The 56,759-nt window shown below is 54.7% G+C and carries 58 protein-coding genes, 1 other RNA gene and 1 other annotated feature (1 of these 60 running past the window's edge); of the genes, 44 read left to right on the top strand and 15 right to left on the bottom strand.

Going from position 1 to position 56,759, the window contains the following annotated elements; translation table 11 throughout:
- The first annotated feature begins 155 nt into the window (after positions 1–155).
- The gene (locus ACWWFX_RS11740) at positions 156–476 is read left to right on the top strand and encodes a hypothetical protein (protein WP_473223865.1); all 321 of its coding nucleotides are present in this window, start codon (positions 156–158) and stop codon (positions 474–476) included.
- Here the strand turns inward: ACWWFX_RS11740 and ACWWFX_RS11745 are convergent, their stop codons facing one another.
- Positions 477–1,145: an SOS response-associated peptidase gene (locus ACWWFX_RS11745; RefSeq protein ID WP_473223866.1), complete on the bottom strand. Its 669-nt coding sequence runs from the start codon at positions 1,143–1,145 to the stop codon at positions 477–479.
- A gap of 318 nt (positions 1,146–1,463) precedes the next feature.
- Between ACWWFX_RS11745 and thrS the strand changes: the two genes are divergently transcribed.
- The 15 genes from thrS to ACWWFX_RS11820 all read left to right on the top strand — a co-directional run bounded on the left by thrS (position 1,464) and on the right by ACWWFX_RS11820 (position 14,255).
- Entirely contained in the window at positions 1,464–3,392 is a 1,929-nt protein-coding gene (gene thrS / locus ACWWFX_RS11750; RefSeq protein WP_015964179.1) for a threonine--tRNA ligase, read from the top strand.
- Positions 3,393–3,395: 3 nt separating this feature from the next.
- On the top strand, positions 3,396–3,938 hold the full coding sequence (gene infC, locus ACWWFX_RS11755; RefSeq protein ID WP_071843507.1) for a translation initiation factor IF-3: 543 nt from the start codon (positions 3,396–3,398) through the stop codon (positions 3,936–3,938).
- Between the two features lie 91 nt (positions 3,939–4,029).
- Positions 4,030–4,227 (top strand): 50S ribosomal protein L35, encoded by a 198-nt coding sequence (gene rpmI / locus ACWWFX_RS11760; RefSeq protein ID WP_001124225.1) that lies wholly within the window; start codon positions 4,030–4,032, stop codon positions 4,225–4,227.
- 52 nt (positions 4,228–4,279) lie between these two features.
- The gene (gene rplT / locus ACWWFX_RS11765) at positions 4,280–4,636 is read left to right on the top strand and encodes a 50S ribosomal protein L20 (protein WP_000124850.1); all 357 of its coding nucleotides are present in this window, start codon (positions 4,280–4,282) and stop codon (positions 4,634–4,636) included.
- Positions 4,637–4,753: 117 nt separating this feature from the next.
- Positions 4,754–4,878: a sequence feature (Phe leader region), on the top strand.
- Positions 4,759–4,803 carry a pheST operon leader peptide PheM gene (pheM, locus tag ACWWFX_RS11770; RefSeq protein WP_001386830.1) on the top strand — a complete coding sequence of 15 codons (45 nt, stop codon included), beginning with the start codon at positions 4,759–4,761 and terminating at the stop codon, positions 4,801–4,803. Its footprint overlaps the feature before it by 45 nt.
- Before the next feature lie 62 nt (positions 4,879–4,940).
- Positions 4,941–5,924 carry a phenylalanine--tRNA ligase subunit alpha gene (pheS, locus tag ACWWFX_RS11775; protein WP_149462691.1) on the top strand — a complete coding sequence of 328 codons (984 nt, stop codon included), beginning with the start codon at positions 4,941–4,943 and terminating at the stop codon, positions 5,922–5,924.
- Positions 5,925–5,939: 15 nt separating this feature from the next.
- Positions 5,940–8,327 carry a phenylalanine--tRNA ligase subunit beta gene (gene pheT, locus ACWWFX_RS11780; RefSeq protein WP_473223867.1) on the top strand — a complete coding sequence of 796 codons (2,388 nt, stop codon included), beginning with the start codon at positions 5,940–5,942 and terminating at the stop codon, positions 8,325–8,327.
- Positions 8,328–8,331: 4 nt separating this feature from the next.
- Complete coding sequence (gene ihfA, locus ACWWFX_RS11785) at positions 8,332–8,631, top strand: integration host factor subunit alpha (protein WP_003030571.1); 300 nt, start codon at positions 8,332–8,334, stop codon at positions 8,629–8,631.
- A 100-nt stretch (positions 8,632–8,731) separates the two neighbouring features.
- Positions 8,732–9,712 carry a vitamin B12 ABC transporter permease BtuC gene (gene btuC / locus ACWWFX_RS11790; RefSeq protein WP_473223868.1) on the top strand — a complete coding sequence of 327 codons (981 nt, stop codon included), beginning with the start codon at positions 8,732–8,734 and terminating at the stop codon, positions 9,710–9,712.
- Positions 9,713–9,741: 29 nt separating this feature from the next.
- Positions 9,742–10,293 (top strand): glutathione peroxidase, encoded by a 552-nt coding sequence (locus tag ACWWFX_RS11795; RefSeq protein WP_276220006.1) that lies wholly within the window; start codon positions 9,742–9,744, stop codon positions 10,291–10,293.
- On the top strand, positions 10,293–11,039 hold the full coding sequence (gene btuD, locus ACWWFX_RS11800) for a vitamin B12 ABC transporter ATP-binding protein BtuD (RefSeq protein WP_473223869.1): 747 nt from the start codon (positions 10,293–10,295) through the stop codon (positions 11,037–11,039). The genes ACWWFX_RS11795 and btuD overlap by 1 nt, the downstream gene beginning before the upstream one ends.
- A 121-nt stretch (positions 11,040–11,160) precedes the next feature.
- A complete protein-coding gene (locus ACWWFX_RS11805; protein WP_473223870.1) occupies positions 11,161–11,622 on the top strand; it encodes a C40 family peptidase in 462 nt (153 codons plus the stop codon).
- A gap of 281 nt (positions 11,623–11,903) precedes the next feature.
- Entirely contained in the window at positions 11,904–12,617 is a 714-nt protein-coding gene (locus ACWWFX_RS11810) for an EAL domain-containing protein (protein WP_473223871.1), read from the top strand.
- Between the two features lie 61 nt (positions 12,618–12,678).
- Positions 12,679–14,121, top strand: a complete 1,443-nt coding sequence (gene selO / locus ACWWFX_RS11815; RefSeq protein ID WP_473223872.1) for a protein adenylyltransferase SelO — start codon at positions 12,679–12,681, stop codon at positions 14,119–14,121.
- Positions 14,109–14,255, top strand: coding sequence for a hypothetical protein (locus ACWWFX_RS11820; protein ID WP_473223964.1), 147 nt, complete (start codon positions 14,109–14,111; stop codon positions 14,253–14,255). Before selO ends, ACWWFX_RS11820 begins: the two co-directional genes overlap by 13 nt.
- Here ACWWFX_RS11820 and hemP read toward each other — a convergent pair.
- The 3 genes from hemP to ppsR all read right to left on the bottom strand — a co-directional run bounded on the left by hemP (position 14,214) and on the right by ppsR (position 16,575).
- On the bottom strand, positions 14,214–14,402 hold the full coding sequence (gene hemP / locus ACWWFX_RS11825) for a hemin uptake protein HemP (protein ID WP_015964188.1): 189 nt from the start codon (positions 14,400–14,402) through the stop codon (positions 14,214–14,216). The genes ACWWFX_RS11820 and hemP overlap by 42 nt on opposite strands.
- 139 nt (positions 14,403–14,541) lie before the next feature.
- Positions 14,542–15,588 carry a 3-deoxy-7-phosphoheptulonate synthase AroH gene (aroH, locus tag ACWWFX_RS11830; protein ID WP_015964189.1) on the bottom strand — a complete coding sequence of 349 codons (1,047 nt, stop codon included), beginning with the start codon at positions 15,586–15,588 and terminating at the stop codon, positions 14,542–14,544.
- A gap of 153 nt (positions 15,589–15,741) precedes the next feature.
- Positions 15,742–16,575 (bottom strand): posphoenolpyruvate synthetase regulatory kinase/phosphorylase PpsR, encoded by an 834-nt coding sequence (gene ppsR, locus ACWWFX_RS11835; RefSeq protein ID WP_015964190.1) that lies wholly within the window; start codon positions 16,573–16,575, stop codon positions 15,742–15,744.
- 340 nt (positions 16,576–16,915) lie between these two features.
- Between ppsR and ppsA the strand changes: the two genes are divergently transcribed.
- Positions 16,916–19,294, top strand: coding sequence for a phosphoenolpyruvate synthase (gene ppsA, locus ACWWFX_RS11840; RefSeq protein WP_276220011.1), 2,379 nt, complete (start codon positions 16,916–16,918; stop codon positions 19,292–19,294).
- Between the two features lie 195 nt (positions 19,295–19,489).
- Complete coding sequence (locus ACWWFX_RS11845) at positions 19,490–21,859, top strand: glycoside hydrolase family 3 N-terminal domain-containing protein (RefSeq protein WP_473223873.1); 2,370 nt, start codon at positions 19,490–19,492, stop codon at positions 21,857–21,859.
- On the opposite strand, the gene rprA is transcribed toward ACWWFX_RS11845, so the two are convergent.
- Positions 21,859–21,966: antisense sRNA RprA (gene rprA, locus ACWWFX_RS11850), an RNA gene on the bottom strand. The two genes, ACWWFX_RS11845 and rprA, sit on opposite strands and share 1 nt — an antisense overlap.
- 169 nt (positions 21,967–22,135) lie before the next feature.
- Positions 22,136–23,257, bottom strand: coding sequence for an AI-2E family transporter YdiK (gene ydiK, locus ACWWFX_RS11855; RefSeq protein WP_276220013.1), 1,122 nt, complete (start codon positions 23,255–23,257; stop codon positions 22,136–22,138).
- Positions 23,258–23,493: 236 nt separating this feature from the next.
- Here ydiK and ydiJ point away from each other — a divergent pair, with 236 nt between their 5' ends.
- Together ydiJ and menI are read left to right on the top strand one after the other, a co-directional pair.
- Positions 23,494–26,550, top strand: coding sequence for a D-2-hydroxyglutarate dehydrogenase YdiJ (ydiJ, locus tag ACWWFX_RS11860; protein WP_473223874.1), 3,057 nt, complete (start codon positions 23,494–23,496; stop codon positions 26,548–26,550).
- Positions 26,547–26,957 (top strand): 1,4-dihydroxy-2-naphthoyl-CoA hydrolase, encoded by a 411-nt coding sequence (gene menI, locus ACWWFX_RS11865; RefSeq protein ID WP_149462678.1) that lies wholly within the window; start codon positions 26,547–26,549, stop codon positions 26,955–26,957. Before ydiJ ends, menI begins: the two co-directional genes overlap by 4 nt.
- Before the next feature lie 37 nt (positions 26,958–26,994).
- Here menI and ACWWFX_RS11870 read toward each other — a convergent pair whose 3' ends face one another.
- On the bottom strand, positions 26,995–27,186 hold the full coding sequence (locus tag ACWWFX_RS11870) for a YegP family protein (protein ID WP_456145698.1): 192 nt from the start codon (positions 27,184–27,186) through the stop codon (positions 26,995–26,997).
- A gap of 372 nt (positions 27,187–27,558) precedes the next feature.
- Between ACWWFX_RS11870 and sufA the strand changes: the two genes are divergently transcribed.
- From sufA to ldtE, 7 genes are all read left to right on the top strand, one after another.
- Positions 27,559–27,927, top strand: a complete 369-nt coding sequence (gene sufA, locus ACWWFX_RS11875; protein WP_473223875.1) for a Fe-S cluster assembly scaffold SufA — start codon at positions 27,559–27,561, stop codon at positions 27,925–27,927.
- 11 nt (positions 27,928–27,938) lie between these two features.
- Positions 27,939–29,426, top strand: a complete 1,488-nt coding sequence (gene sufB, locus ACWWFX_RS11880) for a Fe-S cluster assembly protein SufB (RefSeq protein WP_276220017.1) — start codon at positions 27,939–27,941, stop codon at positions 29,424–29,426.
- A 16-nt stretch (positions 29,427–29,442) separates the two neighbouring features.
- Positions 29,443–30,189, top strand: coding sequence for a Fe-S cluster assembly ATPase SufC (sufC, locus tag ACWWFX_RS11885; RefSeq protein ID WP_276220018.1), 747 nt, complete (start codon positions 29,443–29,445; stop codon positions 30,187–30,189).
- The gene (sufD, locus tag ACWWFX_RS11890) at positions 30,164–31,438 is read left to right on the top strand and encodes a Fe-S cluster assembly protein SufD (RefSeq protein WP_473223876.1); all 1,275 of its coding nucleotides are present in this window, start codon (positions 30,164–30,166) and stop codon (positions 31,436–31,438) included. The genes sufC and sufD overlap by 26 nt, the downstream gene beginning before the upstream one ends.
- Complete coding sequence (gene sufS, locus ACWWFX_RS11895) at positions 31,435–32,655, top strand: cysteine desulfurase SufS (protein ID WP_473223877.1); 1,221 nt, start codon at positions 31,435–31,437, stop codon at positions 32,653–32,655. Before sufD ends, sufS begins: the two co-directional genes overlap by 4 nt.
- A 12-nt stretch (positions 32,656–32,667) precedes the next feature.
- Positions 32,668–33,084 carry a cysteine desulfuration protein SufE gene (gene sufE, locus ACWWFX_RS11900; protein WP_473223878.1) on the top strand — a complete coding sequence of 139 codons (417 nt, stop codon included), beginning with the start codon at positions 32,668–32,670 and terminating at the stop codon, positions 33,082–33,084.
- A gap of 103 nt (positions 33,085–33,187) precedes the next feature.
- Positions 33,188–34,204 (top strand): L,D-transpeptidase LdtE, encoded by a 1,017-nt coding sequence (gene ldtE / locus ACWWFX_RS11905; RefSeq protein WP_473223879.1) that lies wholly within the window; start codon positions 33,188–33,190, stop codon positions 34,202–34,204.
- Between the two features lie 63 nt (positions 34,205–34,267).
- Here the strand turns inward: ldtE and ACWWFX_RS11910 are convergent, their stop codons facing one another.
- From ACWWFX_RS11910 to ynhH, 3 genes are all read right to left on the bottom strand, one after another.
- The gene (locus ACWWFX_RS11910; protein WP_007374746.1) at positions 34,268–34,504 is read right to left on the bottom strand and encodes a major outer membrane lipoprotein; all 237 of its coding nucleotides are present in this window, start codon (positions 34,502–34,504) and stop codon (positions 34,268–34,270) included.
- Positions 34,505–34,816: 312 nt separating this feature from the next.
- A complete protein-coding gene (gene pykF / locus ACWWFX_RS11915; protein ID WP_456145693.1) occupies positions 34,817–36,229 on the bottom strand; it encodes a pyruvate kinase PykF in 1,413 nt (470 codons plus the stop codon).
- Positions 36,230–36,236: 7 nt separating this feature from the next.
- Entirely contained in the window at positions 36,237–36,542 is a 306-nt protein-coding gene (gene ynhH, locus ACWWFX_RS11920) for a protein YnhH (RefSeq protein WP_473223960.1), read from the bottom strand.
- 179 nt (positions 36,543–36,721) lie between these two features.
- On the opposite strand from ynhH, the gene fumD reads away from it, so the two are divergent.
- Positions 36,722–36,934, top strand: coding sequence for a fumarate hydratase FumD (fumD, locus tag ACWWFX_RS11925; protein WP_149462668.1), 213 nt, complete (start codon positions 36,722–36,724; stop codon positions 36,932–36,934).
- Positions 36,935–36,952: 18 nt separating this feature from the next.
- On the opposite strand, the gene ACWWFX_RS11930 is transcribed toward fumD, so the two are convergent.
- A complete protein-coding gene (locus ACWWFX_RS11930) occupies positions 36,953–37,591 on the bottom strand; it encodes a TetR/AcrR family transcriptional regulator (protein ID WP_015964207.1) in 639 nt (212 codons plus the stop codon).
- A gap of 128 nt (positions 37,592–37,719) precedes the next feature.
- Between ACWWFX_RS11930 and ACWWFX_RS11935 the strand changes: the two genes are divergently transcribed.
- From ACWWFX_RS11935 to ACWWFX_RS11950, 4 genes are all read left to right on the top strand, one after another.
- Entirely contained in the window at positions 37,720–39,570 is a 1,851-nt protein-coding gene (locus tag ACWWFX_RS11935) for a bifunctional sugar phosphate isomerase/epimerase/4-hydroxyphenylpyruvate dioxygenase family protein (RefSeq protein WP_473223880.1), read from the top strand.
- A 79-nt stretch (positions 39,571–39,649) separates the two neighbouring features.
- A complete protein-coding gene (locus tag ACWWFX_RS11940; protein ID WP_473223881.1) occupies positions 39,650–40,996 on the top strand; it encodes an MFS transporter in 1,347 nt (448 codons plus the stop codon).
- On the top strand, positions 40,986–41,822 hold the full coding sequence (locus ACWWFX_RS11945; RefSeq protein WP_473223882.1) for a shikimate dehydrogenase family protein: 837 nt from the start codon (positions 40,986–40,988) through the stop codon (positions 41,820–41,822). Before ACWWFX_RS11940 ends, ACWWFX_RS11945 begins: the two co-directional genes overlap by 11 nt.
- Before the next feature lie 142 nt (positions 41,823–41,964).
- Positions 41,965–42,687, top strand: coding sequence for a substrate-binding domain-containing protein (locus ACWWFX_RS11950; protein ID WP_473223883.1), 723 nt, complete (start codon positions 41,965–41,967; stop codon positions 42,685–42,687).
- On the opposite strand, the gene ACWWFX_RS11955 is transcribed toward ACWWFX_RS11950, so the two are convergent.
- The 4 genes from ACWWFX_RS11955 to ACWWFX_RS11970 form a co-directional block, all read right to left on the bottom strand.
- Positions 42,673–43,422, bottom strand: a complete 750-nt coding sequence (locus ACWWFX_RS11955; protein ID WP_473223884.1) for an ABC transporter ATP-binding protein — start codon at positions 43,420–43,422, stop codon at positions 42,673–42,675. The genes ACWWFX_RS11950 and ACWWFX_RS11955 overlap by 15 nt on opposite strands.
- A complete protein-coding gene (locus ACWWFX_RS11960) occupies positions 43,419–44,426 on the bottom strand; it encodes a FecCD family ABC transporter permease (protein WP_473223885.1) in 1,008 nt (335 codons plus the stop codon). The genes ACWWFX_RS11955 and ACWWFX_RS11960 overlap by 4 nt, the downstream gene beginning before the upstream one ends.
- The gene (locus tag ACWWFX_RS11965; RefSeq protein ID WP_473223886.1) at positions 44,413–45,480 is read right to left on the bottom strand and encodes an ABC transporter substrate-binding protein; all 1,068 of its coding nucleotides are present in this window, start codon (positions 45,478–45,480) and stop codon (positions 44,413–44,415) included. The genes ACWWFX_RS11960 and ACWWFX_RS11965 overlap by 14 nt, the downstream gene beginning before the upstream one ends.
- A 208-nt stretch (positions 45,481–45,688) precedes the next feature.
- A complete protein-coding gene (locus tag ACWWFX_RS11970) occupies positions 45,689–46,507 on the bottom strand; it encodes a DNA-binding transcriptional regulator (RefSeq protein WP_473223887.1) in 819 nt (272 codons plus the stop codon).
- A 187-nt stretch (positions 46,508–46,694) separates the two neighbouring features.
- On the opposite strand from ACWWFX_RS11970, the gene ACWWFX_RS11975 reads away from it, so the two are divergent.
- From ACWWFX_RS11975 to nagZ, 12 genes are all read left to right on the top strand, one after another.
- A complete protein-coding gene (locus ACWWFX_RS11975; RefSeq protein WP_473223888.1) occupies positions 46,695–48,359 on the top strand; it encodes a bifunctional 3-(3-hydroxy-phenyl)propionate/3-hydroxycinnamic acid hydroxylase in 1,665 nt (554 codons plus the stop codon).
- 1 nt (position 48,360) lies between these two features.
- Positions 48,361–49,305 (top strand): 2,3-dihydroxyphenylpropionate/2,3-dihydroxicinnamic acid 1,2-dioxygenase, encoded by a 945-nt coding sequence (gene mhpB / locus ACWWFX_RS11980; protein ID WP_253898100.1) that lies wholly within the window; start codon positions 48,361–48,363, stop codon positions 49,303–49,305.
- 15 nt (positions 49,306–49,320) lie between these two features.
- On the top strand, positions 49,321–50,187 hold the full coding sequence (gene mhpC / locus ACWWFX_RS11985) for a 2-hydroxy-6-oxonona-2,4-dienedioate hydrolase (RefSeq protein WP_276220033.1): 867 nt from the start codon (positions 49,321–49,323) through the stop codon (positions 50,185–50,187).
- Positions 50,188–50,196: 9 nt separating this feature from the next.
- Complete coding sequence (gene mhpD, locus ACWWFX_RS11990) at positions 50,197–51,003, top strand: 2-keto-4-pentenoate hydratase (protein WP_456145681.1); 807 nt, start codon at positions 50,197–50,199, stop codon at positions 51,001–51,003.
- The gene (gene mhpF, locus ACWWFX_RS11995) at positions 51,000–51,950 is read left to right on the top strand and encodes an acetaldehyde dehydrogenase (protein WP_149462655.1); all 951 of its coding nucleotides are present in this window, start codon (positions 51,000–51,002) and stop codon (positions 51,948–51,950) included. Before mhpD ends, mhpF begins: the two co-directional genes overlap by 4 nt.
- Positions 51,947–52,960 carry a 4-hydroxy-2-oxovalerate aldolase gene (gene mhpE, locus ACWWFX_RS12000; protein ID WP_456145680.1) on the top strand — a complete coding sequence of 338 codons (1,014 nt, stop codon included), beginning with the start codon at positions 51,947–51,949 and terminating at the stop codon, positions 52,958–52,960. The genes mhpF and mhpE overlap by 4 nt, the downstream gene beginning before the upstream one ends.
- A 122-nt stretch (positions 52,961–53,082) precedes the next feature.
- The gene (gene mhpT, locus ACWWFX_RS12005) at positions 53,083–54,300 is read left to right on the top strand and encodes a 3-(3-hydroxy-phenyl)propionate transporter MhpT (protein ID WP_473223889.1); all 1,218 of its coding nucleotides are present in this window, start codon (positions 53,083–53,085) and stop codon (positions 54,298–54,300) included.
- Positions 54,301–54,519: 219 nt separating this feature from the next.
- Positions 54,520–54,876 (top strand): purine nucleoside phosphoramidase, encoded by a 357-nt coding sequence (hinT, locus tag ACWWFX_RS12010; RefSeq protein ID WP_015964223.1) that lies wholly within the window; start codon positions 54,520–54,522, stop codon positions 54,874–54,876.
- 3 nt (positions 54,877–54,879) lie between these two features.
- The gene (locus ACWWFX_RS12015) at positions 54,880–55,254 is read left to right on the top strand and encodes a YcfL family putative periplasmic lipoprotein (protein WP_015964224.1); all 375 of its coding nucleotides are present in this window, start codon (positions 54,880–54,882) and stop codon (positions 55,252–55,254) included.
- A gap of 22 nt (positions 55,255–55,276) precedes the next feature.
- A complete protein-coding gene (gene lpoB / locus ACWWFX_RS12020) occupies positions 55,277–55,915 on the top strand; it encodes a penicillin-binding protein activator LpoB (protein ID WP_188016846.1) in 639 nt (212 codons plus the stop codon).
- Positions 55,896–56,720 (top strand): thiamine kinase, encoded by an 825-nt coding sequence (gene thiK, locus ACWWFX_RS12025; RefSeq protein ID WP_473223890.1) that lies wholly within the window; start codon positions 55,896–55,898, stop codon positions 56,718–56,720. The genes lpoB and thiK overlap by 20 nt, the downstream gene beginning before the upstream one ends.
- Before the next feature lie 11 nt (positions 56,721–56,731).
- Positions 56,732–56,759, top strand: the beginning of a protein-coding gene (gene nagZ, locus ACWWFX_RS12030; RefSeq protein WP_456147587.1) for a beta-N-acetylhexosaminidase. 998 nt of this gene lie beyond the right edge of the window; the window shows 28 of its 1,026 coding nt (coding positions 1–28); the start codon lies at positions 56,732–56,734; the stop codon falls past the right edge of the window.

Here is a 56,759-nt window from a genome sequence, read left to right on the forward strand (position 1 = left end):
CAGGCTGCTGAGGATAAAAGCCAGGGGATACCGAAACCGGGAGCGCTTTAAACTGGGGGTGATGTTCCACTACGGAAAGCTGAATATGGCGTTCTGAGCCTTCCCACCATGATCGGGGAAGACCCATTAATATACAGTAACTATCGGAGGTCATCATGGGATTCCCAAGTCCAGCTAAAGACTACATTGAACGCACGCTCACCATAGAGACTATCTGCGGCGTCACGGCTAACAGCCTGGTGATTGAGACATCGCAAGGGTTTGCTGTGATAGAGAAGGGAATGAAGCCAATGCCGGATAGTACCTACCTGATTTCGTACTCAGGTGGTTGTCACTTTGCCAAACGTAGAGGTAATGCACTGATAACGGTTGATGGTGAAGTTCTGGAGGGTGACGTTCTCGATGAGGTGGATGTGAAGGGTATTCTGACGCATCTTATTAACCGGGCTGCGGATGATGACAACCCGGTTATTTAATCAGACGGGCTCGATTAACTCCGGGCCCTGATTCTTCACATTACCAACGGCGCGCGACACTGCGTGCCAGATAAATGCATCTGCTGGCACCGAGCCGTCAGCAACAATCTCCTCTGCTTCTTTCCCGCCCACATCCTGCCTCATCCATTCGCGCGCTGCCTCCGGTGACAGGACCAGTGGCCTGCGGTCGTGAATATCGACCAGCCATTTGTCGGCAGCCGCCGTGACTATCAGAAAGCCTTCCGCTTCATCTCCACGTTCGAAGGGAGTGCTGCCTATTGCGGCCATGAATATCGGCTTACCGTCCGCCCTGTGGATGAAGTACGGCTGCTTCTTGTCGCCTTCCTTCTTCCATTCGAACCAGCCATCAGCAAACACGATTGCACGACCATGTTGCCAGAGTGGTTTGAACATCCGACTGGTGGCCGCAGTTTCCACTCGTGCGTTTATCAGAGGAGGCTTATCCCACCATCCAGGAGCATAGCCCCAGTAAACCGGATCGAGGTGTAGTTGTTCGTCTCGTTCGCTCAACAGCAAAACTTTAGTGCCTGGCGCCACGTTGAACCGGCCAATGGGTTCCGGGTCGAACGGAATGTCGCGCTCGGCTTCTTCTGCGATTAACGCCAGGTAATCTTCACGGGTCATTGATTGAGAGAAACGTCCGCACATAGAAACCTCGAGAGTCGAGTTATGAGTATAGAAGAGGGGAGGAGGGTTGAAATTGGCTAATATGGAAGCATATAGATTAACCACGTTAAATGTGTGCGGTAGATAGCTTCACTGCGCTTTTACAAATTATCAATGGCGTGTACTATTGAGGCTCGTTATCTGCAGGTGATGGTAGGTACATTTTGGATGTTGTACACCCTGATGTACACAGTTTGCAGAGTGAAGCAAATAAAGCCATCTAACCTGATGATATAGTTAATTTATTTAATTTTGTATGTGCTCTTTCGTGTGGGGCACCACTGCAAATAAGGACATAACATGCCTGTAATTACTCTTCCTGATGGCAGCCAACGCCATTACGACCACGCAGTAAGCCCAATGGATGTGGCTCTGGATATCGGTCCAGGGCTGGCAAAAGCCACTATCGCCGGTCGCGTTAATGGTGAACTGGTCGATGCGTCTGATGTGATTGAAAACGATGTAACCCTTTCTTTGATTACCGCGAAAGATGAAGAAGGGCTGGAGATCATTCGTCACTCCTGCGCACACCTGCTCGGTCATGCTATTAAGCAGCTCTGGCCGAACACAAAAATGGCAATCGGTCCGGTTATCGACAACGGCTTCTACTATGACGTTGATCTTGACCATACCCTGACCCAGGAAGACATTGACGCGCTCGAGAAACGTATGCACGAGCTCGCCGAGAAAAACTACGATGTCATCAAGAAGAAAGTCAGCTGGCATGAAGCCCGCGAGACCTTCGTGAAACGGGGTGAAATCTACAAAGTTTCCATCCTTGATGAAAACATCGCGCATGATGACAAGCCTGGCTTGTATCATCACGAAGAATACGTCGACATGTGCCGCGGTCCGCACGTGCCGAATATGCGTTTCTGCCATCACTTCAAACTGATGAAAACCGCAGGCGCGTACTGGCGTGGCGATAGCGACAATAAAATGTTGCAGCGTATCTACGGTACCGCGTGGGCAGATAAAAAAGCGCTGAATGCGTATCTGCAACGTCTGGAAGAAGCGGCGAAACGCGATCACCGTAAAATCGGTAAGCAGCTCGACCTGTATCATATGCAGGAAGAAGCGCCGGGTATGGTCTTCTGGCACAACGACGGCTGGACTATCTTCCGTGAACTGGAAGTGTTCGTGCGTTCGAAGCTGAAAGAGTACCAGTACCAGGAAGTAAAAGGTCCGTTCATGATGGACCGCGTGCTGTGGGAAAAAACCGGCCACTGGGATAACTACAAAGACGCAATGTTCACCACCTCTTCTGAGAACCGTGAATACTGCATCAAACCAATGAACTGCCCAGGCCACGTTCAGATCTTCAACCAGGGTCTGAAATCCTACCGCGATCTGCCGCTGCGTATGGCGGAATTCGGTAGCTGCCACCGTAACGAGCCGTCAGGCGCGCTGCACGGCCTGATGCGTGTACGCGGGTTCACTCAGGATGATGCGCATATCTTCTGTACTGAAGAGCAAATCCGCGATGAAGTGAACGCCTGTATTCGTATGGTCTACGATATGTACAGCACCTTTGGCTTCGAGAAAATCGTCGTCAAACTCTCCACTCGCCCGGATAAACGTATCGGTAGCGACGAGATGTGGGATCGTGCTGAGGCGGACTTAGCGGTTGCGCTGGAAGAAAACAACATCCCGTTTGAGTATCAACTGGGTGAAGGCGCATTCTACGGTCCGAAAATTGAATTTACCCTGTATGACTGCCTCGATCGTGCATGGCAGTGCGGTACTGTACAGCTGGACTTCTCCTTGCCGTCTCGTCTGAGCGCTTCTTATGTAGGCGAAGACAACGAACGCAAGGTTCCGGTAATGATTCACCGCGCAATTCTGGGGTCGATGGAACGCTTTATCGGCATCCTGACCGAAGAATTCGCCGGCTTCTTCCCAACCTGGCTCGCGCCGGTGCAGGTCGTCGTCATGAATATTACTGATTCTCAGGCTGAATATGTTAACGAATTGACCCGTAAACTACAAAATGCAGGCATTCGTGTAAAAGCAGACTTGAGAAATGAGAAGATTGGCTTTAAAATCCGCGAGCACACTTTACGTCGTGTCCCTTATATGTTGGTCTGTGGTGATAAAGAGGTGGAAGCAGGCAAAGTGGCCGTTCGCACCCGCCGCGGTAAAGACCTGGGCAGCCTGGACGTAAATGAAGTGATCGAGAAGCTGCAACAAGAGATTCGCAGCCGCAGTCTTCAACAACTGGAGGAATAAGGTATTAAAGGCGGAAAACGAGTTCAAACGGCACGTCCGAATCGTATCAATGGCGAGATTCGCGCCCAGGAAGTTCGCTTAACAGGTCTGGAAGGCGAAGCGCTGGGAATTGTGAGTCTGAGAGAAGCGATCGAAAAAGCTGAAGAAGCTGGAGTAGATTTAGTTGAAATCAGCCCTAACGCCGAACCGCCAGTTTGTCGTATTATGGACTACGGCAAGTTCCTTTATGAAAAGAGTAAGTCTTCTAAGGAACAGAAGAAAAAGCAAAAAGTTATCCAGGTTAAGGAAATTAAATTCCGTCCTGGTACCGACGATGGCGATTATCAGGTAAAACTCCGCAGCCTGATTCGCTTTCTGGAAGATGGCGATAAGGCCAAGATCACGCTGCGTTTCCGCGGTCGTGAGATGGCCCACCAACAGATTGGTATGGAAGTGCTGACGCGCGTCCGTGACGATCTGAGTGAACTGGCAGTAGTCGAATCCTTCCCTACGAAGATCGAAGGCCGCCAGATGATCATGGTGCTCGCTCCTAAGAAGAAACAGTAAGGCCATCAAGTAATCATTCCTGTGGGCCTCGGCTCACAGGGTGATTCGCCTTTGTTTCGTTTATTAACAATGCGAAGTGGAAGTTATTAAAATGCCAAAAATTAAGACCGTACGCGGTGCTGCTAAGCGCTTCAAAAAAACCGGTAAAGGTGGTTTTAAGCACAAGCACGCTAACCTGCGTCACATTCTGACCAAAAAAGCGACCAAACGTAAACGTCACCTGCGTCCGAAAGCCATGGTTTCCAAAGGCGATCTGGGTCTGGTAATCGCGTGCCTGCCGTACGCATAAGTCGTTAACGTTTTTTTAACTTTTTAATTAGAATAGATACAGGAGAGCACATATGGCTCGCGTAAAACGTGGTGTAATTGCACGTGCACGTCACAAGAAAATTTTGAAACAAGCTAAAGGCTACTACGGTGCGCGTTCTCGCGTATACCGCGTTGCCTTCCAGGCTGTTATCAAAGCAGGTCAGTACGCTTACCGTGACCGTCGTCAACGTAAGCGTCAGTTCCGTCAACTGTGGATTGCACGTATCAACGCTGCAGCACGTCAGAACGGTATTTCTTACAGCAAATTCATCAACGGCCTGAAAAAAGCCTCTGTTGAAATCGACCGTAAGATCCTGGCTGATATCGCAGTATTCGACAAAGTAGCGTTCACCGCTCTGGTCGAAAAAGCGAAAGCAGCTCTGGCATAAGCCAGTTGAAAGAGGGAGCTTGTCTCCCTCTTTTCGTTTCAACGCTATCAAAACATTGACTTTTATTGTGGCAAGCCTTTCAATAAACGTCAGACGAATTTTACCCTTAAGGTAACGCAAGCATGAATGCTGCTATTTTCCGCTTCTTTTTTTACTTTAGCACCTGAAACCAGGAGGCTAGCGCGTGAAAGAAGAAACGAAAAACAGCGCCTGAAAGCCTCCCCAGTGGAGGCTTTTTTCGTTTGTACAGCACAAAAATTAAGTCCAACGAACCAGTGTCTTTACCGACACAATGAGGAAAACCATGTCACATCTCGCAGAGCTGGTTGCCAGTGCGAAGGCAGCCATTAACCAGGCCTCGGATGTCGCCACGTTAGATAACGTTCGCGTCGAGTACCTTGGCAAAAAAGGGCATCTGACCCTTCAGATGACAACACTGCGTGATCTGCCGCCAGAAGAGCGCCCGGCAGCAGGTGCGGTCATTAACGAAGCAAAAGAGCAGGTTCAGCAGGCGATGAACGCCCGCAAAGCTGAGCTGGAAAGTGCAGTTCTGAACGCCCGTCTGGCTGCCGAAACCATCGACATCTCTCTGCCGGGTCGTCGTATTGAAAACGGTGGTCTGCACCCGGTTACCCGTACTATCGACCGTATTGAAAGTTTCTTCGGTGAGCTCGGCTTTACCGTGGCGACCGGTCCGGAAATCGAAGATGATTACCACAACTTCGATGCGCTGAATATTCCAGGACATCACCCGGCACGCGCTGACCACGACACTTTCTGGTTTGATGCCACGCGTCTGCTGCGCACCCAAACCTCCGGCGTACAGATCCGCACCATGAAAGATCAACAGCCGCCAATTCGTATCATTGCACCGGGCCGCGTATATCGTAACGATTACGACCAAACGCATACTCCGATGTTCCATCAGATGGAAGGTTTGATCGTTGATAAAAACATCAGCTTTACCAATCTGAAGGGCACGCTGCATGACTTCCTGCGTAACTTCTTTGAAGAAGATCTGCAGATTCGTTTCCGTCCGTCCTATTTCCCGTTCACCGAACCGTCTGCGGAAGTTGACGTGATGGGTAAAAACGGTAAATGGCTGGAAGTGCTGGGCTGCGGGATGGTTCACCCGAACGTGCTGCGCAATGTCGGCATTGACCCGGAAGTTTACTCTGGTTTCGCCTTCGGTATGGGGATGGAGCGTCTGACCATGCTGCGTTACGGCGTCACCGATTTACGTGCATTCTTCGAAAACGATCTGCGTTTCCTCAAACAGTTTAAATAAGGGCAGGGCAAAACAATGAAATTCAGTGAACTGTGGTTACGCGAATGGGTTAACCCGGCCATCGATAGCGAAGCGCTGTCCGGTCAAATCACCATGGCAGGCCTGGAAGTCGACGGTGTTGAGCCAGTTGCGGGCACCTTCAACGGTGTGGTTGTGGGTGAGGTGGTTGAGTGCGGTCAGCACCCGAACGCCGATAAACTGCGCGTAACAAAAGTCAATGTCGGCGGCGAACGCCTGCTTGATATCGTCTGTGGTGCGCCAAACTGCCGTCAGGGTCTGCGTGTGGCGGTTGCCACCATCGGCGCGGTACTGCCGGGCGATTTCAAAATTAAAGCCGCCAAACTGCGCGGTGAGCCGTCTGAAGGGATGCTGTGTTCGTTCTCTGAACTGGGTATTTCCGATGACCATAGCGGCATTATCGAACTGCCGGCAGATGCGCCGATCGGTACAGATATCCGCGAATATCTGAAACTTGATGACAACACTATCGAAATCAGTGTCACGCCGAACCGCGCCGACTGCCTCGGTATCATCGGGGTTGCCCGCGATGTGGCGGTGCTGAATAAACTGCCGCTGGTTGAGCCGGAAATCACGCCGGTAGCTGCCACCATCAACGACACGTTGCCGATCACCGTTGAAGCCGCCGACGCCTGCCCGCGCTATCTGGGTCGCGTAGTGAAAGGCATCAACGTCAAAGCACCAACCCCGCTGTGGATGAAAGAAAAACTGCGTCGCTGCGGTATTCGTTCCATTGACGCGGTTGTTGACGTCACCAACTACGTGTTGCTCGAACTGGGCCAACCGATGCACGCATTCGATAAAGATCGTATCGAAGGCGGTATCGTCGTGCGCATGGCGAAAGAGGGCGAAACGCTGGTTCTGCTTGACGGTAGCGAAGCGAAACTGAAATCCGATACCCTGGTTATTGCCGACCACAACAAAGCGCTGGCAATGGGCGGCATCTTTGGTGGCGAACACTCTGGCGTGAATGGCGAAACGCAAAACGTTCTGCTGGAGTGCGCATTCTTCAACCCGCTGTCTATTACTGGCCGCGCGCGTCGTCATGGCCTGCATACGGATGCTTCTCACCGCTATGAGCGTGGTGTCGATCCGGCGCTGCAGTACAAAGCTCTGGAGCGTGCCACCCGCCTGCTGATGGATATCTGCGGCGGCGAAGCAGGCCCGGTTATCGATGTTACCAACGAATCTACGCTGCCGAAACGTGCGACCATCACCCTGCGTCGCAGCAAGCTGGATCGCCTGATTGGTCATCATATTGCCGATGACGTGGTGACCGATATTCTCCAGCGTCTGGGCTGTGAAGTGACCGTCGGTAACGACCAGTGGCAGGCCGTTGCGCCGAGCTGGCGTTTCGACATGGAAATTGAAGAAGACCTGGTAGAAGAAGTTGCGCGTCTGTTTGGCTATGACAACATCCCGAACGAGCCAGTGCAGGCCGGTCTGGTAATGGGCAGCCATAAAGAAGCGAATCTGTCGCTCAAGCGCGTGAAAACGATGCTGAATGACAAAGGTTACCAGGAAGTAATTACCTATAGCTTCGTCGATCCGAAAGTGCAGCAACTGATTCACCCGGGCGAAGAAGCGCTGATTCTGCCAAGCCCTATCTCCAGTGAAATGTCCGCAATGCGTCTTTCTCTGTGGAGCGGCCTGCTGACCACCGTGGTCTATAACCAGAACCGTCAGCAGAACCGCGTACGTATCTTCGAAACCGGTCTGCGCTTTGTACCGGATACCCAGGCTCCGCTGGGCATTCGTCAGGATGTGATGCTGGGCGGCGTGATTTGCGGCAACCGCTACGAAGAGCACTGGAACCTGGCAAAAGAGACCGTTGATTTCTATGATTTAAAAGGCGATCTCGAAGCTGTTCTCGATTTGACAGGTAAACTGTCTGATATTCAGTTTAAAGCTGAAGCCAATCCGGCACTGCATCCGGGCCAGTCCGCGGCGATTTATCTGAAAGGTGAACGTATTGGTTTCATTGGGGTTGTTCACCCGGAACTGGAACGTAAACTGGATCTCAACGGTCGCACACTGGTGTTCGAACTGGAGTGGAACAAGCTCGCAGACCGCGTGGTTCCTCAGGCACAGGAGATTTCTCGCTTCCCGGCAAACCGTCGTGATATCGCGGTTGTGGTGGCAGAAAACGTACCGGCAGCGGATATTTTGTCCGAATGTAAGAAAGTTGGCGTAAATCAGATAGTTGGCGTAAACTTATTTGACGTGTACCGTGGTAAGGGTGTTGCGGAGGGGTATAAGAGCCTCGCTATCAGCCTGATCCTTCAGGATACCAGCCGTACACTTGAAGAAGAGGATATTGCCACTACCGTTGCCAAGTGTGTAGAGGCATTAAAAGAGCGATTCCAGGCATCATTGAGGGATTGAACCTATGGCGCTTACAAAAGCTGAAATGTCAGAATATCTGTTTGATAAGCTTGGGCTTAGCAAGCGGGATGCCAAAGAGCTGGTTGAGCTGTTTTTTGAAGAGATCCGTCGTGCTCTGGAAAATGGCGAACAGGTTAAACTTTCCGGTTTTGGTAATTTTGACCTGCGAGACAAAAATCAACGCCCGGGTCGTAACCCGAAAACGGGCGAAGATATTCCCATTACAGCCCGGCGCGTGGTGACCTTCAGACCCGGTCAGAAGTTAAAAAGCCGTGTCGAAAACGCGACGCCCAAAGAAGAGTAATTTGCACTAACCAAAAAGGCCGCTATGCGGCCTTTTTTCTTTTCCCGCACGTGGAACCACCGTAAAATCAAACACCTCTCTTGCTGGCACATGGACTACTATGCTGGACTACGTACATCTTCAGCAGCGACGCAATCGGCGCTGGCTCATGATACTGGCGCTCACGCTGCTTGTTGCGCTGACGATAAGCCTCTGTGCCGGAGACCGATGGATCGCTCCAGGCAGCTGGTTTAGCGCCACCGGAAAGCTCTTTATCTGGCAGATTCGCCTGCCGCGTACCGTTGCGGTTCTGTTGGTTGGTGCCGCGCTGGCGTTGTCGGGTGCCGTAATGCAGGCGCTGTTTGAAAACCCGCTGGCGGAGCCTGGCCTGCTGGGGGTTTCTAATGGTGCAGGCGTCGGGCTGATTGCCGCCGTGATGTTAGGGCAGGGAATGCTACCCGGCTGGGCGCTCGGCCTGTCAGCTATTCTCGGGGCGCTGTTCATTACCTTTATTCTGATGCGTTTTGCCAGACGTCATCTTTCTACCAGTAAACTACTCTTAGCCGGGGTTGCGCTGGGCATTATTTGCAGCGCGCTGATGACCTGGGCCGTTTACTTCTCTACATCTTTTGATTTACGCCAACTGATGTACTGGATGATGGGCGGCTTCGGCGGCGTTGACTGGCAACAGAGCTGGCTGATGCTGGGGCTGATTCCGGTTATCGTGTGGATTTGCCTGCAATCACAGCCGTTGAATTTACTGGCGCTGGGCGAAACTTCAGCCAGACAGCTGGGTGTCCCCATTTGGCTGTGGCGTAAACTGCTGGTGATTGCCACCGGTTGGCTGGTTGGCGTCAGCGTGGCGCTGGCGGGCGCAATCGGCTTTGTCGGCCTTGTGGTGCCACATATGCTGCGGCTGTGCGGTCTGACCGATCATCGGGTGCTGCTACCGGCCTGCGCACTGGCAGGGGCAAGTACGTTGCTGGCGGCGGACATCATTGCGCGGCTGGCGCTTCAGGCGGCCGAACTTCCTATCGGTGTTGTGACGGCGACCACGGGAGCGCCCGTCTTTATCTGGCTATTATTGCGTTCTGGGCGCTGACGTTCAGTACATATGCTAATGAGGATATTATGGAAAACGCAATTCTGAACATTGAAGTTACAACGATTGATGGTGAAAAAACGACCCTGGAACGTTTCAGAGGGAACGTCCTGTTGATCGTGAATGTGGCATCTAAATGCGGATTAACCCCGCAGTACGAACAGCTGGAAAGCCTACAAACGTCGCTCGAATATGAAGGCTTTGCGGTGCTGGGATTCCCGTGCAACCAGTTCCTGGGACAGGAGCCGGGGAGTGAAGACGACATTAAAACGTTCTGCCGCACCACCTACGGCGTGACGTTCCCTATGTTCAGTAAAATCGACGTTAATGGCGAAGGGCGTCATCCGCTCTATCAGACCTTAACGCGCGCCGCGCCAAAAGCCATTGCGCCGAAGGGCAGCGAGTTTTATGAAAAAATGGCCAGCAAAGGTCGTGCGCCCGCGCAGCCTGGAGACATTCTGTGGAATTTTGAGAAATTCCTCGTTGGCCGTGACGGTCGCGTAGTCGCGCGTTTCTCACCGGATATGACGCCGGAAGATCCGATTCTGATTAATGCGATTCAGAAAGCACTGGTTCTGTAATGACAATGCTGATGCAACTGCAAAACGTCAGTGAGGGAATGCGTTTAACGCAGTTTAGCGCAGAGGTTCACGCTGGCGAGATAATCCACCTCGTGGGGCCGAACGGCGCGGGGAAGAGTACGCTGTTAACCCGCATGGCGGGGTTAAGTTCCGGGAAAGGCGCCGTCACGCTAAACGATAAACCGTTAGGCGAATGGACCTCGCTGGAGCTGGCGCAAAAGCGCGCATATCTTTCCCAGCATCAGTCGCCGCCATTCGCCATGCCCGTCTGGCATTTTCTGCTGTTGCATCAGCATGATAAAACGGAACATATGCTTTGTGCGCAGGTAACGGAAGCGCTAGGTCTGGTAGATAAACTGGGCCGTAATGTGAATCAGCTTTCCGGTGGTGAGTGGCAGCGCGTGCGGCTTGCGGCGGTAATCCTGCAGATTCATCCTTCTGGCAATCCTCATGGTCAACTTCTGCTACTGGATGAACCCATGAACAGCCTCGATGTTGCACAGCAGGCAGCCCTTGATCGTGTGCTGGACACATTGCGCTCTCGCGGTATTGCGATAGTAATGAGCAGCCACGATCTCAATCATACGTTACGGCATGCCGACAGCGTATGGCTGCTGTGCAAAGGGCAATTAATCGCCAGCGGGACAACGGATGATGTATTAACGCCCGCTTCACTCTTTAGCGCCTATAATATTTCTTTCCAGCGTCTGGAGATTGCCGGTCACCAGATGCTGGTTGCCGGATAAGTCTGGCCTGGAAAACGAACCAGGGGCGCCAGGGAAACATTAAGTATCATTGCTTACTTGCCAGGGAATAAGTAACCGGGCTAAATTATCGGGAAATTAAAAAAGAGAGGATTCGCCGGATATGCGATTCTTGATTATTTTTATAGCGGCTTTATTTTTGGCGGGATGTAGTCACCATGCGCCGCCCCCAAATCCAAGACTGTCGGATTCAATAACCGTAATTGCTAATTTAAACGATCAGTTGCGCAACTGGCGCGGCACGCCTTACCGCTATGGTGGGATGAATCGCCGTGGAATTGATTGTTCCGGGTTTGTCTTAACCACTTTCCGCGATAAATTTGAAATGCAGTTACCGCGCGAAACGCGTCAGCAGGCGAAGATAGGCACCGAAATTGATAAAGACGATCTGCTACCCGGCGATCTGGTTTTCTTCAAAACAGGCTCAGGGGACAGTGGCCTCCACGTCGGTATCTATGATACGGATAACCAGTTCATCCATGCATCGACCAGTCAGGGCGTCACGCGCTCGTCGCTGGATAACGTCTACTGGCGCAAGAAGTTTTGGCAGGCCAGACGAATTTAATGGGTAAATGACGAAGGGGCGTGATGCCCCTTCGGCGTATTTAAATTAATGGTATTTAAAAAACAGATTACGACTCATTATTGTTTTTGTTAACAATCTGAAAGCTACCTGGTCATAGATTGTATTAATCTATGATTTTCGATTACAATCATTACATTCCAGCGAAGGAATGCGAAAATAAAACGGAAAATGAAAGCAATCCGACTAAAATCAATCGACCCACGTTTATTGTTTTGTGACTTCAGGACCCTTGAAATGACTTATCGAGAAGGGCTGTCGCAATGATTGTAACCCTTGACCGTGCCTGGCGTTCAGAGCTGTTATTTCTACCTGCCCGAAATGCTGATGGCAAACTGATTGGTTTGAAAGTCGTTGCACATTTTATTGGTGTAGAGAACTCTGTACGTATCCCGACGAATCTCATCCTGCCGAAACTGACGCCCGATGAGGAATTAGTGCTATTTCGCGAAAAGCTCGCGCTGCTTAATACCTGCCAACTGTTTTTTATTCAGCAGCAGGTGACGGCGTGGCTTGCTATTACGCCTGCGATTGCTAACGCCATACTCACGGACGCAATGCTGGCAGCCGAGGTTTCACGTTACCCGTTTGTCGAGCTGGTGGTGAGCGAACGCTTCCCCGGGCTCAACCAACCTGACGACACTCATCCGCTCGCACTTCTGGCAAAACGCTTCCCGCTGGCGTTAGCAAACTTTGGCTCCGGTGAAGCCTCTACGCGCGCCGTATTTGCTGGATTGTTTCAGCGCATTGTTATCGATCGTCAGTTTGTTCAGCGCCAGCTGTCTTCTGCATCCTTCGAGCCCTTTATTCGCGCCATCACCACGCAAGTTCAGCCCTATTGCCAAAGCATCATGATTGCGGGGATTAATACGGAATCCGCGCGTGAACGCGTATTACCTTTCGCCTTCAGCGGTATGCTGGGCGAGCTATGGCCCGCCGTGCCGGAATCCTCTCTATTGACGCTGGTGCAGGGATAACCCTGCGGATTGCCGGGTGTTTAAACGGGCATTAACTCATACACTACAGGCAGGAGGACCTATGACCCTGTCTTTTAATACCCGCTGGCGCGATGAGCTGCCAGGTTTTTACAGCGAGCTCAATCCGACGCCGCTACAGAATGCCCGCCTGATATGGCATAACACACCGCTTGCCAATGAACTCGGGATCGAACCATCCCTCTTTGCGCCTGAACGAGGCGCTGGCGTGTGGGGCGGAGAAGCCTTGCTCCCTGGAATGAGGCCACTGGCGCAGGTGTACAGCGGCCATCAGTTTGGCGTCTGGGCGGGACAACTGGGCGATGGACGCGGCATCCTGCTGGGTGAACAGCAACTGGATGACGGCACGTCGGTGGACTGGCATCTCAAAGGCGCAGGCTTAACCCCGTATTCGCGGATGGGCGATGGCCGTGCTGTGTTGCGATCCACGCTTCGTGAAAGCCTGGCCTCGGAAGCGATGCATTATCTCGGTATTTCTACTACGCGCGCGCTTTCCATTGTAACCAGTGATACGCCCATCCAGCGTGAAACCGTTGAACAGGGCGCTATGCTCATGCGTATTGCGCAAAGTCATGTCCGTTTCGGCCACTTTGAACATTTCTACTATCGTCGTGAAATGGACAAGGTCCAGCAACTGGCCGATTTTGTTATTCGCCACCACTGGCCGCATCTTCAGCAGGAAGCGGATCGCTACGCACTCTGGTTCCGTGACGTGGTTACGCGCACCGGGCAGATGATCGCGCGCTGGCAAACGGTCGGTTTCGCGCATGGCGTAATGAATACCGATAACATGTCGATTCTGGGGCTGACGATTGATTACGGCCCGTTTGGCTTCCTTGATGACTACCAGCCGGGCTTTATCTGTAATCATTCGGATTATCAGGGACGCTACAGCTTTGAGAATCAGCCGGCGGTGGGGTTATGGAACCTGCAACGTCTGGCGCAGTCACTCTCTGCCTTTATCGATGTTGATACGCTGAATGATGCGCTTGATGGCTATCAGCTTGCATTATTTACCGAATATGGCACGCGTATGCGTCAAAAACTGGGGCTCTTTACGGAAGAGGTGGGCGATAACGATCTGCTTAACGCGTTGTTTGCACTTATGGCGCGGGAGGGCAGTGATTACACACGTACTTTCCGTATGTTGAGCGAAACGGAACAGTTAAGCGCCGCATCGCCATTACGCGACGAGTTTATCGACCGTGCCGCCTTTGATAACTGGTTTGCGCAATACCGGGCGCGCATACAGCCGGAAGGCATCGACGATGCGAAACGCCAGCAGGCGATGAAGCAGGTGAATCCGGCAATGGTGTTACGCAACTGGCTGGCGCAGCGGGCCATTGAAACGGCGGAGAAGGGCGATTATCAGGAACTCCATCGGCTGCACGAAGCCCTGAGAAATCCGTGGGCTGATCGTGACGATGATTATGCTCAGCGCCCGCCCGATTGGGGGAAAAGGCTGGAAGTGAGTTGTTCCAGCTGAACAACATGCCGGGGGCGCTGCGCTTGCCCGGCCTACACATGCACCAGGACGTAGGCCTGATAAGCGAAGCGCATCAGGCAATTCTGCGCCGCTTACTTCGTCAATATCAGCTTTCCGGCCTGCGTCTGGCGTAGCAGATACTGCTGACCTTCATGTTCTATTACCACGCGGCCTTCTTCGCCTAATAACGCCTCGCTGTTAACCCGGCGATCGTGATTTTGCGGACGGGGGGTATTGTCCCTAACGGTAACGTTTTCTGCGTTGTCATCCATAAGCGTCATAAAAAAGTAAAATAGTAATAAAAACAACAATGATAAGTATTATCAATAATGAGTAAGCGTGTGCAACGTTTTTTTGTGAAAAGAGAAAGCAAAAGGGGATAAGAAACTCCCCATCGCGGGTGCGACAGGGAGGAGAGGACTAAAGGCGAGTGGCGACTGCGGCAGCCAGTTTTTCCAGCAGCACTTCGGTGTCTTCCCAGCTCAGACACGGATCGGTGATGGACTGCCCATAGGTGAGCGGCTGATCGGCAACAATCTTCTGCGCGCCTTCGCGCAGGAAACTTTCGGCCATAATACCGGCGATAGCGGTCGAGCCGTTGCGAATTTGCTGGCAGATATCATCGCAAACATCCAGCTGACGGCGATGTTGCTTCTGGCAGTTGCCGTGGCTGAAATCGACGACCAGATGTTCTGGCAAATCAAACTGATGCAACGTATCGCAGGCCGCAGCAATATCGTCGGCGTGGTAGTTTGGTTTTTTACCGCCACGCATGATGATATGCCCATATGGATTACCGCTGGTCTGGTAGATGGTCATCTGGCCGTTTTTATCCGGCGACAGGAACATATGGCTGGCGCGCGCGGCCCGGATCGCATCGACAGCAATACGTGTATTACCGTCGGTGCCGTTCTTAAAGCCAACCGGGCAGGAGAGCGCAGAAGCCATCTCGCGGTGGATTTGGCTCTCGGTGGTACGTGCGCCAATTGCGCCCCAGCTAATCAGGTCGGCGATAAACTGACCGGTCACCATATCCAGAAATTCGGTCGCGGTCGGCACGCCGAGGGTATTCACCTGCAACAGCAGTTTTCGCGCGAGCTCAATCCCGTGATTAACCCGGTAGCTGCCGTTCAGGTCGGGGTCGGAAATCAATCCTTTCCAGCCAACAACGGTACGCGGTTTTTCGAAATAGGTGCGCATCACGATTTCCAGCTGGCCCTGATGCTTTTCGCGCAGGGTTTGCAGACGACGCGCATAATCCATCGCCGCATCAAGATCGTGAATAGAGCAAGGCCCGACAATCACCAGCAAACGACGATCTTCGCCATTGAGGATCTTTTCAATCCGCTGACGAGAAGCAGTGACGCTGGCGGCAACATCCGGGGAGACGGGGTAACGCTGAGCAAGTTCAGCAGGCGTAACGAGGCTCTCAATACGAGCAGTACGCAATTCATCGGTCTTATTCATGAGTTTCTCAGAAATTTGTTTCTTCGCCAGACAAAACGCCGGGAAGTGATGCACATCACGATAAACCAATCCCGGCTGATTTCAAGAGCAGAGCGTGATGTGCATTCATTCACGGCGTTATGATAAACAAATTTTCCGCATTGTACTAGTTCGTTAGTACATTCTGCGGCTTAAACCCATGATGTCCATGATTTTGGTAGCAATTTCCTCAACAGAGTAATTGGTACTGTTTATCCAGGGGATTTGATTCTTCCGATACAGTGCTTCAACTTCCGCCACTTCCATTCGACACTGGCGCATCGAGGCGTAGCGGCTGTTTTCCCGGCGCTCTTCGCGAATCGCCGCCAGGCGCTCAGGATTAATCGTCAGGCCGAACAGTTTATGCTGCAACGGTTTGAGCGATGCAGGAAGGATCAGATTATCCATATCATCAGCGATGAACGGATAGTTGGCAGCGCGAATGCCGAACTGCATCGCCAGATAGAGGCTGGTGGGGGTTTTTCCACAGCGAGAAACGCCGAGCAAAATAACCTGCGCCTGATCGAGATTGCGCAGAGAAATGCCATCATCATGCGCCAGGGTGTAATCAATCGCTGCAATACGCGCATCGTATTTCAACAGGTTTCCCGGGTTTAGCCCGTGGGTACGATGAGCAACCGGCGTCGGATCGAGCTTAAGTTCTTCCTGAAGTGGGGCAACCAGCGCCTGTACGATATCCTGACAAAATCCTTCACACTGCAAAATGATGTCGCGGATTTCCGGGATGACAATGGAGTAGAAAACCAGCGGGCGTACGCCCGTTTGCTGATAAATCGCGTCGATCTGATCTTTCACCGCGCGGGCGCGGCTTTCACTTTCAATAAACGGCAGGGTAATACTGTTGATGACCACGGGGAACTGCGACATCACCGCGTGGCCCAGCACCTCAGCGGTAATCGCCGTGCCATCAGAAATATAAAAAACCTGCCTGTCGACTGCATTTTCCATTTTAACAATCCAGAAAAGTGAGGTTAATTGTCTGAAAGCATAAATTAAATTCGCAGAAAACCCCACCGCATTTGTCTGATATCTGAAAATGGAACGCTATTTTTATTTTTTATGAAAAGTCCGGTTCATTTTTCTAAATATGCAGATTTCGCCCAGATTTATAACGACTTTCCCACAGAATCAGAGGGTTAACAGATTACTGGCATCAATCCTAAAAAAGAAAAATTTAATTTGCTTGAACGATTCACCGTTTTTTTAAATTGTTTAAATATGCCAGGATAATTTGAGTAGTCAGTTGTTTCTTAATCACTGCTTTTTTAATCAAAAAAGGATTGTCTCGATGTCCAACAATGGCTCGTCACCGCTGGTGCTTTGGTATAACCAACTCGGCATGAATGATGTAGACAGAGTTGGGGGCAAAAATGCCTCCCTGGGTGAAATGATTACTAACCTGTCCGATCTGGGTGTCTCGGTCCCCAACGGATTTGCTACCACTGCCGATGCATTTAATCAATTTCTCGACCAAAGCGGCGTGAATCAGCGCATTTATCAACTGTTGGATCAAACCGATATTGATGATGTTACCGCCCTGGCGAAAGCCGGTGCGCAGATCCGCCAGTGGATCATCGACACACCTTTCCAGAGCGAACTGGAAACTGCTATCCGTGACGCGTACAACCAGCTCTCTGCGGATGACGCGGACGCATCCTTTGCTGTGCGCTCCTCGGCGACGGCAGAAGATATGCCGGATGCCTCCTTCGCCGGTCAGCAGGAAACCTTCCTCAACGTGCAGGGCTACGACGCGGTACTGGTTGCGGTCAAACACGTTTTCGCCTCGCTGTTTAATGACCGCGCGATCTCATACCGTGTCCACCAGGGTTACGACCATCGCGGCGTAGCGCTCTCGGCGGGCGTTCAGCGGATGGTGCGCTCCGACCTCGCGTCTTCCGGCGTAATGTTCTCCATTGACACCGAATCCGGTTTTGACCAGGTGGTCTTTATCACCTCGGCCTGGGGCCTGGGTGAAATGGTGGTGCAGGGCGCGGTAAACCCGGACGAATTTTACGTCCACAAACCGACGCTGGCGGCTAATCGCCCGTCGATTGTACGCCGTACCATGGGTTCCAAAAAAATCCGTATGGTCTACGCGCCAACGCAGGAGCACGGCAAGCAGGTTAAAATTGAAGATGTGCCGCAGGCGCAGCGTGATGTCTTCTCGTTGACCAACGATGAAGTGCAGGAACTGGCGAAACAGGCTGTCCAGATTGAAAAACACTATGGCCGCCCGATGGATATCGAGTGGGCCAAAGATGGTCATACTGGCAAACTGTTTATCGTTCAGGCGCGCCCGGAAACCGTGCGTTCTCGCGGCCAGGTGATGGAGCGTTACACGCTGCATTCCCAGGGCAAAATCATTGCTGAAGGCCGTGCTATCGGTCATCGCATTGGCGCGGGCCCAGTAAAAGTTATTCACGACATCAGTGAGATGAACCGCATTGAACCCGGCGATGTGCTGGTGACCGACATGACCGACCCGGACTGGGAACCGATCATGAAGAAAGCGGCGGCGATTGTCACCAACCGTGGCGGGCGTACTTGTCACGCGGCAATCATCGCGCGTGAACTGGGTATCCCGGCGGTGGTCGGCTGCGGCGACGCAACCGAACGCATGAAAGATGACGAGAAAGTCACCGTTTCCTGTGCAGAAGGGGATACGGGTTACGTCTACGCTGACCTGCTCGACTTTAGCGTTAAGAGTTCCAGCGTTGACACCATGCCGGACATGCCACTGAAGATCATGATGAACGTCGGCAACCCGGATCGCGCATTTGACTTCGCCTGCCTGCCGAATGAGGGCGTTGGTCTGGCGCGTCTGGAATTCATCATCAACCGTATGATTGGCGTTCACCCGCGTGCGTTGCTGGAGTTCGATGACCAGGAACCCGCGTTGCAGAACGAAATCCGCGAGATGATGAAAGGCTTCGACTCACCAAAAGAGTTTTACGTGGGTCGCCTGACGGAAGGGATCGCCACGCTGGGCGCGGCGTTCTACCCGAAACGCGTGATTGTGCGTCTGTCCGATTTTAAATCGAACGAATACGCTAACCTGGTTGGTGGTGAACGTTACGAACCGGATGAAGAGAACCCGATGCTGGGCTTCCGTGGCGCGGGTCGTTACGTCTCCGACAGCTTCCGCGACTGCTTCGCCCTGGAATGCGACGCAGTTAAACGCGTCCGTAACGAAATGGGTCTGACCAACGTTGAAATCATGATTCCGTTCGTGCGTACCGTTGATCAGGCGAAAGCCGTGGTGGACGAACTGGCGCGTCAGGGGTTGAAACGTGGTGAAAATGGTCTGAAAATCATTATGATGTGCGAGATCCCGTCTAACGCCCTGTTAGCCGAACAGTTCCTCGAACATTTCGATGGTTTCTCCATTGGCTCCAACGACATGACCCAGCTGGCATTGGGCCTCGACCGCGACTCCGGCGTGGTCTCTGAACTGTTCGACGAGCGTAATGACGCGGTTAAAGCGCTGCTTTCGATGGCCATCCGTGCCGCGAAGAAACAGGGCAAATACGTCGGTATCTGTGGGCAGGGGCCGTCTGACCACGAAGATTTCGCTGCATGGCTGATGGAAGAGGGTATCGATAGCCTCTCCCTGAACCCGGACACGGTGGTGCAAACCTGGCTGAGTCTGGCGGAATTGAATAAGTAATCGTTTGAATAAGCCCCCGACGGTCACAACGTCGGGGGCTTTTTTATTTCTAACTTATCAGACCCGCCTTAATTTGCGACCGATCACACTCCCACTAAAAAACCAAAAAACGTAAATCTTCTGCGAATTTAGACAATTGTTGTCACGGTAGCGCTTCTGAATACTGGTTTTACTCAACCTGTTCAGGAGAAGGCTATGACCCCCATTTATAAAGATCCCCAGTATCCTGTGAACGCGCGTGTTGCCGACCTGCTGGCACGCATGACCCCCGAAGAAAAATTTGCCCAGATGCATGCCTACTGGCTGGTACTGTCTGAAGACGGTCAGCACCGGGAAAGAAGTGATATGAGCGATGAATTTTCCGGCGTCAGCGAGCAGGCATCGCTGGGCGAGCGTTTAATGTTGGGCGTCGGTCAAATCACGCGCCCGCTGGGTACGCATATTGTGGATGCGAAAACGGGCGTGCGGGCGGCTAATCGCCTGCAAAAAATGTTGATGGAAGAGACACGTCTTGGCATTCCGGCTCTGTTCCATGAAGAGTGTCTGGTGGGCTTGTTGTGCAAAGACGCGACTTTATTTCCCTCCTCGCTGAATTACGGTTCCACATGGGAGCCTGAACTGGTCAGGCGCGCCGCGCAGCAGATTGGCGAAGAAGCGCGAACAACGGGTTGTAAACAGGGGCTGGCACCGGTGCTGGATGTGTCGCGCGATGTGCGCTGGGGGCGTACCGAAGAGACGTTTGGCGAAGACCCGTGGCTGGTGGGCGTGATGGCCTGCGCGTATGTTGATGGCCTACAGGGTGAAAAACGTGACGTGCTGGCGACGCTTAAGCACTATGTCGGCCATTCCTTTAGCGAAGGCGCGCGTAATCATGCGCCAGTGCATCTGGGTTTTCGCGAGCTCAACGATACCTTCCTGTTGCCTTTCGAAATGGCAGTTAAACTGGCGAACGCGGGTTCGGTGATGCCCGCGTATCACGATATCGATAATCAACCGGGGCACAGCGATGCCTTCCTGCTGACCACGTTGCTGCGGGAACGCTGGGGGTTTGATGGCATCGTGGTGGCGGACTACGGTGGCGTTAGCCTGTTGCATCAGCATCATGGCGTCAGTGAAGATGCCGCGCACTCGGCGGCACTGGCATTTAATGCCGGGCTGGACGTTGAGCTGCCAAAAGATGATTGCGCGCGTCATCTGGCGCAAGCGCTGGAACGCGGGCTGATCAGCATGGCGAAAATTGATGAGATCGTCGCGCGGTTGCTCACCGAAAAATTCCGTCTGGGGCTCTTCGAGCATCCGTACACCGACGAAAGCGCCATTTCACTCCAGTCGCCCGCTACGCGTCAGGTGGCAAGAGAGGTCGCCACGCGGTCAATTACGCTACTGGAAAATCGTAACATTCTGCCGCTGGCAGGGAAACCTCGCGTGGCGGTCGTGGGGCCGACGGCGGACGATCCGCTGGCGTTGTTGAGCGGCTACAGTTTTCCGGTGCATCTGATTATCAGCGATATGGTGGATAACACGGCGCAGGTCACTACACCGCTGGCGGCGCTGCGCAGCTATCTGGGTGAGGATAACGTTCGTTACGCCAAAGGTTGCCACATCATCAAAGAACGCCTGGCCGGTGCACCGGTGTTCCCGGGGGACAGTTCAGGTAAGCCGATGCAATCATCCCCGGTCTCTCTCGACATCTCGCTGATTGACGATGCGGTAAACGCGGCGCTGGAAAGTGAGGTGGTGATTGCCTGCGTGGGCGATCTCGCCGGGCTGTTCCAGAGCGGAACCGTAGGCGAGGGGTCAGACACCGATAGTTTACATCTGCCGGGCGTGCAGCAACAGCTGCTGGAAGCGCTGGTGGCGACCGGGAAACCGGTGATAGTGGTGATGACGGGCGGACGCCCCTATAACCTGCAAGGGCTGGAGTCGAAAGTGGCGGCGTTTATGCTGGCATGGGCGCCGGGCCAGGAGGGCGGTTGGGCGATTGCCGATGTGCTGACCGGTCGTGCAGAACCTCAGGGCAGGCTGGTGGTAAGCGTGCCGAAAAGTGCCGGAGCGATGCCGTTTTACTACAACCATAAGCTGAAAAGCGGCGGCACGCCGTTCGCCTTCCATTTTGGTGCGCTGTATCCGTTTGGCTACGGTCTGAGCTGGACTACGTTCGATTATGGCTCGCCGATGTTGCAGAGCGACAACGTGGATATTCATGGCGATGTTACGCTTAGCGTGACGGTAAGAAACAGCGGCGAGCGCAGCGGCAGTGAAGTGGTGCAAGTGTATGTGCGCGACAACATCGCCTCAATGGTCAGGCCGCTCCAGGAACTGAAAGCGTTCCAGCGTGTGGCACTGGTGCCAGGCGAGTCGGCCACGCTCACGTTCACGATACCTGTGGATATGCTCAATTTCACCAGCTATCAGGGGCAACGCATCGTTGAGCCCGGTGAGTTTGAGTTCCAGATTGGCCGATCGTCGGCGGATATTCAGGGGCGGGTAACGGTCAATGTCACCGGCGAGACGCGGGTTCTGCCCGAAATGTGGCGCATGATGAGTCGGTGTGATGTGAAGTGATAAAAAAAAGCCCATCGTGGGAGATGGGCAAAGACTACACACAGCAATTCATTGTTTCACTCAGGGGATTTCCATGCTTATAAATCAAGCTGTTGATTTATAACCGTGTCCTAATAGTAGGCATGCGACATTTTCACGTCGATCGGATTCGTCTCAATAGTTAAAATAGTGTGAATGATTTTTAGTTAAGACAGGTGCGGATGCCATCATTTGATGGCATCCGTTAACATAACAACGGTTTATTGATAAGAAATGCTTAAGTGGGGGGCGGGAAAATTACTCTTTCTTCTCTCCGCTCATATCAAACTGTTGCAACTCTTCCAGAACCTGGTCCGGGTCGGTTGTCGGCGGGGGCACTTCATGCATCCACGCATCAAACAGACGCCAGGAGACCGCCAGCACCACAGGGCCAATAAACAGGCCAATCATGCCGAATGCCACCAGACCACCGATAACGCCAGACAGAATCAGAATCATCGGCAGATCGGCACCCATGCGAATCAGCACCGGACGGATAAAGTTATCCATGGTGCCTACCACGCAGCTCCACACCAGCAGCACGGTGCCCCAGGTGGTATCGCCGGTCCAGTAGAGCCAGATGATTGACGGTATCAGTACGATCAGCGGCCCAAGCTGTACCAGACAGGAAAATATCATCACGACCGTGAGCAGCGTGGCATACGGTACGCCAGTGATGGCAAGGCCGATACCGCCAAGAATCGCCTGCGTTAACGCGGTGACCACCACGCCCAGCGCGACGGCGCGAATGGCCTGGCCTGCCAGCAACACGGCGGCATCACCACGTTTTGACGCCAGACGAGTCGCGAAGTAGCGAATGCCAAAGGCGACTTTTTCGCCCTGCCAGTAGAGCAGCGCGCTGAATAACAGCATCAATCCGCAGTGCAGCAGGAAACGGCCAATGTGCGCCGCCTGGCCGACAAACCACGTGGTGGTGGTGCCGATATAGGGGCGGACCTTGGTCATAATCGCGCTGCCGCCCATATCCAGCAGGCTGTGCCAGCCCTGATAAAGCTTCGCGCCTATAAACGGAATACTGTTCAACCACGCGAGGTCGGGCAGTTCCAGCGTGCCAGAGGTGATGTCATGCACCAGCGGCGCGCTGCCGTCGACGACGCTATTGACCAGCAAGGCGATGGGAATAACGAACAGTAAAAAAAGCAACAGTGTCATCACCAGAACCGCCAGGCCCCGGCGGCCAAAAAGCATGCGTTGCAAACGAAGCAGTACCGGCCAGGTGGCAATAACGATCGTCGCCGCCCAGGCGAAGCCCAGAATAAACGGCTGAATAATCCATAAACAAGCGATGATCATCAGAGCCAAAAACAGCACCGATAGCAGTATTTGCGGTATATCGCGAGGACGTTGAAGCGTACTCATATATCAAATTTACCTTCTTCTGTGCGCCAGAACGCTGGCGCGGCGTAAACCCTTTTATTGATAATAATATCAATCTATTTAAGTGGCCGATTTTGCACTTAAATCTACCGGGCGCATAAGAAAAAAATGTGATACAACGTTGAATGCACTACGCAAACGATTAAACATGCGCTTCCCGCCCATGGCGACGCTGCGCGTGTATAACAACACTAACTATTCAGACAGGGTCAAGCGTCATGATCCCACAGATTTCTCAGGCACCGGGCGTCGTTCAACTGGTGCTGAATTATTTGCAAGCACTGGAGCAACAAGGTTTTACTGGCGATACCGCCACGCGTTATGCCGACCGACTGACCATGGCGACCGATAACAGCGTTTATCAGCTGTTACCGGATGCGGTGGTGTTCCCGCGTTCAACGGCGGATGTGGCCCTGCTGGCCCGGCTGGCGGCTGAAGAGCGCTTTCAGTCGCTCATCTTCACCCCGCGCGGCGGCGGCACCGGCACTAACGGGCAGGCGCTAAACCAGGGCATCATCATTGATATGTCCCGCTATATGAATCGCATCATTGAAATCAATCCCGAAGAGGGTTGGGTGCGGGTCGAAGCCGGGGTTATCAAAGATCAGCTGAATCAATATCTCAAACCTTACGGCTATTTCTTCGCGCCGGAGCTCTCCACAAGTAACCGCGCGACGCTGGGCGGCATGATCAATACCGATGCCTCCGGGCAGGGCTCGCTGGTGTACGGCAAAACCTCCGATCACGTCTTAGGCGTGCGCGCCGTGTTACTGGGCGGCGATATTCTGGATACCCAACCCGTACCGGTGGCGCTGGCGGAAACGCTGGCGAAAGAGCAGTCCGCCTCCGGGCGTATTTACCGCACGGTATTTGAAGGGTGTCGCGCGAATCGTCAGCTCATCATCGATAAGTTCCCGAAACTTAATCGCTTCCTGACCGGTTACGATCTGCGACACGTCTTCAACGACGAGATGAGCGAGTTTGACTTAACCCGTATTCTCACCGGCTCAGAAGGTACACTGGCGTTTATTACCGAAGCGCGGTTGGATATTACTCCGCTGCCGAAGGTGCGTCGTCTGGTTAACATTAAGTACGACTCGTTCAACTCGGCGCTGCGCAATGCGCCGTTTATGGTGGAAGCCCGTGCGCTGTCGGTTGAAACGGTGGATTCTAAGGTCCTGAATCTGGCGCGGGAAGACATTGTCTGGCATTCGGTCAGTGAGCTGATCACCGATGTGCCCGATAAAGAGATGCTCGGCCTGAATATTGTCGAATTCGCCGGTGATGATGGCGCGCTGATTGAAGAGCAGGTCACATCGTTATGCCAACGTCTGGATACGCTTATCGCGAATCAGGAAGGTGGTGTGATTGGCTGGCAGCGCTGCAATGAGCTTGACGGCATCGAGCGCATCTACGCGATGCGTAAAAAGGCGGTTGGTCTGTTGGGCAATGCGAAAGGCGCAGCGAAACCGATTCCGTTTGCCGAAGATACCTGCGTGCCGCCGGAACATCTCGCGGATTACATCGTTGAATTTCGCGCGTTACTCGACAGCCACGGCCTGAGCTACGGCATGTTTGGCCATGTCGATGCCGGCGTGCTGCACGTGCGCCCGGCGCTGGATATGTGCGACCCGCAACAAGAGATTTTAATGAAGCAAATCTCCGATGATGTGGTGGCACTCACCGCGAAATACGGCGGTCTGCTGTGGGGCGAGCACGGGAAAGGCTTCCGCGCGGAATACAGCCCGGCCTTCTTCGGTGATGCGCTTTACGGCGAGCTGCGGAAGGTTAAAGCAGCGTTCGACCCGCTTAACCGCTTAAATCCTGGAAAAATCTGCCCGCCGGAAGGCGTGGATGCGCCGATGATGAAAGTGGATGCGGTGAAACGCGGCACTTTTGACCGGCAAATCCCGATTGCTGTGCGATCCTCATGGCGTGGGGCGATGGAGTGTAATGGCAACGGGTTATGTTTTAACTTCGATGCCAAAAGCCCGATGTGCCCGTCAATGAAGGTAACCAACGATCGTATTCATTCGCCGAAAGGGCGCGCCACGCTGGTGCGTGAATGGCTGCGTTTGTTGGCCGATCGTGGGGTCGATCCATTATTGCTGGAGAAAGAACTGCCGGGCAAACGCGCCAGCCTGCGTTCATTGATTGAGCGTACCCGCAACAGCTGGCACGCGCGTAAGGGAGAATACGATTTCTCCCACGAAGTGAAAGAGGCGATGTCGGGCTGTCTGGCCTGTAAAGCCTGTTCCACCCAATGCCCAATCAAAATTGATGTGCCGGATTTCCGCGCGCGTTTCTTACAGCTTTATCACACGCGTTATTTGCGTCCGGTACGCGATCATCTGGTGGCGACGGTTGAAAGTTATGCGCCGCTGATGGCGCGCGCGCCGAAAACCTTTAACTTCTTTATGAATCAACCGCTGGTACGCAAGCTGTCGGAAAAACACATTGGCATGATTGATTTGCCGATGCTTTCCGCGCCATCGTTACAAAAGCAGATGATCTCTCACCGTTCCGCCAATATGACGCTGGAACAGCTGGAAGCGCTAACACCCGAACAAAAAGCGATGACCGTGCTGGTGGTGCAGGATCCTTTCACCAGCTACTACGATGCGCAGGTGGTGGCCGACTTCATTCGTCTGATCGATAAGCTGGGCCTTCAACCTGTGCTGCTGCCGTTCTCACCCAATGGTAAAGCGCAGCATATTAAAGGTTTCGTCACCCGCTTTACCAAAACCGCACGTAAAACGGCGGATTACCTGAACCGTGTGGCGGAATTGGGCATTCCTATGGTGGGCGTCGATCCGGCGCTGGTGCTGTGTTATCGCGATGAATACAAGCAAGTGTTGGGCGATAAACGCGGTGATTTCAACGTCATGCTGGTCCATGAATGGCTGCCTCAGGCACTGGACGGTATCGATAGCCACGAATCCGGCGGCGAGCCCTGGTATCTGTTTGGGCACTGTACCGAGGTTACCGCACTGCCTTCCGCGCCAAAACAGTGGGCTACCATTTTTGCCCGGTTTGGCGCGAAGCTGGAAAACGTCAACGTCGGCTGCTGCGGGATGGCGGGAACCTATGGCCACGAAAAGAAAAACCACCAAAACTCGCTGGGGATTTATGCGCTATCATGGCAGCAGGCCATGCAACGCCTGCCGCGTAATCGCTGCCTGGCAACCGGATACTCATGTCGTAGTCAGGTGAAGCGCGTGGAAGGTAATGGCGTGCGCCATCCGTTACAGGCACTTCTGGAGATTATTGGATGATTTGGAGACGACAGACGACCCTCGATGCCCTGAATGCGATGAACGAAGGGACGATGATGGCGCTGCTGGATATTCGCTATGTTGCGTTAACCGATGATGCGCTGGAGGCGACGATGCCCGTTGACCATCGCACGCATCAGCCATTCGGTCTGTTACACGGTGGAGCGTCCGTTGTTCTGGCCGAGACACTGGGCTCAATGGCGGGCTATCTCTGTACCGAGGGCGATCAAAAAGTTGTCGGGCTGGAAATCAATGCCAACCATATCCGCTCGGTGCGTAGCGGCCGGGTTCGCGGCGTCTGTAAAGCGATCCACACCGGGCGTCGCAGCCAGGTGTGGCAAATCGAAATCTTCGATGAGGAAGGGCGCTTGTGTTGCACATCGCGCCTGACCACCGCCGTGGTGTAAAACAGATGCAAAAGGCCCAAATCCCTGGGCCTTTTGTTTATTGCGCCGTATCGTCTTTAATCGTTTCGCTCGCGCCGTTCTTCTGAACGGAGGCAATACCTTTCTTCGCCGCGTCCTTGCTTGAGTACATCTCACTGGTGGCGATGGTTTCGTGATTATCGGCCTTCAGTAAAAAATACCACGGCTGCGCAACGGCTTTTTCTGACTTCTTAAGCACATAATAACCCATGATTTCTCCCGATAGTTTTGAAGGGGTCATCAATGATTTAGGTCAGATTTGGCGATCCGGCAAGTTAGCGTACCGAGGATGTGAGCTGAAAGGCGCAGAGAGGCCGAAAAGCTATCAAATAAATAGGCATTAGCGATGCATGTTTTATTCATCAACCACTTCCAGTAATTACCTCTTCTTAATCTATTATTTTTCAAAGAGTTGTAAAAAATCATCTATCCCGGTTGCCCGCAGAATCAGGGTCTATGCTTATAAAAAGCCGCTGTAAAACAGGTCCGAAGGTAATACCCCTGTTGCAGATGGGTTGAAGTGATAATCATTATCACTAACATAGTGTTATGCCTTCGATGGCTTAACCGATGAGGTAGACCAATGGAAGTAGATACTGGAACGTTTGATCCGAATGATTTTGCCTGGCGTGGCCTGACGTTAACGCCCGCGGCAGCAACACAAATTCGCAATCTGGTCAGCAAACAACCAGGTATGCAGGGCGTGCGCCTCGGCGTGAAGCAGACCGGCTGTGCCGGATTTGGCTATGTGCTGGATACGGTAACCGAGCCCCATGCCGATGACCTGTTATTTGAGTCTGACTGCGCAAAACTGTGGGTGCCTCTTTCGGCGATGCCGTTTATCGACGGCACCGAAGTGGATTACGTGCGCGAAGGATTAAATCAGATATTTAAATTTCATAACCCGAAAGCGCAGAACGAATGCGGCTGCGGCGAAAGTTTTGGGGTATAGGCGGTACGATTATGACGCGCAATACTGAAGCAACTGACGATGTCAAAACCTGGACCGGCGGCCCGCTGAATTACAAAGAGGGCTTCTTCACCCAGTTAAAGACCGATGAACTGGCAAAAGGGATCAACGAAGAGGTGGTCCGTGCCATTTCGGCAAAACGCAACGAGCCCGAATGGATGCTCGAGTTTCGCCTGAATGCCTTCCACGCCTGGGAGCAGATGAAAGAGCCGCACTGGTTGAAAGCGAACTATGCTTCGCTCAATTATCAGGATTACAGCTACTACTCTGCGCCGTCCTGCGGTAACTGCGATGAAACCTGTGCCTCTGAGCCGGGCGCGGTGCAACAGACGGGCGCCAATACCTTCCTCACCGATGAAGTCGAAGCGGCGTTTAATCAGCTCGGCGTACCGGTGCGCGAAGGCAAAGAAGTGGCCGTCGATGCGATATTCGATTCGGTTTCTGTGGCCACCACCTATCGGGAAAAACTCTCTGAGCAGGGCATTATTTTCTGTTCGTTCGGCGAAGCAATCCACGATCACCCGGAACTGGTGAAACAGTATCTGGGCACGGTGGTGCCGTCGAACGATAACTTTTTTGCCGCGCTGAACGCGGCGGTGGCGTCAGATGGCACCTTCATCTACATCCCGAAAGGTGTGCGCTGCCCGATGGAGCTGTCGACCTATTTTCGAATTAACGCCGAAAAAACCGGTCAGTTTGAACGCACGATCCTGATTGCCGATGAAGGCAGCTATGTGAGCTACATCGAAGGGTGTTCCGCCCCGGTGCGTGAAAGTTATCAGCTGCACGCGGCGGTGGTGGAAGTCATCATCCACAAAGATGCGGAAGTGAAATACTCCACGGTACAAAACTGGTTCCCCGGCGATAACAACACCGGCGGGATCCTGAATTTTGTCACCAAGCGAGCCCTGTGCGAAGGCGAAAACAGCAAAATGTCATGGACCCAGTCAGAAACGGGTTCCGCCATTACCTGGAAATACCCGAGCTGCATTTTGCGCGGTGATAACTCGATTGGCGAGTTCTTCTCGGTGGCGCTGACCAGCGGACATCAGCAGGCCGATACCGGCACCAAAATGATCCACATCGGCAAAAACACCAAATCGACGATCATCTCGAAAGGGATCTCCGCCGGACACAGCCAGAACAGTTATCGCGGGCTGGTGAAAATCATGCCGACCGCGACCAATGCGCGTAATTTCACCCAGTGTGACTCGATGCTGATTGGCCCGGACTGCGGCGCGCACACCTTCCCGTATGTCGAATGCCGCAACAACAGCGCACAGCTGGAACATGAAGCCACCACCTCGCGTATCGGTGAAGATCAGCTGTTCTACTGCCTGCAACGCGGGATCAGCGAGGACGATGCGATCTCGATGATCGTTAACGGGTTCTGTAAGGACGTCTTCTCCGAGCTGCCGCTGGAGTTTGCCGTGGAAGCGCAAAAACTGCTGGCGATAAGCCTCGAACACAGCGTCGGATAAGGATTAAGGGATCTCTATGTTAAGTATTAAAGATTTACAGGTTGCCGTTGAAGAGAAAGAAATCCTGCGCGGCTTGAGCCTTGATGTAAAACCAGGGGAAGTGCACGCCATCATGGGGCCGAACGGCTCCGGGAAAAGTACGCTTTCCGCCACGCTCGCCGGACGCGAAGACTATGAAGTGACCGGCGGCGCGGTCACATTTAAGGGCAAAGACCTGCTGGAGCTCTCTCCTGAAGATCGGGCGGGGGAAGGTATCTTTATGGCCTTCCAGTATCCGGTGGAAATTCCGGGCGTCAGCAACCAATTTTTCCTGCAAACGGCGCTGAATGCGGTGCGTAAATACCGAGGCCTGGATGCGCTGGATCGTTTTGATTTTCAGGACCTGATGGAAGAGAAAATCAATCTGCTGAAAATGCCGCAGGATTTGCTCACCCGCTCGGTAAACGTCGGCTTCTCGGGCGGTGAGAAAAAGCGCAATGACATTTTGCAGATGGCGGTGCTTGAGCCAGAGCTGTGCATTCTGGATGAAACGGATTCCGGGCTGGATATCGACGCGCTGAAGATAGTGGCAGACGGCGTGAACTCCCTGCGTGACGGTAAACGGTCGTTCATTATTGTCACCCACTACCAGCGCATTCTCGACTACATCAAGCCGGATGTGGTGCATGTGCTTTATCAGGGGCGGATTGTGAAATCTGGCGACTTCACCCTGGTGAAACAACTGGAGGAGCAGGGCTATGGCTGGCTTACCGAACAGCAGTAACGCGCTGCAACAGTGGCATCATCTGTTCGAAGCGCAGGGCGAACAGCGTTCCCCTCAGGCGCGTGAACATCTGCAACAGGTGCTGCGCCTCGGGTTGCCCACGCGTAAAGATGAAGACTGGAAATACACCGCGCTGGATAGCCTGCTCAATAGCCAGTTTGTCGCGCCTCGGCTGACTACGCTTGAGGATATTGCGCCCGATTCGCTGGCCCTAACAGTGGATGCGTGGCGTCTGGTGTTTGTCGATGGTCAGTTTGCGCCTGGGCTGAGCGATGCGCTGGAAGAGAGCGGGTTTGAGGTCGCGGTGAATAACGTGCGTGAAGAGCTGCCTGCGGCGGTTAACGGCGAAGTTTTTCTGCATCTCAGCGAAAGCCTGGCGGCGACGGTGACGCATATTCGTGTCGCGCGCAATCAACGTCCGGCGAAACCGCTGCTGCTGATGCATATCACGCGGGGGCTGGTGGGCGAGGAGATGAACACCGCCCATTATCGCCACCACATTGCGCTGGAAACCGGGGCGGAGGCCACGGTGATAGAACATTACGTCAGCCTGAACGATCAACGCCACTTTACCGGGGCGCGATTCACCATGGACGTGGCGGACAATGCGCATCTGCATCATCTGAAGCTGGGCTTTGAAAACCCGCAGAGCTTCCACTTTGCCCATAACGACATACAACTGGGGCAGGACGCCAGCGCCCACAGCAGCAGTTTTCTGCTCGGCGCGGCGGTAACGCGACACCACACCAGCAGCCAGTTAAACGGTGAAAACACTACCTTACGCATGAACAGCCTGGCGATGCCGGTGAACACGGAAGTGTGCGATACCCGTACCTGGCTTGAGCACAACAAAGGCTATTGCAACAGCCGTCAGCTGCACAAAACCATCGTCAGCGATAAAGGCCGTGCGGTATTTAATGGCCTGATTAACGTGGCGAAACACGCCATCAAAACCGACGGGCAGATGACCAATAACAATCTGCTGCTGGGGCGACTGGCCGAGGCGGATACCAAACCGCAGCTGGAAATATATGCCGATGACGTCAAATGTAGCCACGGTGCCACGGTGGGGCGCATTGATGATGAACAGCTCTTTTATCTGCGTTCGCGCGGGATAAGCGATCGCGACGCGCGCAAAATTATTATCTACGCCTTTGCCGCCGAGTTGACGGAAGCCATCGCCAACGATGCGCTAAAACAGCAAGTCCTGACGCGAATCGGTCAGCGCTTGCCAGGGGGATCGCAATGACATTTTCCGTACAACAGGTGCGCGCCGACTTCCCGGTGTTAAGCCGGGAAGTGAACGGTCAACCGCTGGCGTATCTCGACTCCGCCGCCAGCGCGCAAAAACCGGAGCAGGTGATCCGCGCAGAGGCGGAGTTCTATCGTCACGGCTACGCGGCGGTGCATCGCGGCATTCATACGCTGAGCGCTGAAGCGACGCAGCGGATGGAAGAGGTGCGCCAGAAAGCGGCTAACTTCCTTAACGCGCGTTCCGCTGAAGAGCTGGTTTTCGTGCGCGGTACTACCGAAGGGATAAACCTGGTAGCCAACAGTTGGGGCAGTGACAATGTGCGTGCAGGCGACAACATTGTGATTACCGCGATGGAGCACCACGCCAATATCGTACCGTGGCAAATGCTTTGCGCCCGTACAGGTGCGGAACTGCGCGTGATCCCACTCAATGTCGATGGCACATTGCAAATGGATGTTGCGCCGACGCTGTTTGATGAGCGTACCCGGCTGCTGGCAGTGACCCAGGTGTCGAACGTGCTCGGAACAGAAAACCCGGTGGCGGCGCTTATCGCGCTGGCGCATCAATATGGCGCGAAAGCACTGATCGATGGCGCGCAGGCGGTGATGCATCACCCGGTCGATGTGCAGGCGCTGGACTGCGATTTTTACGCCTTTTCGGGCCACAAACTCTACGGGCCGACGGGGATCGGCGTGCTGTATGTGAAAGAAGAGATACTGCAGGCGATGCCGCCATGGGAAGGGGGCGGCTCGATGATTGCGACCGTCAGCCTGACGGAAGGCACGACCTGGGCGAAAGCCCCCTGGCGCTTCGAAGCGGGCACGCCGAATACGGGCGGCATAATTGGGCTTGGCGCGGCGTTCGATTACCTCAATGCGCTGGGCCTTGAAGCGGTTGGCGAGTATGAACAAACGCTGATGCATTACGCCCTGGCCGCGCTGGCAGACGTGCCCGATCTCCATCTTTATGGCCCGGCGGACAGACTGGGCGTCATCGCCTTTAACCTCGGCACACACCACGCCTATGACGTCGGCAGTTTCCTGGATAACTACGGGATTGCCGTGCGAACCGGGCATCATTGTGCGATGCCGCTGATGGCGTTTTATCAGGTGCCGGCAATGTGCCGGGCATCGCTGGCGATGTATAACACCTTTGAAGAGGTCGACCGCCTGGTGACGGGGCTGCGACGCATTCATCACTTATTGGGATAACAGGGAGGAACGATGGCTGCTTTACCGGATAAAGAGAAGCTGCTGCGTAATTTTGGCCGGTGCGCAAACTGGGAGGAGAAGTATCTCTACATTATCGAGCTGGGTCAGCGTCTCGCGCCGTTAAGCCCTGAGGCGCATAACCCGGAAAACAGTATTCAGGGCTGCCAGAGTCAGGTGTGGATTGTTGTTTCTCGCAATGCTGAGGGCATGGTCGAGTTACAGGGTGATAGCGATGCGGCCATCGTGAAGGGATTGATTGCCGTGGTGTTTATTCTCTACGACCAAATGACGCCGGACGATATTATCGCCTTCGACGTTCGCCCGTGGTTCAGCCAGATGGCGCTGACCCAACACCTCACGCCCTCGCGCTCGCAGGGGCTGGAAGCCATGATTCGCGCGATTCGCGCGCAAGTCGCTAACTTCAGCTAATATAATATAGACAGCTTTCATACAGTTACGCGAGGCAGGAACCGCCTCGCTGGCCGTTCTGCTTTCTGGCGGTTTGTCAGTGAATGTGAATAAGGAATCCCATATGAAGCGCGCGTCTCTTATAACTCTTAGCATCTTAGCGGCTCTTAGCGCTGTACATAGCGCCTGGGCTGTTGATTATCCGCTGCCTCCGGCCAACAGTCGTCTGATTGGTCAGAACCAAACCTACACGGTTCAGGAGAGCGATCGTAACTTACAGGCCATTGCGCGACGTTTCGATACGGCGGCGATGCTGCTTATTGAAGCCAATAACACCATGGCGCCAGTACCGAGACCGGGCACGGTCGTGACCATCCCATCGCAGATGCTGCTGCCGGATGCCCCGCGTGAAGGCATCATCGTCAATCTGGCCGAGCTGCGGCTTTACTACTTCCCACCGGGAGAAAATCAGGTACAGGTTTATCCGATTGGTATCGGCTTGCAGGGGCTCGAAACGCCGGAGATGACGACCCGCGTCGGGCAGAAGATCCCTAACCCAACCTGGACGCCTCCGGCAGGCATTCGCGCACGTTCTGCGGCGAAGGGGATTCATCTGCCTGCCGTGGTTCCCGCCGGGCCGAATAACCCGCTGGGGCGCTATGCGCTGCGTCTTGCATATGGCAACGGTGAATACCTGATTCATGGCACCAGCGCGCCGGACAGCGTCGGGCTGCGTGTGAGTTCGGGCTGTATTCGCATGAACGCGCCGGATATTAAAGCGTTGTTCAGCCAGGTTCGTAGCGGCACGCCGGTGCGAGTTATCAACGATCCGGTAAAATATTCGGTTGAGCCGAATGGCATGCGTTACGTTGAAGTGCATCGTCCGCTGTCGCAGAACCCGGAACAGGATACGCAGAATCTGAGCTTCACGCTCTCGTCTGACTTCACGCAGTTTGCACAACATGCTGATGTGCGCGAGGAGCAGCTTCAGAAGGCGTTGACGCGTCGGGCGGGGTATCCGGTCGCTGTGAGCGGAGAAAGTGGCGCAGCGCGTGCTACAGCGCCGTCATTATCGATGCAGAGTGGTCAGCGTGGTGATGCGGTGTCGGAAGGCGAGGTTTCAGGGACGGTAACGCAATAGCGATTGTTAAATCACAGGCAAAAAAAATGGCGCACAATGTGCGCCATTTTATTACCAGAACTCTTACTTACGGTAAGAGTGAGCCTGGTTGTCCAGACGCTGGTTAGCGCGAGCTGCGTCATCTTTAGCAGCCTGAACGTCGGAACGGATTGCGTTCACGTCGTTGCTCAGCTGGTCAACTTTAGCGTTCAGAGTCTGAACGTCAGAAGACAGCTGATCGATTTTAGCATTGCTGGAGCAACCTGCCAGCAGAGTAGAACCCAGGATTACCGCGCCCAGTACCAGTTTAGTACGATTCATTATAAATACCCTCTAGATTGAGTTAATCTCCATGTAGCGTTACAAGTATTACACAAACTTTTTTATCTTGAGAATATTTTTTTATCCGAAAACCCTTATTTTTGATCGTTCGCTCAAAGAAGCATCGACTTTCGCTCTGACGAAAGAAAAACTCTATGAAAACAGGGGAGTTCCATCGGATTCGTCTTAGATAATTTTAGTTTAAATAGTAAAATCCGATTTGCTTTTTTATTGAGCATGGTGATTAGACGTAATAAAAAAAGCGCCCCGAAGGGCGCTTTTTATTCGCATCTGAAATAGATCTGTAAATTATTACAGTACGTGTACGGATGCAGTATTGGTGGTTCCGCTTGGTACCAGTGCGCCAGAAACCATCACGACAACGTCGCCTTTCTGCGCCAGACCGCTTTCCAGAGCGACTTCTTTACCCAGACGATAGAAATCATCAGTAGAGGTGATTTCTTTCACCAGCTGCGGCACAACGCCTTTGCTCAGCACCAGCTGACGCGCGGTGGTTTCGTTGGTGGTCAGCGCCAGGATGGTGGCATCCGGGAAGTATTTACGCACTGCGCGAGCAGATTTACCGCCCTGGGTCGCAACGACGATCAGCGGCGCGTCCAGTTTCTCAGCAGTTTCTACCGCGCCACGGCAAACGGCTTCAGTGATGCGCAGTTTACGGCTGTCGTTGTTGAACTCCAGACGGCTGGTCATCACGCGGTCAGTACGTTCGCAGATGGTCGCCATGATGGTCACAGCTTCCAGCGGGTATTTACCTTTAGCGGATTCGCCAGACAGCATAACGGCATCGGTGCCGTCCAGGATGGCGTTGGCAACGTCACCAGCTTCTGCGCGGGTAGGGCGCGGGTTTTTGATCATGGAATCGAGCATCTGGGTCGCAGTGATAACGACTTTACGTGCACGGATACATTTTTCGATGATCATTTTCTGCGCGAAGATAACTTCTTCAACCGGGATTTCAACGCCCATGTCGCCACGCGCAACCATGATGCCGTCGGATGCTTCGAGGATTTCGTCGAAGTTGTTCAGGCCTTCCTGGTTTTCGATTTTGGAGATGATCTGGATCTTCTCGCCGCCGTGTGCTTTCAGGTGCTCACGGATTTCAATCACGTCAGAACGTTTACGGATGAAGGACGCCGCAACAAAGTCAACGCCTTGTTCGCAACCAAAGATCAGATCCTGTTTGTCTTTTTCAGCCAGTGCAGGCAGCGCGATGGAAACGCCCGGCAGGTTAACGCCTTTGTTTTCGCCCAGGTCGCCGTTGTTCAGCACTTTACAGATAACTTTGTTACCTTCGATAGCGGTAACTTCCATGCCGATCAGACCATCGTCAACCAGAACGGTGTTGCCAACGGACAGGTCGGTGGTGAAACCTTCATAGGTTACAGCAACGATTTCGTTGTTACCGACAACAGATTTGTCAGTGGTGAAGGTGAAGGTCTGGCCTGCTTTCAGGGAGACGTCGTTGCCGCCTTCCAGTTTGATGGTACGGATTTCCGGACCTTTGGTATCCAGCAGGATAGCGGCTTTCTGGCCGGTTTTCTTCATCACGTTGCGCAGGTTCTGGATGCGCTGACCGTGTTCAGCATAGTCACCGTGGGAGAAGTTCAGACGCATAACGTTCATGCCCGCATCGAGCATTTTGCCTAACATCTCTTCGGATTCGGTTTTCGGACCGATGGTGCAAACAATTTTGGTCTTTTTCATGACAGTCTTAGTCTTTAAGTTGAGTAAGTTGAGAAGGATATGGGAATCTCGCTCCATAAGCGCACAGCCACGGAGTCAAACCTGTGTTACGAAACTTGCGACGCCACGCCATCATAAGGATAGGTGACATCAAAAAAGCGTGCAGAGGAAAGTGTGCTAGTGGTTCAGCAAACTGAAGGGTACGATAATTATGTTGGTTATTAATACAGTTCAATGAGCTGAAACCATTCAAGAAAGAATCGGCGCGTATTATACGGTGTAACATCACAAAAAGAAAATAAAAACAGCGTTTCAAAATTCGAAAGATTAACATTAACAAAATAAAAACCTTTCCAGTAAGGTATTATAACAACGTGGTAAGGTTTATTGATGAATTCCTCACCGCAAAAGGCGGTTTTACGGCAGAAAGAGGCGTAGATTCATCAATTTGATTTATATTAAATTTGAATCAATAATATTTTGATTATTAATGGAAAACAGGGAGCGCGCGCAATGGGAAATCTGAGTAAAGACGAGGTTCTGTACCAGGAGATGTGTCGAGTGGTCGGTAAAGTTGTGCTCGAAATGCGCGATTTGGGCCAGGAACCGAAACATATCGTGATTGCGGGCGTAGTGCGTACGGCGCTGGCCAACAGCAAAATTCAGCGTTCAGAACTGACGCGTGAAGCCATGGAAAAAGTGATCAAAGCGCTGGCAGGGCAGTAACCCCGCCGGGCCATGTTTTCAGGCAATCACAAAACGCAGTACCGCCTTAACGGCAATATCGCTATGGTGCGCAATTAGCGCTTCATCATCAATTTCAGGCAACGGGCCATCCAGATACAGGCTATTAAAACTGTAAAAGTTGGAGACCTGATAAAAGCTGAAGCTGCTGATGAGGCGGTGCACATCGCGCGCTTCCACGCCGGGCTGAAAAATCGTCTGCTGCTGACCGCGCTGAAGAATATTCTCCAGCAGCGAAAGCGCGCTCTTATTCACCCGCTTAAAGTCATCGGACGATAATAGCCATTTCCCGCGCTGCATATTCTCCATACAGATAATCCGCATGTAATCGGCGTGTGTGGCGTGATAGCGCACACTCCATTTCACCAGCTGCACCAGCGCCTCGACCGGCGGCACATTTTCGAGCCCCAGCTGCTGTTCCGTTTCGCGTATACGCGCATAAACGTGCTGCAACACAGCCTGATAAAGCTGCTCCTTCGTTTTGAAGTAGTACACCACCATACGCTTGGTGGTTTGTGCTTCTCCGGCAATTTGTTCCATACGCGCCCCGGCGAGCCCATGCTCGGCGAAAACGGCGATCGCGGCGGTAAAAATCCTGTCTTTCAGAGACTGTGCTTCATCGTGAGCAACGGCGGACATAGCAACTCCTGTTTATTCTCAAGAACAAAAAATACACACAATGATCACAATTTAGCAACCGAATCTGGCGCAAATGAACCAAATGATTCATATTCGTTTCATCTCTTCATTCACACAGGGCGAAACCTATGCTGCGCTCCATTGCTACCGTTTCCATTTCCGGGACGCTGCCTGAAAAACTGAGCGCCATTGCGGCGGCGGGCTATCAGGGCGTTGAAATCTTTGAAAACGATCTTCTCTATTATACCGGTACGCCCGCCGATATCCGAATGCTCGCCGACGATCTGGGCTTAAAAATTACCTTATTCCAGCCATTTCGTGACTTCGAAGGTGCAAGTCGCGAACAGTTTGCCGCCAATCTGGCACGCGCGAAACGTAAATTCGCGCTGATGCATGAGCTGGGGTGCGACACAATGTTGCTGTGCAGCAACGTCTCGCCGAACTGCTCGGCGGATTTTGACCTGCAGGTTGCTGACCTGCGGGCGCTGGCGACGCTGGCGGAGCAGGAAAACATCCATATTGGCTACGAAGCGCTGGCATGGGGGACACACGTCAATCGCTGGTATCAGGCGTGGGAGCGCGTTAAAGCGGTCAATAGCCCGGCGATGGGAATTGTGCTGGACAGTTTTCACGTGCTGTCGCGTGGCGATAATCTCACGCGCCTGAATGAGGTACCGCTGGAGAAAATCACCTTCCTGCAACTGGCAGATGCACCGTTAATGAAGATGGATGTGCTGGAGTGGAGCCGCCATTTTCGCTGCTTCCCCGGTCAGGGCGAGCTGCCGCTGATTGAATTCGCAACCGAACTGACGCGCCGTGGTTATCGTGGCCCCTGGTCGCTGGAAATTTTTAACGACGGTTTTCGCGCCTCGCCCAACGGCGCGACGGCGAAAGATGGGTATCGCTCTCTGCAGTGGCTGGAGGAGCAAACCCGCATGGCGCTGGGTAAAAGCGATGCGGATCTGTTTGTCACCGAGCCGTTGCCACAATGGCTCGGTATGGAATTTATCGAGTTTACCGCCAGCGCCGCTGAGGCGAAAAAGCTGGGCGCGATGCTGGCGGGAATGGGCTTTCGCCAGACCGGGATGCACCGTTCTAAGCAGGTGGCGCTATGGAGCAATGGCGATGCGCGGGTCATCATCAACTATCAACCGCACAGCTGGGCGGATCACTTCTATCAACGTCACGGCGTCTCTCTTTGCGCGATGGCGTTGCGCGTCAGCGATAGCGCGGCGGTTATTACCCGGGCACGTGCCTACGGCTACGCCACCTGGCAAGGGGAAGTCGGCCCGAATGAAAGCACCATTCCGGCGGTGTGCGCGCCGGACGGAAGCCTTATCTATCTGGTTGATGAAAAGCAAAATATCTACACCCAGGACTTTACCCTAACGCCTGATGACAATCCTGATGGCTTTACGGGCATCGATCATCTGGCGCTGGGCATGGAAGCCGACAGTCGCGATAACTGGGTGATGTTCTTTCGATCGGTGTTTGGTTTTGAGCTTGAACACGAACAAACCATGCCCGACCCGTACGGGCTGGTGCGCAGCCTGGCGGTGCAAAGTCCGCAGGGCAACATTCGCTTCGCACTCAATATTTCGCAAAGCCGCGCCACGCAAATTGCACGCTCTGTTGCCTGTTATCAGGGCGCGGGCTTGCAGCACGCCGCTTTTTCCTGCCGCGATTTACCGGCAATGCCGCCATTCTCCCCGGCCATTTCGCTGCCTGTGCCCGCGAACTATTACGAGGATCTGGTGGCGCGTTTTGGTCAGCCGGAAGGGATGGCAACCCTGCAACAGCAGCAAATTCTTTATGACCGCGATGCGCAGGGCGGTGAGTTTTTCCATCGCTATAGCTGGCCGTTCAGTGAAGGGCGCTTCTTTTTCGAATTGACCGAAAGGCGAGGCGGTTACGCCCAGTACGGGGCCGTCAATGCCGCCGTACGCCTTTCGGCGATGCAGTACCGTCAGATGCTGTAACTGTACCATCCGGTTCACTCCGGGCGTAAGACCATAACAATAAACATTCATCTGCACTCTACAACGACAGGTAAGCCCTATGAACACATATAGCCATAATCGCGTGGCAACCGCTGAGGCGGTGGCGGCGGTTCCCCGCTCACGGCGGCGTATTGGTATTCTGACGCTGCTGGCCGCGGGTACCATGATCAACTATCTGGACAGAACGGTTTTAGGGATCGCTGCTCCACAACTGACACAAGAGCTGGGGATTGGCGCGGCAATGATGGGGATTGTTTTCTCTGCATTTGCCTGGACTTACGCGCTGGCGCAAATTCCCGGCGGGATGTTCCTGGACCGCTTTGGCAACAAAGTCACCTATTTCCTGGCGCTGAGTTTCTGGTCGCTGTTTACCTTGCTGCATGGTTTCGCGATGGGCCTGAAAACGCTGCTGCTGTGCCGTTTCGGCCTCGGGGTGAGTGAAGCGCCATGCTTCCCGGTCAACAGTCGGGTCGTCAGCGCCTGGTTCCCGCAGCAGGAGCGCGCGCGCGCCACGGCGGTGTATACGGTGGGGGAATACCTCGGGCTGGCCTGCTTCGCGCCATTACTGTTCTGGATAATGGATGGTTTTGGCTGGCGAACATTGTTTATTACCGTTGGCGTCTTTGGTCTGCTATTCGCGCTGGTGTGGTGGCGCTGTTATCGCGAACCGCACGAAGATAAACATCTTAGCGATCAGGAGCGAGACTACATCGCCGCAGGCGGCGGTATCACTACAGGAACGGAGAAAAAAACGCATTTTAGCTGGCCGCTGGTGCGCCAGTTGTTGAGCAAACGGCAAATTCTCGGGGCCAGTATCGGGCAATTTGCCGGTAACACGGTGCTGGTCTTCTTCCTGACCTGGTTCCCCACTTATCTGGCAACCGAGCGCCATATGCCATGGCTGAAAGTGGGCTTCTTCGCCATTCTGCCGTTCCTGGCGGCGGCGGGCGGCGTGATGTTCGGCGGCTGGGTATCGGACAAAATCCTCAAAGCCACGGGCAGCGCCAACCTTGGCCGCAAACTGCCGATCGTGGTGGGGCTGCTGATGGCAAGCTGCATCATCACCGCTAACTGGCTGGAGAGCGACACTGCGGTGATCCTGGTAATGTCCTTTGCGTTCTTTGGTCAGGGAATGGTCGGACTAGGCTGGACGCTTATCTCCGATATGGCGCCCAAAGGACTCGGCGGCCTCACCGGTGGGTTGTTTAACTTCTGCGCTAACCTCGCGGGCATTCTGACGCCGCTGGTCATTGGTTTTATCGTTGCTGCATTCGGCAACTTCTTCTACGCACTTATCTATATCGGCGGGGCCGCGCTGCTCGGCGTGGTGGCGTATCTCTTTATTCTTGGCGATGTAAAACGTATTGAACTGGATATTCCGCAGGGAGAAACAGATGCAAATTAGTGGTCACACGCGGTTAATTGCCCATCTGGGTTATCCGACGGAAGGCTTCAAAGCACCGATGATCTACAATCCGTGGTTTGCGGATCAGCAGGTGGACGCCAGAGTGGTGCCGGTGGGCGTCACGCCCGAGGATTACGCGGCTTTCGTCCCGACACTGTTCAAAATGACCAATATTGCCGGAGCGCTGGTCACCATGCCGCACAAAGTGGCGACCTGTGCGCTCATGGCGCGTCTGAGCCCGACAGCGGCCATTGCCGGCGCATGCAATGCCATTCGTCGCGAGGCGGATGGCTCGCTTACCGGCGAAATGTTCGATGGCGACGGTTTCGTGCGCGGTATTCAGCGCAAAGGCTTCCAGACAAGAGGTGCCCGCGCGCTGGTGGTGGGTAGCGGCGGCGTGGGCTCGGCGATTGCCGCCTCTTTAGCGGCGGCAGGCGTTGCGGCGCTAACGCTGTATGACAACCGTCCGGAAATGGCAGCGGCGCTTGCCACGCGTTTACAGGCGCACTATCCGCGACTGAAAATCACTCTGATGGCGAACGATCCTTCCGGGCATCAGCTGGTGGTGAATGCAACGCCTTTGGGGATGAACCTGGATGATCCGTTGCCGCTGCCTGCTGAATTGCTCACGCCAGAGATGTTCGTCGGTGAAGTGGTCATGAAGCAGGCCGTCACACCGCTGCTGGCGATAGCGAAAGCGCGCGGGTGCGCGACTCAGCAGGGCACGGACATGCTGTTTGAGATGATTCCCGCGTATCTCGATTTCTTCCATCTGCCGGTGGCAACGCCGGAGCAGCTACGTGCGCTGGCTCAAATCGAATCATGATGCTTGTGCCTGATGGCGCTACGCTTATCAGGCCTACGGGATCACCTTGTAGGCCGGGCAAGCGCAGCGCCCCCGGCATTTTTACGGGCTGCACATTGCGCATAATCCCGCTAAAATATCCGTTTTGCCGCTGGATATTGCTATGCCATCTCCCTTAACACTTTTCGCCGCAGGCAGCCTGCGGCGCGCATTTATTCCCCTGATTGAACGCTTTACGGCGCAAACCGCCATCCCGGTGAACCTGAATTTTGGCCCGGCCGGGCTGCTGCGTGAGCGTATCGAAGCGGGTGAGGCGTGCGATGTGTTTGCTTCGGCTAACGCGCAGCATCCACAAACGCTGATTGCGCAGGGACTGGCGCGGGAAAGCCAGATTTTTGCCCGCAACACCTTAATTCTGACCGCGCATCGCCATCTCAGGGGCGACGCATTAACACTTCTGCGCAACCCCGATTTACGTCTGGCAACCTCCACGCCAGGCTGTGACCCTTCCGGTGATTACACCTGGCAGCTGTTTGATAATCTAAACAGCCTTGAGCCCGGCCTCGGTGAGCAACTGAAATCCCGTGCTATGCAGCTGGTAGGTGGGCGCGACTCGTTCTGCATTCCGTCAGGGGAGATCGCCAGTAAATGGTTACTGCAACAGGATCTGACCGATCTGTTTATCGGCTATGCGCACTATGCCGCCGCGTTAACACACGACGACGCTCTGCGCGTGGTTGAGCTTCCCCAGGCGCAGAATATTCGCTGTGATTACCATGTCGCACGGCTGGCTGAACGTGAAAATGCGCAGACGCTGTATGCCTTCATCCTTGCGGACGTTGGGCAACGTTACCTGCGCGAAGCGGGATTTTTAGAGGTGAATTGAAAACAGCGGCGCCAGCACCGGACATGCGTAATCAGTAAGCTGAATTTTACGTACCGGCAGGCCATACGCGCGTTGCAGGTTTGCTTCCTGAACGACATCCGATGTCGCGCCTGCCAGCCACTCTCCGTTGGGCAACAGCAGCAACGTGTGGCTGGCTATTTGCAACGCATGAGTGGGATCGTGCGTGGTGAACACCACCGTGCGTGACTGACCGTGTGCAAGGTTACTAATCAGCTGCAACACGGTTTGCTGATTAGCGAGATCCAGCGCCGAGCAGGGCTCATCGAGCAAAATATTCTGACTGGCGCTGACCAGCGCGCGGGCAATCATCACCAGCTGCTGCTGGCCGCCGGAAAGGGCGTGGAACAGCGTATCGGCCAGATGCACAATATTAAGCTGCGCCAGCGCCTGCATCACCTGCTGCTCATCCTCCTGCTTAGGTTGCGCAAACAGGGCGATGTGCCGCGCCCGACCCATCAGCACCACATCGCGCACCCGCCAGGCAAACGCCGGACGAAAAGATTGCGGCACAATCCCCGCGCCGCCGCGCACGTGCACGCTGCCAGAGATTGCCCGCAGCACGCCGGTCACCGTATCGAGCAACGTGCTCTTCCCGCGTCCATTCGCCCCTAATACCGCCCAGATTTCACCGGGCCGGCAATCGAGTGTCATCGGGGAAAACAACGGCTGCTGATGACCATATACCAATGCATTCAGAGAAAGTGACGCGGTCATGAGCGGGCTCCTCGGCGCGTGTTGCGCACCAGTAACAGGGTAAACAGCGGCGCACCAATCAATGCGGTCAGAATGCCGATAGGGATCTCCGCCGCCGTCAGCGTACGCGCGACATCATCCACCACAATCATAAAACTGGCGCCCAGCCAGAACGCGGTTGGCAGCAGGCGACGGTGATCCGCACCCGCCAGCAAACGGGCCAGATGGGGAATCACCAATCCCACCCACGCAATACTGCCGCTTACCGCTACCTGTGCGGCAACCAGTAACGCGCAGCACACCAGCACGCCGCGACGCAGCGGTGTGACGTTAACCCCCAACGCGCGCGCATCTTTATCGTCGAGTGACAGTAAATTAATGCGCCAGCGCAGTTTAAACAGAACCGCGGCGGCCAGGGCGACCGGAAGCGCGAGCATCAGCGTTTTGTGCCAGTTTGCCGTCGCAAAGCTGCCGAGCAGCCAGAACACGATGTTGGGCAGCGTCTCTTCCGTATCGGCGAGATACTGCATCAGGCTTACCAGTGCGGCAAAGAAACCGCTGAGGATGATCCCGGCGAGGATCAAAATTAGCGTGCTTTCTCGCCCCTGTAGCGCAGCAATGAGATAGACAAGACACAGTGCCAGCAGGCCAAAGAAGAACGTGGAACCCATCATCAGCGGGGCGCTGAATCCCAACAAAATCGCCAGCGTACCGCCGAACGCTGACCCGGAAGTGACGCCGATAATATGTGGATCGACCAGTGGGTTCTGGAACACGCCCTGGAGCGTGGCGCCGCACAATCCCAGCGCGCCGCCCGCCAGCAGCGCCATCAACACGCGCGGCAAACGCACGGACCAGACTATCTGCTGCGCGATATCCGCAGGTGCAGTGGGATGAAACAGCTGCCAGAGCACATCGCGCAGAGGCAGAGGATACTGACCAAAGCAAAGGGACACCACGGCAAGAAAAAGGGTGAGCAGCATCAACCCACCCTGAAGCGCCAGCGGTTGACTACGGTTGAGCATGCGGCTGCCAGTCAGTGCGGTAGAAGCGTTGGTAATAATCCTGGGCCTGAGCATCAACATCGACGTTTTTGTAGCGCTCTGGATAGAGTTTTTTCGCCATCCACAATTCGCCAATCGCCAGCGCTTCCGGCATCGGGTAGCCCCAGGCTTTGGCGTATTCCGGCATCAGCCAGACGCGATGATTTTTCACGGCATCAATGGCCTGCCATTGTGGGTCAGTGGTGATTTCTTTGACCACTTCCGGGTAGCGGTCCTGCACGAAAATGACCTGCGGGTTCCATTGCAATACCTGCTCAAGCGACACCTGACGTGCGCCTTTCACTGTCGCCGCGGCGACGTTCATCGCGCCCGCGTGCTGCATCATCAGCCCGGTATACTTTCCGGAGCCATAGGTATTGAGATCCGGGTTCGCCATGTAGACGCGGACTTTTTTGTCTTCGGGAATATCCGCGACCGGCGCATTGAATTTCTGGCGCGCGCTAAAGGTGTAGCGGATCAGTTCGTCTGCTTGTTTCTCGCGATTCACCACCTCGCCAATCAGGCGAATACCCTGTTTCAGCCCTTCGTCATAGGCGTGTTCTTCATCCGCCATCGTCGGGTTCATTTTGTTTTTTTCACCGGCGGCATCTTCACGCAGCGAAATCGCGACAACCGGGATGCCCGCGTTTTGAATCTGCTGGATCATTGCCGCAGGCGCATAGTTGGCGACGAATACTACCTGCGGGCGCAGCGCCAGCAGGCTTTCGATATTCACCTGCGTCAGGTCGCCGGGCATGGGCAGAGAGGAGAGTGTCGGCATAAAGCGTGCGAAATCGGGGCCCAGCTGTTTTTTCCAGCTGCTGAGTACGCCAACCACGTCTTTACCGGCATCTAACTGCACCAGCAGATTAAGCGTTTGGTGTTGCAGAACCACCACCCGGTTAACGGTATCGGGCAGGGTGACCTGACGGCCAAGCTGGTCGGTGAGTGTGCGTTCCGCCTCGGCGGGTGAAACAACGGCAAACGTGGCGCAGAGCAGCGCGATGCCGGGGAGCAGACGTTTTACATTCAACATGAAGTGGCTCTGAGAGAAGGGAAATTTCGATGTGTATTTGAATATATAACGATGGGGATTGCAAATGGTTGTGGGGGAGATACCTATTAATTTCTGGGGTATGGTGCGCGATGGGGCCCTCACCCCGGCCCTCTCCCGCAGGGAGAGGGAGAAAACCGCACTCGCTTAAACTTTGGCACGATCGGTTCCCTCTCCCTGCGGGAGAGGGTTAGGGTGAGGGATGCTCGTAGATAATCTCCTGCTCTTCCATGCGCTCCTCAATCTGTTTCGCTACCCGCTGTAGCGCACTCAAATGCTTCGCCGCCGCCTGTTCAATGGTCATCGCTTTGGCGATATACACCAGGTTCAGACAGCCCATTACCCGGCCCTGGCTGCGCACCGGCACGGCGATGGAGGCGATTTTTTCCTCTTGCTGCCAGCCGCCAAAGTTTTCGCCATAACCATTATGGCGTGTGCGTTCCAGAATAGATGCCAGCTTCTCGGGTTCGCGCGCCAGCTGGTATTCCGCTTCCGGACGGCCAGCCAGCATGTCGATAATCGGCTGGCGGTCGTGCTCGGCGGAAAACGCCAGCCAGGTAATACCCGACGCGGTCAGCAGCAGCGGCAGGCGGCGGCCAACCATGGCCCGGTGAAAAGAGAGACGGCTAAAACGGTGCGTAGTTTCGCGCACCACCATGGCGTCAACGTCGAGCGTGGTTAAATCGGTTGGCCAAATGACCTCGCGCAATAATTCGCCAAGTAATGGCGTTGCAAGTGCAGAAATCCAATGTTCGTCACGAAATCCTTCACTCAGCTGACGAACTTTCATCGTCAAACGGAAGCTGTCATCGGACAAACTGCGGCGAACGTAGCCTTCATCCTGAAGCGTTTCCAGCAGCCGCCGAACGGTGGTGCGATGCAGGCCGCTAAACTCAGCCAGCGTCGCGGTTGATGCGCCCCCATCGAATTTATTTAACAAATTTAATAACAATAACCCTCGGGTTAATCCGCGTACTGTTTTGTATTCCGTCGTCTCGTTGTTCTTCATATTTCCTGACAATTCTAGAGTCAAAACAACCGTGTGCACTAAGTGCACCTCTGAGCCTGTTTTGATTGTAGCCTAAATTACCGGACATATACTGAGCGCATTATAAAAAAATGTTCACATCAAATTAACAAATGACGGCACGGGCGTATCCGTACCGGTTATTTGGTCCGAGAAGTGAGGTAATGACATGACAACGATAAATCCCGATATCCAGCCTGCCGTTCAGCAGTCCGCTCAGGTCGCCATTGTCGGCGCGGGCCCGGTGGGCCTGATGATGGCGAACTACCTTGGGCAGATGGGCGTCGAGGTACTGGTGGTTGAGAAGCTCGACAAACTGATCGACTACCCGCGCGCCATCGGTATTGACGATGAAGCGCTGCGCGCCATGCAATCGGTCGGCCTGGTGGAGAACGTATTGCCACATACCACGCCGTGGCATGCGATGCGTTTCCTGACTCCGAAGGGTCGCTGCTTTGCTGATATTCAGCCGATGACCGACGAGTTTGGCTGGTCGCGGCGAAACGCCTTTATTCAGCCGCAGGTCGATGCGGTGATGTATGAAGGGCTGTCGCGTTTCCCGAACGTGCGGGTGCTTTTCTCGCGTGAGCTGGAAGCGTTTAGTCAGAATGGTGACAGTGTCACAATTAATCTGCAAGGCCCGGAAGGCCAGCGCGAAACGGTGAAAGCCGACTGGCTGGTCGCCTGCGATGGCGGGGCGAGCGTGGTGCGCCGTACGCTCAATGTGCCGTTTGAAGGCAAAACCGCGCCGAATAAATGGATTGTGATTGATATCGCCAACGACCCTTTATCGACTCCGCACATTTACCTGTGCTGCGACCCGGTGCGCCCTTATGTCTCTGCCGCGCTGCCGCATGGCGTGCGCCGTTTCGAGTTTATGGTGATGCCGGGCGAAACCGAAGAACAACTGAGTGAACCGCACAACATGCGTCAGTTGCTGAGCAAAGTGCTGCCGAATCCCGATCACGTCGAACTGATTCGCCAGCGTGTGTATACCCACAACGCGCGCATTGCTGAACGTTTCCGCGTTGATCGCGTACTGCTGGCGGGCGACGCCGCGCACATCATGCCAGTCTGGCAGGGTCAGGGTTACAACAGCGGGATGCGCGACGCCTTCAACCTCGCCTGGAAACTGGCGCTGGTGGTGAACGGTAAAGCGGGCGAACGTCTGCTCGACACCTACCAGCAGGAGCGTCGCGACCACGCGAAAGCGATGATTGATTTATCCGTCACCGCCGGAAACGTCCTTGCCCCGGCAAAACGCTGGCACGGCAACGTGCGTGATGGCATCTCCTGGTTGCTGAATTACATTCCGCCGGTGAAACGTTATTTCCTCGAAATGCGCTTTAAACCGATGCCGCAGTATCGCGAAGGGGCGCTGGTGATGGACGCCAGCGTCAAAAACACCCCGGTCGGCAAGATGTTCATTCAGCCAAAAGTGACCCGCGAGAGCGGTGAGGTGACGCTGCTGGATGATGTGATAGGCGCGAATTTCGCCATTATCGGCTGGGGCTGTAACCCGCTGTGGGGCATGAGCGAGCAGCAAATTGCCCGCTGGCGCGCGCTGGGAACGCAATTCATTCAGGTCGTGCCAGACGTACAGATTCATACCCCGCAGGATAACGTCGAGGGCGTGATCCGCCTGGGCGATACGCAAAACCGGCTGAAAACCTGGTTCGCCGCGCAGGACGCGTCGCTGGCGGTTATTCGCCCGGACCGCTTCGTCGCCGCGCTGGCAATCCCGCAAACGCTGGGTAACCAACTTAATCAGCTTGCCAGCGTCATGGCGTTGCAAGCCGTTTCATCCTCCGCTCCTGTTGAAAAGGTGGCCTGATATGAACGCATATCTGCATTGTCTCTCCCACACGCCGCTGGTCGGCTATGTCGACCCGGCACAGCCGGTGCTGGATGAAGTCGATGGCGTGATTGCCGCCGCGCGCGAACGCATTGCTGCTTTTGACCCGGAACTGGTGGTGCTGTTTGCCCCCGATCACTACAACGGTTTCTTCTACGACGTGATGCCGCCTTTCTGCCTGGGCGTTGGCGCGACGGCGATTGGCGACTTTTCCAGCGCGGCGGGTGAACTGCCGGTGCCGACGGATATCGCGGAAGCGTGTGCGCACTACAGCATGAAAAACGGTATCGACCTGGCGGTGTCCTACTGCATGCAGGTGGACCACGGTTTTGCCCAGCCGCTGGAGTTTCTGTTAGGCGGTCTGGATTCTCGCCCGGTGCTGCCGATCTTCATTAACGGTGTCGCCACGCCGCTGCCGGGTTTCCAGCGTACCCGCATGATGGGTGAAGTGATTGGCCGTTTCCTTACCACCCTCAACAAGCGCGTGCTGATTCTGGGTTCTGGCGGGTTATCGCATCAGCCTCCGGTGCCGGAGCTGGCGAAGGTAGACGCCCACATGCGCGACCGCCTGCTGGGCAGCGGGAAGCATCTGCCGCCGGATGAGCGCGAGCTGCGTCAGCGCCGCGTTATCGAAGCCGCCGAGAAGTTTATTGAAGATCAGAAAAGCCTGCATCCGCTTAACCCGGTCTGGGATAACCAGTTTATGACGCTGCTTGAACAGAAACGTTTGGGCGAACTGGATGCTGTCAGTAATGAAGAGCTTTCGGCCATTGCCGGGAAATCTACTCACGAAATTAAGACCTGGGTTGCCGCGTTCGCCGCGCTGTCAGCCTTTGGCGACTATCGCACCGAGGGGCGTTACTACCGCCCAATCCCTGAATGGATTGCCGGTTTCGGTTCCCTTAGCGCCCGTTCACAGAATTAAAGCAGGAGAAAAACAATGACCTATCAACCGCAAACTGAAGCCGCAACCAGCCGTTTCCTGAATGTCGAAGAGGGCGGCCAGACGCTGCGCATCCATTTTAACGATTGTGGGCAGGGCGATGAAACCGTCGTCATGCTGCACGGTTCTGGCCCCGGCGCAACCGGCTGGGCCAACTTTAGCCGTAACATTGACCCGCTGGTGGAAGCCGGTTACCGCGTTATCCTGCTCGACTGCCCTGGTTGGGGGAAAAGCGACACCATTATTAACAGTGGTTCCCGCTCTGACCTGAACGCTCGCATTCTGAAAAGCGTGGTGGATCAGCTGGATATCCAGAAGGTGCATCTGCTGGGTAACTCCATGGGCGGGCACAGTGCGGTGGCGTTTACCCTGACCTGGCCGGAACGCGTAGGCAAACTGGTACTGATGGGCGGCGGGACGGGCGGAATGAGCCTGTTCACCCCGATGCCGACGGAAGGCATCAAGCTGCTAAACGGCCTCTATCGCGAACCGAATATCGACAACCTGAAGAAGATGATGAACATCTTCGTCTATGACCCAAGCGATCTGACCGAAGCGTTGTTTGAAGCGCGTCTCAACAATATGCTGGCGCGTCGCGATCACCTGGAAAACTTCATTAAGAGTCTGGAAGCCAACCCGAAACAGTTCCCGGACTTTAGCCCGCGTCTGGCTGAAATCAAAGCCCCAACGCTGATTGTCTGGGGCCGCAACGACCGCTTCGTCCCAATGGATGCGGGCCTGCGTCTGCTTTCCGGTATCAATGGTTCTGAGCTGCATATCTACCGCGACTGCGGTCACTGGGCCCAGTGGGAACATGCCGAATCTTTCAACCAGCTGGTGCTGGATTACCTCAAACGCGCATAAGGAGCCGTCATGACCACGTCGTCACTTGAACAACTGGCCGCCGCCCTGCGCGAGGCCGAACAAACCGGACAGGCGATTGCGCCGCTGCGCGACATTATCGGTCTTGATAATGCCGAAGCCGCCTATGCCATCCAGGCTCTCAATGTGGAAAACGCGGTGGCGAAAGGCCGTCGCGTAGTCGGGCGCAAAATTGGCCTGACCCATCCGAAAGTGCAGCAACAGTTAGGCGTTGACCAGCCGGATTTCGGCACGTTGTTCGCCGATATGTGTTACGGCGACAACGACACGATTCCTTTTGAACGTGTGATGCAACCGAAAATTGAAGCAGAAATTGCACTGGTGCTGAATCGCGATTTGCCAAACGTTGATACCACTTTTGATGAGCTATACGGCGCTATTGAATGGGTGTTGCCTGCGCTGGAAGTGGTGGGCAGCCGCGTGCGCGACTGGTCGATTAAGTTTGTCGATACGGTAGCGGATAACGCCTCCTGCGGGGTGTACGTCATCGGTAGTCCGGCGATGCGCCCGGCAGGGTTAGACCTGAAAAACTGCACCATGCGTATGACGCGTAATAACGAACAGGTGTCCAGCGGGCGCGGCAGCGAATGTCTGGGGCATCCGCTTAACGCCGCCGTCTGGCTGGCGCGCAAGATGGCGAGCCTTGGCGAACCGCTGCGCGCGGGCGACATCGTACTGACCGGCGCGCTGGGCCCGATGGTCGCCATCAATCCAGGCGATCGTTTTGAGGCGCTTATTGAAGGTATTGGTTCTGTGGCAGCCACGTTCTCTGCCGCACAAGAAGGAAGTCAGTCATGAGTAAGATAAAAGTCGCCATCATCGGTTCAGGTAATATCGGCACCGATCTGATGATCAAAATTCTGCGCAACGGCAAGCACCTTGAGATGGCGGTGATGGTCGGCATCGACCCGGAATCCGACGGGCTGGCGCGCGCGCGTCGCATGGGCGTCGCGACCACCCATGAAGGCGTCAATGGCCTGATGGCGATGCCGGAATTCGCCGATATTGATATCGTCTTTGACGCTACCAGCGCCGGGGCACATGTAAAAAACGACGCCGCGCTGCGGGCGAAGAAACCCAATATTCGCCTGATTGACCTGACGCCTGCGGCAATTGGCCCGTACTGCGTGCCGGTGGTGAACCTTGATAAAAACCTCAGCCAGGGCAACGTCAACATGGTGACGTGCGGTGGACAGGCGACCATTCCTATGGTAGCGGCAGTTTCCCGCGTGGCGAAGGTCCATTACGCGGAAATTATCGCCTCGATTTCCAGTAAATCCGCCGGGCCGGGCACACGCGCCAATATCGACGAATTTACCGAAACCACCTCGCAGGCCATTGAAGTGGTGGGCGGTGCGGCGAAAGGCAAAGCCATTATTATTCTTAACCCGGCAGAGCCGCCGGTGATGATGCGTGACACGGTGTATGTGCTGAGTGAGGACGCCTCGCAAATCGAAATTGAAGCGTCGATTGAGGAGATGGCCGCCGCCGTACAGGCGTATGTGCCGGGTTACCGCCTGAAGCAAAAAGTGCAGTTTGAAATTATTCCGCAGGATAAACCGGTGACCATTCCGGGTATCGGTCAGTTCTCCGGCCTGAAAACGGCGGTGTATCTGGAAGTCGAAGGCGCGGCGCACTATCTGCCAGCCTATGCCGGAAACCTCGATATCATGACCTCAGCGGCGATGTCGACGGCGGAAAAAATGGCGCAAACCATGGTGAAAGCAGCGGGAGAAGTCGCATGAACGGTAAAAAACTCTATATCTCCGACGTCACCCTGCGTGACGGCATGCACGCCATTCGCCACCAGTATTCATTAGACAATGTGCGCCAGATTGCCAAAGCGCTGGATGACGCGCGCGTGGATTCTATCGAAGTGGCGCACGGCGATGGTTTACAGGGTTCCAGCTTTAACTACGGTTTCGGCGCACACAGCGACATTGAGTGGATTGAAGCTGCTGCCGATGCGGTGAAGCACGCCAAAATCGCCACCCTGCTGATTCCTGGCATCGGCACGCTGCATGATCTGAAAGCCGCTTATCAGGCTGGCGCGCGCGTGGTGCGCGTGGCGACGCACTGCACCGAAGCGGATGTCTCCGCACAGCATATCGCGTTCGCGCGTGAGCTGGGCATGGACACCGTTGGCTTCCTGATGATGAGCCATATGACCACGCCGGAAAACCTGGCGAAACAGGCGAAGCTGATGGAAGGCTACGGTGCAACCTGCATCTATGTGGTTGATTCCGGCGGCGCGATGAACATGAACGATATTCGCGACCGTTTCCGCGCGCTGAAAGCGGTGCTCAAGCCAGAAACGCAAACCGGGATGCACGCACACCATAACCTGAGCCTTGGTGTGGCGAACTCGATCGTGGCGGTGGAAGAGGGCTGTGACCGCATTGACGCAAGCCTGGCGGGAATGGGCGCGGGGGCAGGAAATGCGCCGCTGGAAGTGTTTATTGCTGCGGCGGATAAGCTCGGTTGGGATCACGGCACGGATCTGTATGCGCTGATGGCGGCGGCAGACGATCTGGTGCGTCCGTTGCAGGATCGTCCGGTGCGCGTTGACCGTGAAACGCTGGCGCTCGGTTATGCCGGTGTGTACTCCAGCTTCCTGCGTCACAGTGAAGTGGCGGCGCAGCGCTACGGCCTGAGCGCGGTGGATATTCTGGTAGAACTGGGTAAACGCCGGATGGTTGGCGGCCAGGAAGACATGATCGTCGATGTGGCGCTCGACCTGAAAGCCAAAGCGTAAAACATAACAAGAAAGCTTCGCCCGCCCGGCATGATGCCCGGCGGGCGCGTTTGCAAGGAAAAAATGCGCGGCTGGCAACGTATCAGCCGCCTTTCACCTGTCACCCTCGCAAAGGTAACGCTATGTCGAACATCACCTCTACACCTGCATCGTCTCGCCTGATACTGACTATCGGGCTCTGTTTTTTGGTCGCCCTGATGGAAGGGCTTGATTTACAGGCGGCAGGCATTGCCGCCGTCGGTATCGCCCAGGCTTTTTCGCTCGATAAAATGCAGATGGGCTGGATTTTTAGCGCCGGAATTCTGGGCCTGCTGCCCGGCGCGCTGGTAGGTGGAATGCTGGCCGATCGCTATGGGCGTAAACGCATTCTGCTGGGATCGGTAGTGCTGTTTGGTCTCTTTTCCCTGGCCACCGCGCTGGCGTGGAGTTTTCCATCGCTGGTCTTTGCGCGTCTGATGACCGGCGTGGGGCTGGGTGCTGCGCTACCTAACCTGATTGCCCTGACCTCTGAAGCGGCAGGCCCGCGTTTTCGCGGCACGGCGGTGAGCCTGATGTACTGTGGCGTGCCGATTGGTGCGGCGCTGGCGGCGGCGCTGGGGTTCAGCGGCCTGGCGCAGGCGTGGCAAACCGTATTCTGGGTAGGCGGTGTGGTGCCGTTGCTGCTGGTGCCCTTGCTGATGCGCTGGTTGCCCGAATCGCAGGCGTTCACCCATCAACAGACGTCGTCGCCCGCGCCACTGCGCGCGTTACTCGCGCCGGGGACGGCTTCCTCCACGTTACTGCTGTGGCTCTGTTACTTCTTTACCCTGTTAGTGGTGTATATGCTGATTAACTGGCTGCCAATGCTGCTGGTCGATCAGGGCTTTAGTGGCTCACAGGCGGCGGGCGTGATGTTTGCTCTGCAAATCGGCGCAGCGGTGGGGACGCTTGTTCTCGGTGCGCTGATGGATAAACTGAGCCCAATGCGCATGTCGCTGCTGATTTACAGTGGCATGCTGGCCTCGCTGCTGGCGCTGGGCTCGGCGGAATCACTGAGCACGATGCTGCTTTCTGGCTTTGTCGCCGGGCTGTTTGCCACGGGCGGGCAGAGCGTACTGTATGCGCTGGCGCCGCTCTTTTATCGCACCGAAATCCGCGCCACCGGCGTCGGCACGGCGGTGGCGATAGGCCGCCTGGGCGCGATGAGCGGACCGCTGCTGGCCGGAAAAATGCTGGCGCTGGGTACCGGCACGGTGGGGGTGATGGCGGCCTCCGCGCCGGGGATCGTTTTAGCGGGTGTGGCGGTTTTCTGGTTAATGAATCGACAGAAGCAGGCATCCACCGCGATCGAAGCTTCTTAAGCGCAATTTTACCGGGCGGCGCAATGCTGCCCGGCCTATCAATTTCCCTCTGTTTTGACCCTCTTGCCGGGGTTTTTCCGAGTTAATACAATAAAAAACGTAATCAGGTTGAAAGACAACGAGTAAGTCGCTCATACTCTTACCCAGTCTCCCGTGCATCAGAAAAGCCTGAAGATCAATAACAGGAATTCGTACGGTCGCATAATTAAGGAATCCCTCATGGCAGAAGAAACTATTTTCAGCAAAATTATTCGTCGCGAAATCCCGTCGGATATCGTTTATCAGGATGAGCTGGTTACCGCGTTCCGCGATATCTCCCCACAGGCGCCGACTCACGTTCTGATCGTGCCTAACATCCTGATTGCCACCACCAATGACGTGGCGCCTGAGCACGAACAGGTGCTGGGCCGCATGGTGACCGTGGCAGCAAAAATTGCCCGCGACGAAGGCATTGCTGATGATGGCTATCGTCTGATCATGAACTGCAACCGCCACGGCGGGCAGGAAGTCTTCCATATTCATATGCATCTGCTGGGCGGTCGTCCGCTCGGGCCGATGCTGGCACATAAAGGTTAAGTGATGAAAGCAGGCTTTTCAGCTGCGCTACTGGCTGCATTTTTGCTGGCCGGTTGTGGCTCGCAACCGGAAATTCCGGTGGGCGATCAGCAAACGCTGGTGATGGAATCGAATGTCCTGGCCGCCGGGATCAGCGCGGAAAAGCCTGAACTGACGCGGTCGGAAATTCAGGCGACCGCCAGCGCGAAGCTGTTCAATGAAAGGCGTGAACCTGTCACCCTTCATTATCGTTTTTACTGGTATGAAGCCAGAGGACTGGAAATGCACCCGCTTGAAGCGCCACGTACCGTCACCATCCCGGCTATGGGATCGGTCACGCTGTACGGCAGCGCCAGCAGCCTGGGTGCACATAAAGTCCGACTTTATCTTTATTTGTAAGGGGTAAACCGGAATGACTACATTGCGTCGCTATGCGCTAATCTCGGCACTGGCTGTCCTGCTCTCCGGGTGCGTGGTGAAACAAGAACAACCCGCACCGGTGGAAGAGGCGAAGCCAACACCACAACAGCCAGTCGAACCGCAGCAGCCGGTACCGACGGTGCCTTCTGTTCCGACGATCCCGCAGCAGCCTGGCCCTATTGAGCATCAGGACCAACAGCCGTCGCAGCCTGCGCCTCGCGTTCGTCACTATGACTGGAATGGCGCGGTACAGCCGATGGCAGGCAAAATGTTGCAGGCCAGCGGCGTGAACGCGGGCAGCATTCTGCTGGTCGATAGCGTGAATAACCGTACCAACGGAACGCTGAACGCGGCCGAAGCGACAACCGCGCTGCGTAACGCACTGACCGGTAACGGTAAATTCACTCTGGTTTCCGCGCAGCAACTGGCTGTCGCCAAACAGCAGCTTGGCCTGTCGCCGCAGGATAGCCTCGGTTCGCGCAGCAAAGCGATGGGGATTGCCCGCAACGTCGGCGCACAGTATGTGCTGTACAGCAACGCCACCGGCAACGTGAATTCCCCGGTACTGAAAATGCAGCTGATGCTGGTACAGACGGGCGAAATTATCTGGTCAGGTAGCGGTGCCGTTACGCAACAATAAGCTCACGCGTGATGCGGTTCTGTCACGCTATTTCCCTCAGTATCATCTTGTCGCCAGCCCTGATTATTCAGGGCTGAGCGGCAGTAGCTGTATCATCGCCTGCGGTGAGCAGCAGCGGGTTTTGCGCCAGCACCACACGGCGCAGGCCCGCGAATTTCACTTCCTGCGTCAATATCACGCGCTCACGCGTTTACCCTCCACGCTCGCTCCGAAGCCGGTTTTTTATACCTCTGGCTGGATGGCCGTTGAATTTTTCAGCGGAGAGGTGAAAAGCGTGCTGCCGCCCCCTCGCCAACTGGCGTCTCTCCTGTATCATCTGCATCAGCAGCCGCGTTTTGGCTGGCGCGTAACGGTGCTGCCGTTGCTGGAATGCTACTGGCAGCAGTGCCACCCTGCTCGACGCACGCCGTTCTGGCTGCGCACGTTGCATCGTCTGCAAAAACAGCGAGAGCCGCAGCCGCTGCGCCTTTCGCCATTGCATATGGATGTTCACGTGGGCAACATTGTGCATACGCCTGTCGGGTTGCGGCTGATTGACTGGGAGTATGCCGGAGACGGCGACATCGCGCTGGAGTTGGCGTCGGTGTGGATGCACGACGCGCATCAACGCCGTGAATACAGCGATGCGTACGCGGTACGGGCGCGCATTGCGCCAGACGCGCTATGGCAACAGATTTTACGCTGGCGGCCCTGGGTGTTAATGCTCATGGCGGGCTGGTATGAGTGTCGCTGGCAGCAAACCGGCGATCGGCAATTTATCACGCTGGCAGATGAAATTTGGTGTCAGTTAAAGGAAAAACGATAAGAGAGGTCAGTGTGGGTCCGGTAATGTTGGATGTGGAAG

It is taken from the genome of Pseudocitrobacter sp. 2023LY-00077, assembly GCF_055796175.1.

Coding starts and splice junctions, on each gene's coding strand:
- ACWWFX_RS11795 (WP_276220006.1), top strand. CDS start 9,742: ATGGAAAACGCAATTCTGAACATTGAAGTTACAACGATTGATGGTGAA.
- ACWWFX_RS11805 (WP_473223870.1), top strand. CDS start 11,161: ATGCGATTCTTGATTATTTTTATAGCGGCTTTATTTTTGGCGGGATGT.
- menI (WP_149462678.1), top strand. CDS start 26,547: ATGATTTGGAGACGACAGACGACCCTCGATGCCCTGAATGCGATGAAC.
- ppsA (WP_276220011.1), top strand. CDS start 16,916: ATGTCCAACAATGGCTCGTCACCGCTGGTGCTTTGGTATAACCAACTC.
- ldtE (WP_473223879.1), top strand. CDS start 33,188: ATGAAGCGCGCGTCTCTTATAACTCTTAGCATCTTAGCGGCTCTTAGC.
- mhpD (WP_456145681.1), top strand. CDS start 50,197: ATGACCACGTCGTCACTTGAACAACTGGCCGCCGCCCTGCGCGAGGCC.
- ihfA (WP_003030571.1), top strand. CDS start 8,332: ATGGCGCTTACAAAAGCTGAAATGTCAGAATATCTGTTTGATAAGCTT.
- ACWWFX_RS11940 (WP_473223881.1), top strand. CDS start 39,650: ATGAACACATATAGCCATAATCGCGTGGCAACCGCTGAGGCGGTGGCG.
- ACWWFX_RS11910 (WP_007374746.1), bottom strand. CDS start 34,504: ATGAATCGTACTAAACTGGTACTGGGCGCGGTAATCCTGGGTTCTACT.
- ACWWFX_RS11965 (WP_473223886.1), bottom strand. CDS start 45,480: ATGTTGAATGTAAAACGTCTGCTCCCCGGCATCGCGCTGCTCTGCGCC.
- mhpB (WP_253898100.1), top strand. CDS start 48,361: ATGAACGCATATCTGCATTGTCTCTCCCACACGCCGCTGGTCGGCTAT.
- sufE (WP_473223878.1), top strand. CDS start 32,668: ATGGCTGCTTTACCGGATAAAGAGAAGCTGCTGCGTAATTTTGGCCGG.
- ACWWFX_RS11870 (WP_456145698.1), bottom strand. CDS start 27,186: ATGGGTTATTATGTGCTTAAGAAGTCAGAAAAAGCCGTTGCGCAGCCG.
- sufD (WP_473223876.1), top strand. CDS start 30,164: ATGGCTGGCTTACCGAACAGCAGTAACGCGCTGCAACAGTGGCATCAT.
- ACWWFX_RS11945 (WP_473223882.1), top strand. CDS start 40,986: ATGCAAATTAGTGGTCACACGCGGTTAATTGCCCATCTGGGTTATCCG.
- ACWWFX_RS11740 (WP_473223865.1), top strand. CDS start 156: ATGGGATTCCCAAGTCCAGCTAAAGACTACATTGAACGCACGCTCACC.
- ACWWFX_RS11955 (WP_473223884.1), bottom strand. CDS start 43,422: ATGACCGCGTCACTTTCTCTGAATGCATTGGTATATGGTCATCAGCAG.
- ydiK (WP_276220013.1), bottom strand. CDS start 23,257: ATGAGTACGCTTCAACGTCCTCGCGATATACCGCAAATACTGCTATCG.
- pheS (WP_149462691.1), top strand. CDS start 4,941: ATGTCACATCTCGCAGAGCTGGTTGCCAGTGCGAAGGCAGCCATTAAC.
- ACWWFX_RS11930 (WP_015964207.1), bottom strand. CDS start 37,591: ATGTCCGCCGTTGCTCACGATGAAGCACAGTCTCTGAAAGACAGGATT.
- aroH (WP_015964189.1), bottom strand. CDS start 15,588: ATGAATAAGACCGATGAATTGCGTACTGCTCGTATTGAGAGCCTCGTT.
- ACWWFX_RS11975 (WP_473223888.1), top strand. CDS start 46,695: ATGACAACGATAAATCCCGATATCCAGCCTGCCGTTCAGCAGTCCGCT.
- mhpC (WP_276220033.1), top strand. CDS start 49,321: ATGACCTATCAACCGCAAACTGAAGCCGCAACCAGCCGTTTCCTGAAT.
- ACWWFX_RS11935 (WP_473223880.1), top strand. CDS start 37,720: ATGCTGCGCTCCATTGCTACCGTTTCCATTTCCGGGACGCTGCCTGAA.
- hinT (WP_015964223.1), top strand. CDS start 54,520: ATGGCAGAAGAAACTATTTTCAGCAAAATTATTCGTCGCGAAATCCCG.
- pykF (WP_456145693.1), bottom strand. CDS start 36,229: ATGAAAAAGACCAAAATTGTTTGCACCATCGGTCCGAAAACCGAATCC.
- sufC (WP_276220018.1), top strand. CDS start 29,443: ATGTTAAGTATTAAAGATTTACAGGTTGCCGTTGAAGAGAAAGAAATC.
- ACWWFX_RS11810 (WP_473223871.1), top strand. CDS start 11,904: ATGATTGTAACCCTTGACCGTGCCTGGCGTTCAGAGCTGTTATTTCTA.
- rpmI (WP_001124225.1), top strand. CDS start 4,030: ATGCCAAAAATTAAGACCGTACGCGGTGCTGCTAAGCGCTTCAAAAAA.
- hemP (WP_015964188.1), bottom strand. CDS start 14,402: ATGACGCTTATGGATGACAACGCAGAAAACGTTACCGTTAGGGACAAT.
- mhpF (WP_149462655.1), top strand. CDS start 51,000: ATGAGTAAGATAAAAGTCGCCATCATCGGTTCAGGTAATATCGGCACC.
- ACWWFX_RS11960 (WP_473223885.1), bottom strand. CDS start 44,426: ATGCTCAACCGTAGTCAACCGCTGGCGCTTCAGGGTGGGTTGATGCTG.
- mhpE (WP_456145680.1), top strand. CDS start 51,947: ATGAACGGTAAAAAACTCTATATCTCCGACGTCACCCTGCGTGACGGC.
- thrS (WP_015964179.1), top strand. CDS start 1,464: ATGCCTGTAATTACTCTTCCTGATGGCAGCCAACGCCATTACGACCAC.
- ACWWFX_RS11845 (WP_473223873.1), top strand. CDS start 19,490: ATGACCCCCATTTATAAAGATCCCCAGTATCCTGTGAACGCGCGTGTT.
- ACWWFX_RS11970 (WP_473223887.1), bottom strand. CDS start 46,507: ATGAAGAACAACGAGACGACGGAATACAAAACAGTACGCGGATTAACC.
- ACWWFX_RS11950 (WP_473223883.1), top strand. CDS start 41,965: ATGCCATCTCCCTTAACACTTTTCGCCGCAGGCAGCCTGCGGCGCGCA.
- sufB (WP_276220017.1), top strand. CDS start 27,939: ATGACGCGCAATACTGAAGCAACTGACGATGTCAAAACCTGGACCGGC.
- selO (WP_473223872.1), top strand. CDS start 12,679: ATGACCCTGTCTTTTAATACCCGCTGGCGCGATGAGCTGCCAGGTTTT.
- rplT (WP_000124850.1), top strand. CDS start 4,280: ATGGCTCGCGTAAAACGTGGTGTAATTGCACGTGCACGTCACAAGAAA.
- ACWWFX_RS12015 (WP_015964224.1), top strand. CDS start 54,880: ATGAAAGCAGGCTTTTCAGCTGCGCTACTGGCTGCATTTTTGCTGGCC.
- btuD (WP_473223869.1), top strand. CDS start 10,293: ATGACAATGCTGATGCAACTGCAAAACGTCAGTGAGGGAATGCGTTTA.
- ynhH (WP_473223960.1), bottom strand. CDS start 36,542: ATGTTAATCTTTCGAATTTTGAAACGCTGTTTTTATTTTCTTTTTGTG.
- fumD (WP_149462668.1), top strand. CDS start 36,722: ATGGGAAATCTGAGTAAAGACGAGGTTCTGTACCAGGAGATGTGTCGA.
- ppsR (WP_015964190.1), bottom strand. CDS start 16,575: ATGGAAAATGCAGTCGACAGGCAGGTTTTTTATATTTCTGATGGCACG.
- pheT (WP_473223867.1), top strand. CDS start 5,940: ATGAAATTCAGTGAACTGTGGTTACGCGAATGGGTTAACCCGGCCATC.
- ACWWFX_RS11745 (WP_473223866.1), bottom strand. CDS start 1,145: ATGTGCGGACGTTTCTCTCAATCAATGACCCGTGAAGATTACCTGGCG.
- sufA (WP_473223875.1), top strand. CDS start 27,559: ATGGAAGTAGATACTGGAACGTTTGATCCGAATGATTTTGCCTGGCGT.
- btuC (WP_473223868.1), top strand. CDS start 8,732: ATGCTGGACTACGTACATCTTCAGCAGCGACGCAATCGGCGCTGGCTC.
- ydiJ (WP_473223874.1), top strand. CDS start 23,494: ATGATCCCACAGATTTCTCAGGCACCGGGCGTCGTTCAACTGGTGCTG.
- mhpT (WP_473223889.1), top strand. CDS start 53,083: ATGTCGAACATCACCTCTACACCTGCATCGTCTCGCCTGATACTGACT.
- sufS (WP_473223877.1), top strand. CDS start 31,435: ATGACATTTTCCGTACAACAGGTGCGCGCCGACTTCCCGGTGTTAAGC.